Origin of the sequence: Pseudoalteromonas sp. c7(2019), assembly GCF_011378625.1 — a bacterium.
GTDB classification, from domain to species: Bacteria; Pseudomonadota; Gammaproteobacteria; order Enterobacterales; family Alteromonadaceae; genus Pseudoalteromonas; species Pseudoalteromonas arctica.
The window spans coordinates 1-54,363 of record NZ_WTKS01000022.1; the positions used below are offsets into that span (position 1 = coordinate 1).

Here is a 54,363-nt window from a genome sequence, read left to right on the forward strand (position 1 = left end):
GAATAATACACCCTTTATTTTTCGAGTCAACACTTTGTTTTAAATTTTCTTTTTAGAATATTTAAAACCGAAGTTTTATTTAACTCTCTGAGGTAGTTAGTGCCTCGCTATGCGTTGGCGTTTCCCGTTTCAGTGGGGTCGCATTATAGGGAGATTCGAGCGGGGGTCAATGTTTTATTTCAGCTTTTCGACAATTAAATGAATTTAGTATGAAAGCTATACAAATAAAGGGCTGCGACGCTTTTTCTGCCTATTAAATAATCTATGTATGAGCGGCAAAACTATATGCATACATAAAATTATACTATTTAGCTCTGTTAGGTTAAGCCAACTAAAGTTAGTCAGTTGGCTTTCGATAAAATATTGCGTATGTCATTAATTAAAAGCTGTAATTAAAGCCTGCGTAATAGCGCCTACCCGAATAGCTCGAGTTAAGTAATCGTGCATCTGTATCATCACCTAAACGCGTTACCGATTCCGACTTAGTTAAATTAATAACAGCAGCTGTTAAGCTTAGCCCTTCATACAAATTAACCGATGCATTAACGTCAACTTGCTCGTACGGATCTTGATATACATTTAACCCACTATTAAGGCCTAATACTGTCTCCCCTCGTTTGTTATATGAAGCGCGTATATTAAAAGCGTCACCTTCATAATAAACAGAGGTATTGTACTGATACTTTGCACTACCTATTAATGCCGACTGACCAAACTCTTCACCATTTACTGTTACATCTGCTTTGTTGGTTTTGTTATAGGTGTAGTTTGCAAAAAAACCAAAACCATTATCAAACGCATGCTGAATAAATATCTCCGCGCCTTTAGATACTGCATCGGTACCATTTCCCACAGTACTATACGGAGCTATATTAATGGTTCCTGCATCTACTATATTATTTTTACCGGCAAAGCTTTGCTCTGCATCTATTACCAGTGGCACAACAAAATTGTCTACTTTTTTATGGAAAAGCGCCAATCCAACCGCAGAACCCTCGCTGTAATAATACTCAATAGATAAATCAGCTTGTACTGATTCAAATGGTTTCAAATTTTTATTACCGCCACTGCCGCTAAAGCCTGGCTGTTCATTAAATGCAGCTCTATCATCTGACCATTCGTCCGATACAAATGTAATACGCTGCTGCGCACCTAAATCGCTGTAATCAGGACGAGACATTACTTTTGCGATTGCCCCACGAATAACTAAATTATCAGTTGCATCCCACGCTATATTAAAGCTTGGTAATATTTGAGTATCTTTGTTTTGCTGAGTGACTAACTGATAGTCTTCTACAAAGCGTGCGTCACCCGTTACTGGCTCGCCTGTTTCGTCATTTGTGTGATCTAATTGGTAGGTATATAAGTCAGTAGATGAAGTAAGTGTTTTTGTTTGCACAACACGCACGCCCAAATTACCTCTTACTTCACTAAACTCAAAATCGCCTTGAATATAAAAAGCAGATATTTTTTCTTCTATATCGTAAACAAAGTTATCTTCAATACGTGTATAAGGTACATAATTAGCAGTGACCATATCGCGATACTTGTTCCAATCGATACTTGGCATTTGGTTTATATCAAACCCGCCTACTATATTGCTCTCACTTGTAAATACATTTTGAGCTAACGGCATACCGCCATTCCACTGGTAACTATCAAAACGCGTAATACCTTGCTCGCTTGCTTCGCCTGCAGCTATGTTGAAATTGGGATCTAAAAAGAAAGTATTACCAGTTTCACGATGAAGACTTGAGTTACGGTATTTAACACCGGTTCTAATTGTTTTTAAAAAGCCCCAATCAACATAAAAATCCACATCAGCTTGGTAATAATCTTCCTCAAGCTCACTGCGTACAAAACTTGAGTTTGAAGAGCCCGCATCACGACCGCCTCCAATTCCATTTTGTAAGTTAGTTAATGTATTAGGGTCAATATTAAGTGACACATTGTTTTGGTTGAGTGACCAGCCTGCCGTTTGAGCTGCATTTTGAATAGTAGTGGCGTTTTCGCCCGCGTTTGAACTTTTATATGCGGCTTCCCAGCTTTCTTCCGGCCCCCCTTCTGATTTTGTATTACCCACAACAAAACGCGCTTTAAAATTATCGCCTTCATAGGTTAAATTAAAATCAAAAGTATCTGAGGTAGATTCTTCACGTACATAACTGCCGCGCATCCACGGAAACTGCATATCACTTTCAGTTCCGCTTACCATCGCATCGTATTGCATACCAGTAACAATAGTTCCCGATTCATCAAGATTTACATCAGTTAAAAAATCAGAATTTAAAGACCACTCAGGTATATCAATCACAGATTCTGTTCTGTCTTGACCGAGTGTAAAGCCAAAGTAATTAAATCCAAGCTCTAAACGATTTGTTGGTCGCCATTGCGTACTAAATTGAATTCCTTCGCGCTCACGTTTTTCGTTAAGAACTGAACCTCGCACAACTTGCGGAAACCAAACACCATCGTAACTATTACCGCCTGCATCATTAATAACATCCCAACCATTATTGTTATCAACTGCGTTACCGTTTATATCTGTAGGTTGCCCAGTGCCACTATAGCGCCACACATTGGCATCAGTACCGCCCGAAAGCGTTCTGTTTGTTCGCTCCTGATATGTATAGCCAACTAATATACCAAAATTTTCGTCGTCATTTTTCCATGAATATAAACCCGTAAACTGCGGTTCGTACTCTTTTGTAACATCAGCGTAAGTACTCTCTACATTAAATACACCTGAGTTTGCATCCATACTCAGAGGTTTTCGGCTATGCATTAATACAGTACCACCAACCCCACCTTCATCTAAGCGTGCTTCTGGCGATTTATAAACCTCTAAGCTTTCAATCATTGAAGACGGTAACAAAGCATAATCAAACGAACGCGAAGGCTCCCCCGGGGAAGACGCAATAAAATTACCATTAAGCTGTGTAAAGGTAAGTTCTGACGATAAACCACGAATACTAACTGATGAACCTTCTCCGCCGTCACGCTCAATTACCACACCGGGTACACGCTGAAGAGAGTCTGCAACGTTTTTATCAGGGAATTTTCCAATATCTTCAGCGGTAATTGCATCAACCACAGAGCCAGACATACGTTTTACATCTAAGTTTTCGGCCATACTTGAACGGATACCACGTACTTCTATTACTTCCATATCTTTTTTATTTTTGCTTCATCGGTTATTTCTACACCGAATGCATTGGCGCAACCTATCGCCGATAAAATAGAAAGACACAATGTTGATTTTGAAAGTTTAGACAAAGCGTGTACTGAGTTATTATTATAGTTAAGTGCTGTCATAGGAAGTGCTATTCCGTTTAAAGCTGCTTATGTTGATTCAAGCAAGTTAGTTAATCATTCTGCAGCAATCAAATTGACGCAAAGAAAAAAATTTTGCTAATTTTATACAACCAAACTTAATCTTTTATTAACGGGGGCTTAAAATTAGAGGAATCGCTTTGATAAAAATCAACTTAATGTAACTACTTTTAAACTAAACATCTCAGATCAATCTTAAATAGCGGTGTGTATAACAATACGCCTAAGTTTAAGCAAAACTAGATATACCTTATTGCGAACGACTGATAGGTATAGGATATTAATTTTACGACTTTTAGATGACCTTAAATAAAGGTTTTCATGTAAAAGCACACCTTTATATCTAAGCTGCTCCTTATTTTAAAGGATGCTAAGTAGATCTTCTAAGAGATATAGACTAAGGTTAATTAAAGAACTTTATGACTGATAAAAATCATTGGTGCAATACTAAAGAACCACTTTTAAAAGTGGGAGAAAAGGAGTTTTTACTTTTAATAATCGTCTTAATTAAGTCACACGCTAAACCACTACTAAATATAACTAGTTATATATCGTTGTTTATTCAATGTTTTGTATTTTAATACTCGCTTGGATGAATATTCCTAATAAATTAACTTTGAATAGGAGCTTATTTATGAAAAGTAATATTAAATTAATCATTACTGTATTTTTTATTATTTGGTTTATTAATGACAGTAATGCCCATAGTGCAAAATCTAACTTTGATCTAGATGATAATGGTTTATATGATGACTACGAACGTAAATTGTTACTTGATTTTCTTGGGAATAAATATCCAGAACTAAATGCTAATTATGACACCAATAATGACGGTAAAGTAACAGTACTAGAGCAAACTACTGGTCGACTCCCATTATCGCTGCGTATTCCCAAACGGGCAATTGATAGCACAACTAAAGTTCCTTGGGCTTTAAACCTTTTTCCTGAGTGGCTTATGTCTGCTTATTTTCAAGAAGACACTGAAATAGGTAATGTGATAAATCACCCTTCACGCGGGACTATTGTAGCTAATGCAACGCAAACAAATTCTTCTCTTCAGCCTTTAAAAACGACAAAGAAAAACGGTATTGAATTTACGGAGAATTCTGGGCAATATTTAATAATGCCAGGTCAGCGCGATGCTAGATGGAATTACAGATGGATGCTTTTTACATTTAGGATCGATGCTAATACAGGTAATAATGCCGAAACTATTTTATTAGATATTAATCATGGTGAAGGTTCAAATAAATCATCTCCTAAAGTCTGGTATAACAAAACAAACGGTCTAAGTATTCAGTATGTCGGTCTAAATAAGAATGGTCTTGATAAACGAATTATGACCACTAAAAATGGCGTGGTCGCAGATGGTAAAACATGGAATGTTATTGTTGCCGGGATCCGCTATGGTCAAATGTTCGCCTCCGTAAATGGTACATTAATATCTAGTGAAGCAGTCCAACCAGATCGCTTTTCAGGCGAGTGGATTAGTAATACTTCCTCATACATTGGCGATAAAGATATTGGTAATATGGCTTGGGCATATGATTCATTAGTATTTGGTTTAACTGAACCATCAGAAGCTATGGTTCAAAAAATGACTGGCTGGGCTGCTTATCGTCTTAGTACTAATAAAGCGTTATTTAGTAATGGAATATCTTCAATTGATCTCCCAAACAAGCATCCATATAAAAATATTAGACCTGTAATGGATGCTGAAGACTTCCCTTATCGTTATATTCATAATGAAAAAGAATGGACGGCTTGGGGAAGCTCTATTGATACCTCTGAAGTACGCATTAATGGTGGTGGGGAACGTGTAGCTACAGACGACTTTGAAAGGGTATTTTATGATGACTTTCGTAATAACCGAGTAAAAGCGAGTTTTAGTGGTGAATCTGACCTTTGGTCTGCCCCTGGGTTTAATCCGGCAGTTGGCGCGAGTGCTCAGCTGATGCCTCCTAGTGAAACATTTAATGTTTATCCCCATGAAGAAGATGAAAAAAAACAATCTCTTTTGCTACGAAAACAAAACGAAAGATGGAAAGCAAGTGCTTTTTATAGCGTGAATGATCTTGGCCATGGCTATACTTGGACTGGCCCAAAAATTTTTCGCATTCGTAGTATGCTTCCTAAAATAGACAAAAATGATTTGCCTGGGGGGTTATTTCCAGCATTTTGGTCTTATAATCCTGATTTTTTGTTTTGGCGAACAGCAAACCGCATCGAAGTAGATTGGTTTGAATTCGATGGAAAAAATGGAGCTTGGTTAAACGGGCTTTCTTCTCATTACCACTATGCTCACGTACCAAACATATTTGCAAAAGATGACTCTAGTTATAAAAGTTACAAAGCATATTGGGGGGAGCTGACGGAGCAAAAAAGCAAAATTGAAGGTGGTCTTGAATTTTGGGATGGCCAATATCACACCTGGGAATTTGTTATTGATAATGACATGACTTATATAAATGTGACTATTACAGATGAAGCTGGGAATGATAAGTGGGTTGAAATTGGTCGTGTACCAACCGCACCAACCTATCTTGAAAGGCTTGATTTGCAACTTGACTATGCGCTCAGATCTTACGATGGCAATCCGACGAGCGATCAAGAAAACTTCACCATAGACTCTATTGAAGTACTACAAAAAACATCAAACATAATAAAAATCCCAGAATCCTTTATCAGTAAACCAATTATTACAGGAGAAAAAGTAGTTGGTGGCACCATAATCTGCCAAGCTAATTTACAAGATATTACAGATATTCGTTATTATTGGTTTGCTGATGGTTATCCGTTAACATACACCGCAACTAATACCTACGATATTACGAGTGAAGAATCTGGGAAAGAAATTCGCTGTATGGTAAAAGCGGTTGGCGCACTTAACATGCCAGAAGCTTGGACTGAGAAAGTAGCTATAGCAGAATAATATAGATGATCTATGGGTTATAACGGAGCTTGTATATTTACTTACACAAAATAAACAGCTATTTACTCCGTAATTTAAAATCTACATAGCTCCTTCAGTAAAATTTAACCATTAAAGAACTGCTATTCTTTAATGGTTAAATTTTTCAAACTGGGGATAATTTAATCTCTGTAAAAAGTAGAAATCGCCCCAAAAAAGTTTATACCGCAGCTATTCAGTATTTATATAGTTATAATTTTCTGATCATTTGTTTAAAGCACATATCCACGCTTAGCATCCTTAGTATTGTGCAAAAAAAGTACTTTACTGAAAATTAACTTATATGAGGTCAACAACCAACGAACTTTATACTACTTCTCTAATTTATTAATAACATCAGAGAGTTCTAAGAGTGTAGGCTTTCCACCATAATAATTGGTATCTATATGATAGCTATTACCCACCCAGAAAGGTGCTTTAGTTGAGTTATGTCCATGTATTGAAAAGTCGACTCCATGACTTTTAACTACCTTATTTTGTTTAACTACTTCGCGATCCCACAATAGAGATTGCACAATCACCGATTTATCATCAGGGTAATTTTCCCAATCCCACGATTGGGCAAATGTATGAGACAACCCAATTTTATAACCGCGATATTCAAGTACTATTGAAAGAGGTTTAGTTAGTAACTCATCGCACATAACATTGAGCTTTTCACTCGATACCGACTTGTGCCAATTGCCACCATTGTCAGTCCATAATTTAAAAGCCGCTTTATCATTACTTAATAATGATTCCAACATTAAATGCTCATGATTACCTAATATCATACATGCCCTAATGGCTTGTAAGTATGTAAATAAGTCATATGTTTTATCCCCGCGATCAACAAAATCGCCTAGGCAAAACAAAGTATCTCTTTCAGGGTTAAAATTTACGTTATTAAGTGCGTTTTTTAAGGCAGGTAAATCACCATCAAGATCGCCAATTACAAATACTCGGCACTCATCATTAATAAATATTGCTTGTTTTGAAGATACAGCCTGAATAGCGTTAATACCTATATGCAAAATAGACTCCTATAGAATGCAATCTAAAACTTAGATTAATACTTGAGTTTATAAAGCCTTAAGGTAACACAATATAATTGATAATTAATGAAGGTAATAAGATTTGATTGAAACTAAAAATGTATGACAGCGGACTTTAACTACAAGCTAAATAAGTAATGTAGATAGTTTTTAGCCAATAGTAAAAAGCGGCTTAGCAAAATACCTGAACAAGTTATAAGTTCGTTAGCAGCACAAACTTATCAGCCAGCTCATCTAAACTTTCACGCTTATTAGGATCGGGCTTTATACAGTCAATAGGGCATACACTTACACAAGTAGGTTTATCATAATGCCCTACACACTCAGTACATTTATTCGCATCTATTTGGTATATCTTCGCGCCCATATAAATAGCCTCATTAGGGCACTCTGGGTCACACATATCGCAGTTAATGCATTTACTATTTATGAGTAGAGCCACTTTTTAGCCTTTCCAATTAAAGTTCATATAAAACAAAAAATGAAAAAATAGAACATTTACTGCTTTATTTTAAATTATATGATTAACAGCGTTAAATTATGCATTTTATTGACTTTTTCTTTGTTGATCTTTATCAATAAAAACTTCTGGCTTCTCTAATGAAATTTTAAAGCGTCGCTGTTAATATTGCCTACATCCTAAACAATAAAGTAGTTCTGATGGCAGCTAGTTATTCTCTCGATGATTTACGTTACTTTTGCACCATAGTAAAATTAGGTAGCTTTAAAAAAGCATCAATAAGCCTTGATATGTCACTATCAACTTTGAGCCGTAGAATACGTTTATTAGAGCAAGCACTTCAATTAACGTTACTAAATCGAGATGCCCATCGAGTTACACTTACGCATACTGGCGAGTTATATTACGATCGCTATCGTAAACTGTTCGATGAAGTAGAGTGTATAGAGCAAGCACTTTGTGATGAGAAAGACCAACCTAAAGGGAAAATTAGGATCTGCGCACCCATTTACATAGGTAAACATTTTTTAAGTGCTATTTTTTGTAATTTTTTACTGCAGTATCCCGATATTCAACTAGATTTACGCTTTTCAAATAACCTTATTGATATTGAAAAAGAAGGGATTGATATAGCGTTTAGAGTAAGAAACCCTGCTATTGATAATTGGGTTATTAGAGAACTAAAGCTTACTCATAATGTATTGTGTGCTCACTTAAATCATGATTATCAATCCATCACTCATCCTAAGCAATTAGAAGAGCAACCAAAAGTTACGTGCGTTGGGTTGGTACCGTGGCAATTAAAAAATCAGCAAACGAGTGAAGAGTACAGTTTTAATCCAAACACACATGTTCGATTGGAAGTTGATGAAATTCAAATGATGAAACAAGCAGTTGAGTCTGGTGTGGGTATTAGCTACATCCCTGATTATATAGCATTACCACTTATTAAAGCCGGAGAGCTTAAACACATTCTTCCTGATTGGCAAAGCAAAGGGCAGCCATTTTCTATGCTTTATCGCGACAGAAAACAAATCCCTTATCGAGTGCGATTACTTATAGAGCATACACTGCAACACTTCACTAAAATGTAGCAGTGTAGGCTTTTCACAGCAAAGTAATTAAGCTAATTCATCTTTTAAAAACTAAGCCTTAGTACAATTACACCTAAAAATGCCGTTGTTAATCCTATAACTTCTTGGCGTGTAAAAGACTCTTTTAGAACGATGCGTGAATACAACAAAATAATTAAAATATTCATACCTGAAATCGCTGAAACTAGCCCTGTATTACCAATAGCAAAAGCCGATATTATTGCAACCATGCCAGCTACATTTGTTAAACCAATAAGTAACCCGCACGAAAATGTTTTACCGGCAGACCAATACGCTTGAGAAGAGCCTTGCTCTGCTAGCATTTTTTTACGCTTTACTAACCAACTAACGGCAAAAAGAAAGCTACCAAAACCAAACATAGACGTTAAAGTTGCAAACGTATCCGCCTCAAGAAGTGTAGATTGCTTACCCATTAAATCATTAAATGCAAAAGACAGTGCCGCGAGTAATCCCCATTGCGCGCCTTGTAAATTACTTAATGAGATATCGCTGGAGTAGCGAATAATATAAAGGCCGCCAAAAATAATAAAAAAGCCGATTAATTGAATAACAGTTAAGGTTTCTTTCCATAATAAAAAGGCAAATAAAAGTACAAATAAAGGCGTTAACCCCGACAGGATGCTAATTAAAGACGCTTTCCCAACCGAAAACCCTTTGTGCAAAAACCCATTAGCCGCAAAAGATCCAAAACCTAAAGCGAGCCCAACCGTAATATCAGCCCAGCCGTACCATGTGTGCTCAAACACCACAGTACCTAGCGCACTAATTATAAATCCCACAAAAAAAACACCGAATAATAATAGATTACGATTAATCTTTTTTTGTGACGTCCATTGGTACATTATTCCTCGCGCACCAAAAAAAACAGTGGCGAGTAATGCAAAAATTATCCACATATAAATGAGACCCTTTATAATTTACTTCGATAAACCTGAATAAAAAGTGGTTATTTAACATTGTTGAATGCATGACTATTACATAAAGGTTCAGCTGTAAAACACGTAGCCACTACAAAAGCGTTACCCGATACCTAGCTTCTACTCTATAAAATAAGCAGCTTAGACTTCACATAATAAAATACTAGCCACACAATTACACTTTAATAAACAACAACACCAGTATATTTAATCTATAAATATTATAAATAGCCATAAGTGGCACTATAGATCCCATAAATAGCACTTAACTATTTAGTCGCTTAGCTTCAATCACATAGTGAGCAACTAACACACAGAAATAACAACAATTTAGTGAAAAAAAACGAATTTATAAAAACATAAAAAAACAGTTTTAAACTGTCATTTTATCGCCAATATATTTTTAACCTAAAACTCAATTGACTTTATTTTTAAACTCAATATGATTGATTTAAACAAAGAGGATAATATGTTTACTTTAATCACATACCTGCTAAAAACAAATACCACCTTCGGAATTTAAGCCGAGTGTAACCCTTACACTCGGCAGTTACACTGTACCTTTATATATTTAAATTCGATTTAGTTTTTGTAGGGATTAGTCCGTGCTTTCTTTTCTGTTCGAGCGTAAAAAACCTTTCCTGTCTAAAAATGACTTCACAGACGCAGCTGTACTATTACAACCGCTGAAGCTTGCGTATTTACTACAAGAAGTCGAGTATTCACAGCGGCCTTGGTCAAAATTCAATCCGCATGTACAAATTAATAGCACGGTGGTTATTAAAAATATAACCACCGGTTTTAAGCGCCGTATAACTTTAGTGCCTCCAAGCCAACGAAAGCACTTTATTAGTGACGTATCATTTCACTCTTCTCTTGGGGTCGCTCTTTTAGGGCATAAAATAAATCATATTATTGAATATAAAGAAGCTGGGGAATCCCACCTTTGGGAAATAATAGCCATTAATATTAAGGAGGAAATATAGAGTAAATTATTTCAATTTTTATTTATTAATTTTATATATTTAATTGGAGTTATTTGTAATGAGTAAAGAAAAACCTAAAAAACATGCAAGCAAAACATTAAAACAAAAACGTAAAGAGCGAAGAGATAAGCTAAAGCAACTTGAAAAATAATTAATATTATTTTAAATAAAGTCGCAAACTCGGGGTTTTTATAACCCCGAGTTTTTTGAAAAAACTATATTCAGCTGTAGCTAAACAGCTTGTTTAAATGGATTACGAGTATCTTGGTGTTCCTCAAGATTACGCATTAAAATAGCGTGCGCTAAGTTGATGCCTTCATCTAGCGGTATTTTTACAATGTGACCAGAGCCTTTAGCATCGCTAATACTTTCCCCCTTTTTGTTTTCCATATATGCAAGCTTAAAAGTAATGTTACCTTGTGGTGTCATGAGTTCGAGTGAATGCCCTGTACAAAATTTATTTTTAACGTCTATTTCAACTAATCCATTTTCGCAGCGCTCAAGTACTTCTCCCACAAATTGCTGCTTAGTTGATACCGAATGACCGTATTCATAATTTTGATAATCTTGATGGGCATGGCGTTTTAAAAAGCCTTCGGTATAACCACGATGTGCTAGATTTTCGAGTGTTTTAAATAAGTTAGTATCAAATGGTTTACCCGAAGCTGCGTCGTCTATTGCTTTGCGATAAACTTGTGCTGTGCGCGCTACATAATAAAATGACTTAGTACGCCCTTCTATTTTTAAACTATGTACACCCATTTTTGTTAACTGCTCTACGTATTGCACAGCGCGTAAATCTTTTGAGTTCATAATATAGGTGCCGTGCTCATCCTCGAATGCAGGCATGTACTCACCAGGGCGGCCTTGTTCCTCTAGCATAAATACATCGTTACTTGGCGCGCCTTCACCCAGTGTAGGAATAACCTGTTTTGGGTCAATTTTATGCACCATTTCGCCGGTTTCGTTTTCAACCCCAGGTTTTACATCATAATCCCATCTACATGCATTAGTACACGTGCCTTGATTTGGGTCGCGCTTATTTATATAACCAGAGAGTAAACAACGTCCTGAATACGCCATACATAGTGCACCATGTACAAATACCTCAAGTTCGGTGTCTGGGCAGAATGTGCGTATTTCGGTTATTTCTTCGAGCGACAGCTCCCGCGATAAAATAACGCGTTCAATTCCCTGCTTTGCCCAAAATTGTACACTCGCGTAATTTACCGCATTTGCTTGTACCGATAAGTGAATTGGCATGGCTGGCCATTTTTCACGAACAAGCATAATCAAACCAGGGTCTGACATAATCAGCGCATCGGGCTGCATCGCAATAACAGGTTCTATATCACGTAAATACGATTTAACTTTGGCATTATGCGGCGCAATATTAGACACCACATAAAACTTTTTATTTTGCGCATGCGCTTCACTAATTCCTACTTGCAGAGTATCAAGGTCAAACTCATTATTGCGCACACGCAAACTATAGCGAGGCTGCCCTGCATAAACCGCATCTGCGCCATAAGCAAAAGCGTAGCGCATGTTTTTTAAACTGCCTGCGGGGCATAGTAATTCAGGAATAAAAGGCATTGAAGAAATAACGGGTGACATGTGCGCTCCATACATCAAACTGGGTTTAAGCCAGTTGCATAAGTAGTTAACCTGAACTCTGAAAAATAAATCTATCCCAAGCAGAATTCAGATTAGTCATTAACAAATAAGTAAACAGAAGCGCGGCAGTATAAATGCGGTCAATAATTTGTATTTGATCGAGATCACAAAACGGCAACCAAACTGGTTTTTAATAAAATTAGGATTTTTCACTTAAAACGCGTATAATTCGCGCCCGTTAATATTCACACTTTTACTTAAAATTATTGGAGCATAAAGATGGCTTTAGAACGTACTTTTTCAATCGTAAAACCTGATGCAGTTGCTAAAAACCACATTGGCGCTATCTACAACCGTTTCGAATCTGCTGGCCTTAAAATCGTTGCAGCTAAAATGGTTCACCTTTCACAAGAGAAAGCTGAAGGTTTCTACGCTGAACATAGCGAACGTCCTTTCTTCGGTGCTTTAGTATCTTTCATGACATCTGGTCCAGTAATGGTTACAGTTCTTGAAGGCGAAAACGCTGTTCTTAAAAACCGTGAAATCATGGGTGCTACTAACCCTGCTGAAGCACTAGCTGGTACTTTACGTGCAGACTACGCTGATAGCATCGACGAAAATGCTGTTCACGGTTCTGACGCTGTTGAATCTGCTGCTCGCGAAATCGCGTACTTCTTCGCTGACGAAGAGCTTTGTTCACGTACTCGTTAATTCGAATTCGTTAACATATTGAAAAGGGCTTTCGGGCCCTTTTTTAGTCATTACGTAAAGTATTAATCAGAAACTCATGATGTTTTACTTAATGATTAAAGTGAGTGAATTGTGTACAATTCGTCCTCGTAAATTTTATCTCCACCGTCACCGATTGAGGTTGTTTCATGACCGAGCAAAAAAAGATTAACTTATTAGATTTAAACCGAGAAGCAATGCGCGAGCTATTTGCATCGTTCGGTGAAAAGCCGTTTCGTAGTGACCAGGTGATGAAATGGATTTATCATTTTGGCGTAGATAACTTCGACGATATGAGCAACGTAAATAAAAAGCTTAAAGAAAAACTTAAAGCTGAGTGCGAAATTGTAGCGCCAGAAATCACTGTGCGCCAACAAGCAAGCGACGGTACTATTAAGTACGCACTTATTCTGGAAGGCGGCCAAGAAGTAGAAGCCGTTTGGATCCCTGAAAAAGAGCGCGCTACGTTATGTGTATCATCACAAGTGGGTTGTGCTCTTGAATGTACTTTTTGTTCTACTGCTCAACAAGGCTTTAACCGTAACTTAAAAGTATCTGAAATTATTGGTCAAGTTTGGCGTGTAGCTAAAGATATAGGCCTTGATGGTCATAGCGAAAAGCGCCCAGTAACTAACGTTGTAATGATGGGTATGGGCGAGCCTTTACTTAATCTTAAAAACGTAGTGCCAGCAATGGAACTAATGATGGACGATTGGGGCTTTGGTTTATCTAAGCGCCGCGTAACATTAAGTACTTCAGGCGTTGTACCTGCACTTGATTTACTAAAAGAGAAAATTGACGTAGCACTGGCTATTTCACTTCACGCACCCGATAACGCGCTGCGTGACATTTTAGTGCCAGTTAATAAAAAGTACCCTATTGAAGAGTTTTTAGCCTCATGTCGTCGTTATATCGATGGCTCAAAAGCAAATAAAGATGTAACGGTTGAATACGTTATGCTTAACGGTATTAACGACAGCACCGATCAGGCGCATGCATTAGTGCAAACGTTAAAAGGCACACCTTGTAAGGTAAACCTTATTCCGTTTAACCCATTCCCGGGTAATGAATACACGCGCTCAAGCAATAGCCGTATTGACCGTTTTTCAAAAGTATTACAAGCAGCAGGCGTTACCTGTATTGTTCGTCGTACTCGCGGTGACGATATTGACGCTGCTTGCGGACAGTTAGTAGGTGACGTAGTTGACCGTACTAAACGTTTAGCTAAAAAGAAAATGCGTGACGATAACGCAATTAGCGTTAATATCCACCAAGCATAATCTGTAGCCACCCTATGTGAATTAGTCATGTAGGGTGGTTAAGTTGTTTATTTTTAAATAAATGATGCAAGACTAAAGGTTTTAGGTAAGATAGGCGCCATGGACTAAAAATAAAGAGATAAGGTAATGCGATCTATACTTGCTATAACACTATCAACACTTGCCTTAAGTGGCTGTGTTAGCGAAAGTAGTTATAACGGCAGTAATAAGCCCGTCGTCGAAAATAAAATTAATAATACTGGCGCAGCACGAACACGAATTGCTTTAGCCTTACAGTATTTAAAAACGGGTAATAACTCTCAAGCCAAATACAATTTAGAACGTGCAGCTGCATTCGCTCCTGACCTACCTGAAGTACATTACTCTCTTGCTTATTACTATCAACAAGTAGGCGAAAACCCGCTAGCTGATAAAGCCTACCAAAAAGCACTCGAAATAAAGCCTGACGACCCTAATACCCTTAATAACTACGGTGTGTTTTTATGTGGCATTGATGAATACGATCGTGCTACGGATCAATTTTTAAAAGCCATTGAAGTACCAAGCTATATTCGCGTTGCCGAAAGTTACGAAAATTTAGCCTTGTGTGCTATTGAATTTGATGATTTCGAAAATGCAGAAAGTTACTTTCAACAGGCACTTAATCACAGCTCTCAGCGTACATCTACGTTAATTAGTTTAGCAGCGCTGTATTACGCAAAAAGTGACTTATACAAAGCCAGTGAACTTTTAAAACGCTACGAAAGCACAGGTCGAGTATCTTCTCGCGCATTAATGCTTAGCTACCTTGTAAAAAACAGAATGGGCAGAATAGAAGAGGCTGAAAAAATTTCCAGCACTATTTTACAAACTTACTCTAGCAGTAACGAAGCCTATGCATTAAAAGAGAAAAGAACACGTTTTAATGAGTTTGAAATACTGCGAGAAAAATACCGTAAAGCGCAGTTAAAAGAACTAAAAAATGACGAAAGCGGCGCGCACGTTAGTTCAAAACCAAAAATAAAAGTAATCAGAAAGAAACGTTCACCACAAGACGGTTCAACAAGCTTGGTAACAAACGACGAGCAAAAAACAGATAAAAAGATCGCAATAGCAAATAACCAAGATGTAAATCCAGTTATAGTAAGAGAAAAGCAAGCTAAGGCGGTACAAAACACGGTCAGTAAGGAAGCCGATGAAACAGCCGTAATAGCAAAACAAATAACAACTCAAAAAGAAGAAGTTCCTAAAGTCGTAGCGCCAAGCAAACCTACCGATACATCGGCTGTTATGCTTGCACTTACTACTGAGCACGACTCTGCAGATTCCGTAGTAGCTGCACCTAAAAAAGCTAAGCCCGTTTACGAACCTCAAAAAGAAGCTATAGCAGCAAAGCAACCAACTAAAGCTAATGGCGAAGTTACAATAATTTCGTTTGGCGCACCTAAAACAGGCCAGTTTAATTCGCAGCAAACTAGTAACTATAGTAATTCAGTTCCTGCAGTTACCGCTCAAAAAAATAGTAGTGACGTGGTATTCTACGAAGCGACTAAAAATACAACTGTATTTGAAAATAGCAGCTATCAAAATGATGCAGATATTGAATTTAAAAGTTACGAAGCAGTACAAAAAACAGAGCTCCCAATGCTTAACCCTAAAGTATCGCCTTTACGCGTGCCATTTCACGTAATTGCTGTTGGCGAAAACCTATTTAGCATTTCGGTGCGATACAATGTTAAACTACAAAAGCTCCTGCAATGGAATGGTCTAAAAGAGTCGGATCGGGTAATGAATGGAAGTAAAATATACCTAAACGATCCAAATATTTATTACGAAATTAAAGCTGGTGATTCCCTTTACGATATAGCTACCCAGCGGCATGTATTAATTGATGAATTAATGCGATGGAATAAATTAAGTCCTGATATAGCACTAAAACCAGGGCACAAACTTTTACTAGTGGATCCAGACTCATACACATTATGAATGAAGAAAATACGCAAACACAGAGCGAACAGCCAACTGTAGGCCAGATATTAAAAAATCACAGAGAACAAGCGAACGTTAGCATAGCGACTATTGCTGCACCGTTAAAGCTGTCTGAACTTCAAATTAAACGCCTTGAAAATGATGAATTTACATTACTCGGCCCTATTACTTTTGTTAAAGGCTATATAAAAAACTATTGCCGTGAATTAAAAGTAGATAGCGCACCTATATTAGCAATGATGCCAGCCCCACCAGAGCCGGCTAAACCCGCTAATATGCAGAGTTTTTCACGCCGTACAGAAAAAGAAGCAAACGACAGTCGTTTAATGTTTTTTAGCTATTTAATTTTAGCGATTGTTATTGGCTCATCTGCTTTATGGTTTTGGCAAAACGCGACACCTATTGAAGAGCAAACGAGTAACATAAACGTTGCCAACTCAAAAATGAGCGAGCGCCAAGCCGCTCAACCCAGTATTTCAGAGCAACAGCAACAAGCCGAAATTGACGATGAATCATTATTAGAATCACAAAGCACGTCTAGTGAAACATCAACAAGCCCAGAAATAGTTAAAGAAACGGCTCCTATTGCTTCTAACAGCGCAAGTCAAGAAGATGCTAGCAGTACAATTGTCATGAACTTTAATGGCGAAAGTTGGGTTGAAATTTACGACGGCGAAGGCGAAAAAATAGCATTCGGTGTTAAAAAAGCAGGCTACATTATGACCGTAAGCGGTACGCCTCCTTTTTCAGTTGTGCTTGGTAAGCATGACGCTGTAGACATTACTTTAAACGGTGAACCTGTAGATGTTTCTGCATTTCCTCAAAACCGTTTAGCCAAATTTACATTACCACTAGCAGAGTAGTCGCTATGTTTTCAGAATCTCCAATTAAACGCAGAAAATCCACCCGAATCAATGTAGGTAACGTCCCTATTGGTGATGGCGCCCCTATTGCAGTGCAATCAATGACCAACACCGACACCATGGATGTTGATGCAACTGTTGCACAAATACAGGCAATACAAGATGCAGGTGCCGACATAGTCCGTGTATCCGTACCGACTATGGACGCTGCGCAAGCGTTTAAAAGTATTAAAGAACAAGTGACTATTCCGCTAGTAGCCGATATTCACTTTGATTACCGTATAGCATTAAAAGTGGCAAAATACGGCGTTGATTGCCTGCGTATAAACCCGGGTAATATAGGTAGCGAAGAGCGTATTAGAGCTGTGGTCGATTCTGCACGCGAGCATAACATTCCTATTCGTATTGGTGTAAATGGCGGTTCACTAGAGCGCGACTTACAAGAAAAATACGGCGAACCAACACCAGAAGCCTTATTAGAATCAGCAATGCGCCATGTAGATATATTGCGCCGCCTTGATTTTGACCAATTTAAAATATCAGTAAAAGCGTCTGACGTATTTTTAGCGGTAGGTGCATATCGCTTACTCGCTAAAGAAATAGACCAACCACTGCATTTAGGTATTACCGAAGCGGGCGGCATGCGCTCAGGCTCTGTTAAATCTGCAGTAGGTTTAGGTATGTTATTAGCCGAAGGTATTGGCGATACCCTGCGTGTATCACTTGCTGCCGACCCTGTTCAAGAAATTAAAGTAGGCTTTGACATTTTAAATTCATTGCGCATTCGTTCGCGTGGAATTAACTTTATTGCCTGCCCTAGCTGCTCACGCCAAGAGTTTGATGTAGTAAGCACCATGAACCAACTTGAAGAGCGCTTAGAGGATATTATCGAACCTATGTCAGTTTCGGTAATTGGTTGCGTTGTAAATGGACCAGGTGAAGCGCTTGTGAGTGATATAGGGCTTGCCGGTGCAAATCGTCGTTCTGGTTTGTATATAAATGGCGAACGCCAAAAAGCGCGCATTGATAACAACAACATTGTTGACCAGCTTGAAGGTTATGTACGCGACTTTATAGAGAAAAAGCAGAACCAAACACCGATTGACATAAAAATAGTCGAATAAATACCGTTTAAGGTGGCAAACCCCGTGGTTTGCCGTTTACCTTTATAGCTAGTGGATACCCAAACGACCCCAAGATACAGAATTCAGCGTTTCACAGGCTCTTAATATCAAGGCGTTACTTTGCAAGAATGGCAATCCCTTTTAAAAAGTAACAACGATGAGAGTAAGTGTCTGTGAACCGCCCAACGGGTTGGTTTAAAAGCGATTTATACTGCGTTATTGATTTTAACAATAGAACCACTATTACTTTCAATCAATGCCTTGCCTAAATCGCTTTTAATTCCAACTGAAACTCGCATCTTGGGGTGGTTTGGGTATATAATGGCGGGTCAATTTTTAGCATTCTTGTTGTGTAAGCATTTTTCATTACACAAAAAAACAGCATTTAGGATTTATCAGTGGCAAAACAAATTCAGGCAGTTCGCGGTATGAACGATTGTCTGCCGGGCGATACACAAGTTTGGCAGAAAGTAGAAAACATTTTACGCGAGACAGTAGCATCGTTCGGTTATCAAGAAATTCGTTTTCCTATTGTAGAATCAACCGACTTATTTAAACGCTCTATTGGTGAAGTTACCGATATAGTAGAAAAAGAAATGTACACCTTTGCCGATCGCAATGGCGACTTATTAACACTTCGCCCAGAAGGCACCGCAGTATGCGTACGTGCTGGCAACCAAAATGGCTTACTATATAATCAAGAACAACGCCTTTGGTATATGGGTCCAATGTTTCGTCACGAGCGTCCGCAAAAAGGTCGTTACCGTCAGTTTCACCAATTTGGTTTAGAAACATTTGGTATTGCTACAGCAGATATAGACGCAGAAGTTATTTTATTAACAGCGCAACTATGGGAAGCTTTTGGTATTACTGAGCACGTTCGTTTGGAGCTAAATTCTTTAGGGTCTAACGAAGCGCGTGCAGATTACCGTGATGCGTTAGTAGCCTACCTTGAGCAACACATTGATGTGCTTGATGAAGACTCAAAACGTCGTATGTATTCAAACCCATTACGCGTACTTGATAGCAAAAACCCAGACGTACAAGCAATTTTAACTGATGCGCCTAAATTGTCTGAAAATTTAGATGCTGAATCAAAAGAACATTTTGCAAATTTATGTGAACGTTTAGACGCTGCTGGCGTCTCATATACGGTTAATGAAAAGTTAGTACGTGGTTTAGACTACTACAACCGCACTGTATTTGAATGGGTAACCGACAGTTTAGGTGCACAAGGCACTGTATGTGCTGGCGGACGTTACGATGGCTTAGTTGAACAACTTGGCGGCAAAGCAACGCCAGCAGTTGGTTTTGCAATGGGTCTAGAGCGCTTAGTATTATTACTACAAGCACTTGAGTGTGTAGGTGACATTCGTCGTAATGCTGATGTATATTTAGCAGCAATGGGCGACAAAGCAAGCATTCAAGCTCCTGCAATTGCAGCGCAACTACGTAAAGACGTACCGGGTTTACGCGTTATGGTACATGCGGGCGGCGGCAACTTTAAAAAACAATTAAAACGTGCTGATAAAAGCGATGCACTTGTTGCAGTGATTATTGGTGAAGATGAATTAGAAAAAGGCGTTGTGACTATCAAGTATTTACGCGAGCGTAAAGAACAAGTCACATTAGAATTAGAACAAGCTAAAGCGCTATTAGCTGAGCTTATTAACGGCTAAGCGAACATTAGAGGTAAGAATGGATATTTATTCAACAGAAGAACAACAAGCAGAAGCCATTAAACGCTTTTTCCGTGAAAACGGCATTTCACTTGCGCTAGGTATACTTGTTGGCCTAGGTGGCTTATATGGCTGGAAAGCATATAACCAAAACCAAATTACTACCGCTGAAAAAGCATCAGATTCATATACAGCGCTTGTTGAAAGCGACGATGTATTATCTTCAGCTGATGCGTTTATTAGCGAAAATAAAGACACAAACTACGCAACACTTGCTGCATTCGTTGCTGCAAAAGACGCAGTAGAAGCGAAAAAACTAGACGTAGCAAGCGAAAAGCTAAGCTGGGTTGTGTCTAATACGCCAAATACAGAATTAAAAGCAATTGCGATTACACGTTTAGCACGTGTTCAAATTGCGCAAACTAAATATGACGATGCATTAACAACATTAAATGCACCATTACCTGAAGCGTTCAATGCAAACGTGGCCGAGCTTAAAGGCGATATTTACACTGAGCAAGGTAATAAAGATCAAGCACGTACTGCATACCAAGCAGCAATAGATGCGGGTGGATTAACAAGTAACCCACTATTACAAATTAAGTTAGATGACCTAGCAGTAACTAGCCCAGCGGCATAAGGTTTTAGGCATGAAAAAATTTACAACAGCAGCCCTTGCCCTATGTATGGCAACATTGATGGGTTGTTCATCAAGTGATGATGAAGATGAACTAGTACTTCCTGAAATTGTAAACCAATTTGAAACTGACGTTGTTTGGCAAGAATCTGTAGGTGATGGCGTAGAGCATTATTTTTCTCGTTTAACACCCGCAGTTTACAAAGATACTGTGTATGTTGCTAGCCGCGAAGGCCAAGTAGAAGCGCTTTCGCTTGATAATGGCGATACAAAATGGGAAACCGATGTACGCCAAGATTTATCGTTTTGGCCTTGGGCTGACAACGGCAATGCAAAATTATCAGGTGGTATTTTGCAAGCCTATGGTAAAATTTATATTGGTTCTGAACACGGCTTTATTATTGCTCTTGATCGCGAAACTGGTGAAGAAGTTTGGCGTAAAAACGTACCAGGCGAATCTCTGTCTAAACCAACAGCAGGCGATGGCTTAATATTTGTAAATTTAGGCTCTGGTAAATTGTTAGCCCTTCACCCAGATACAGGCGAAGAGCGTTGGAGCTTTGAACAAGAAGTTCCACCACTAACATTACGCGGACAAAGCTCGCCAACCGTTGCTAACGGTGGTGTATTAGTAGGCCTTGAAACAGGCAAGCTAAGCGTATTAATTTCAGACAGTGGTTACTCAGCATGGAGCGCAGAAATTGCGGTTGCTAAAGGCGCATCAGAATTTGAACGCCTAGTTGACGTAGACACTCAACCACTTATTAGCGGTCCATACGCTTACGCTATAGCTTACAACGGCAACTTAGCCGCTGTAGATATTCGCTCTGGCAATGTTGTATGGAAACGCGAGTACAGCAGCTACCGCGAAATTGCGATGGATGCACAAACAATTTATTTAGTAGATAGCGATGGTGTTATTTACGCATTAGATAAAAATTCAGGTATTGAACGTTGGAGCCAACCCGCTCTACGCGGTTGGTACCTAACAGGCCCTGCAGTTGCAGGTAGCCACTTAGCTTTAGGCGACCAAGAAGGTAACCTACATTGGCTAAATAAAGAAACTGGCGAGCTAGTATCTCGTGAAGACTTTGACAGCTCGGGCTTTTTTGTTGAGCCAGTTGTTGCCGACGATAAGCTAATTTTATACACCCGTGATGGTGAAGTTAGTATGGTAAAAATACCAAACTAAGTTACTAATAGTCATATGGTTTTCATACCCAAACCACTTGAGGATACGCGATTTCAGCAAGAGATAAAAAGCATTTAGGCAAGACATTGATTACAGTGAATGGTGTTCCCCTTTACAAAATCAATAACGCAGTATAAATGCTTTTTAATCTTGCCCTAGGGAGCTTCACAGAGTTTTCACTACTGTGTTGTGACAATTCAAAAGGTAACTACATTCCTTCATTGTCACGCCTTGTATTGAAAAATCTGTGATAGCTCTGAAACATGTATCATCACGTTGTTTGGGTATTATGGCTTCGCACTGCGAAGCCTTTTGTTGTTTTTTAAAGAGGTAGTTTATGCTTCCCGTGATCGCTCTAGTTGGGCGACCCAATGTGGGCAAATCCACATTATTTAACCGTTTAACACGTACTCGTGATGCACTCGTAGCCGATTTTCCAGGTTTAACACGAGATAGAAAATATGGCCAAGCTAGTTACGATGGCTATGAATTTATCGTGGTAGACACGGGCGGTATTGATGGCTCAGAAGAAGGCATCGAAATCGAAATGGCAGATCAATCTCTGCTAGCTATTGAAGAAGCTGACATTGTTCTGTTTTTAGTAGATGCTCGTGTAGGTATGACCGTAGCTGACCAAGCAATTGCTAATCACTTGCGTAAACAAGATAAAAAGTGTTTTGTTGTTGCCAATAAAACCGATGGTATTGATGCAGATTCAAACTGTGCTGAATTTTACCAATTATCATTAGGTGAAATTCATCACATTGCTGCATCGCATGGCCGTGGTATTACGTTATTACTTGAGCAAACACTTCAGCCGCTTATTGCTGAATTAGCTGCACAAGACGAAGACGTAACAGGCGATGACGAAGAGCTTATTAATCTTTACGAAGAAGATGAAGACAGCGATACCGATCACCAGGCATTTGCAGACAAACCTGTAAAGCTTGCGATTATTGGTCGTCCTAACGTTGGTAAGTCAACGCTTACAAACCGTATACTGGGTGAAGATCGCGTAATTGTATACGACATGCCAGGTACAACACGTGACTCTATCTACATTCCGATGACTCGAAATGAAAAAGAGTATGTGTTAATTGACACCGCAGGTGTTCGTAAGCGTAAAAAAGTAAGCGACGTAGTTGAAAAGTTCTCTGTCATTAAAACGCTTCAAGCAATCGAAGATTGTAACGTTGTGTTATTGATTGTTGATGCTCGCGATGGTATTTCAGATCAAGATTTAAGCTTATTAGGCTTTGCTCTTAACTCAGGTCGTTCATTGGTAATTGCAGTGAACAAATGGGATGGCTTAGACGATTACGTTAAAGATCGTATTAAATCAGAGCTCGATCGCCGTTTAGGCTTTATTGACTTTGCACGCCTACACTTTATATCTGCACTACACGGTACAGGTGTTGGTCATTTATTCGAGTCTGTTGACGAAGCGTATGAATCAGCTACTAAACGTATAAGTACTGCAATGCTGCGTCGAATTATGGACATGGCTCAAGCCGATCACCAGCCGCCACTTGTTCGTGGTCGTCGTGTTAAGCTGAAATATGCGCATGCCGGTGGTTATAACCCACCACGTATTGTTATTCACGGTAACCAAGTTAAAGATTTACCAGATAGTTATAAACGCTACCTGATGAACTATTACCGTAAAGCGCTTAAAATTATGGGCACACCTATCAAAATCGAATTTAGAGAAGGTGAAAACCCATTTGCTGGTCGTGTTAATAAAGTAACACTGTCGCAAAAGCGTAAAATACGTGCATTTGCTAAAGAAAACCGTAATAAATAAACTTTTCAAGAGTTAGTTTATTACAATAAAAACGGCGTACTTTTTAGTACGCCGTTTTTGTTTTAATATGTTATTAAGAGTTACAAACCAAGTAAAGCTAAGCGCACTAAGTTCTCCACCGTGGCTTCATGCGCACTTTTATTTTTATTAGTTGGCGTAAACCTAGAAGTAGGTGATTTAATAGTTATAAACCCATGATTGGTGGCCATTTCGTGGGCTAATAGCTTTCGCTCTTTAGGTGTTAAATGGTTTTCGTGTATTTTTGCCAGCTCGCCGCTATCAAGCCATATGCCTGCACAGCCTGGGCATTCGTCTATTTCGACAGCCTTTACTGGCGAAAAATACCTGCGCATCATCACAATGCTTATGCACTTTGGACAATTAATTCGTAGCGATACATCGTATTCACTCTCGATATGATCACTTAAATTTTTAAGTAATACCTGACCATGTTTTAACGCTGGCGAGCTAAACTTAAAAATTTGGCTGTTATCAAAAAATACGCCACCTTGCACTGAAGTGTAAACAGTAATACCGCCAATTAATAACGGCTCAAGAGAGGCATTTGTACGTGGGCATAACATTCTAAAAATCCTTTTTATTTTAATACCTAGCTTACACTACTTTACTCAAGCGCTTTATGAATAAGCCCAACAAGTGGATCTGGTAATGTAATATTACCTGTAAGTACAAACTCATGCGCTTCATCTGACATTTTTTGCCATGTGCGGCGAATAATACCAATCCATTTTTCTTCATTGTAATCTGGTTTTGCATTGGCAAACCCAAGCATGTAGTGTTCAATAAACACCAAACTCGCTACATCTTCTACTAATTGGCTATCTGGATTGCGCTTAATATCTTTTTTAGCAACCGCGTTATAAACACGGTTTTGGTCCGTATCGTTAAACCCAGCTTGTTTCATTAATTCAACGGCTAGTGACGCATGAAAAATATAAAGTGCGCTACGCCATTGATGATAACCCTGCTTGTTCATTTCAAAGTCGCTACGTGGCGATTTCCAACGCTGAATATGCTGTGCACGCACTGCAATTTGCATGAGTGCATCGGCATCAGGTTTAAAGCGAGTTAGCATTTCGCTCATACGCTGTGAGTATAAATACTCTTTTGGAAAACGTTCTCCATTGTGCTGCTCAGTATTAGGGTCTTGGTTATTAGCTTCATCAATCAGCGTTATTACTTTATTAAACATGACGGTCTTTTATTGTAATTAGTTTTAATCATTCTAAACGCTGATAAAACAATAAACTAGTGGCCCACTCACTTCAGCGGTGAAATTTGTTCAATCAAAAAGTAAAACCAATTGATACTGGTTATAAAAGTAAGCGCATTGATAAGGTTAACTTGGTACTATATTAAAAACAAAAATGATAAATGTGCGTACACTAATAAAAATTAACGCGCTAAAAATGAGAATAATATGTTTAAAAAAACAATTTTAGCTATTTGCTTAGCTGTAGCATCACTGCCGAGCGCAGCCGATAGCAATGCAGATTTAAAAACCATTATTGATAACCATTGGCAAAATGCAAAAGCCGAAAAAATATTCTTTCGTACCGACCCAGACGGCTGGAAACCCAGTGGTACATTACCAAATTGGACCGAACAAGCCGTTGCAAAGCGCCAAGCTTATAATAACAATGTATTAAAAAGCTTAAGTAAAATAGATCCTAAAACGCTGAGCAGCTCGCAACTAATGAACTACCGTTTATTTAAATACGAGCGAGAAACAGAGCAGCAAAGCTACCTTTTTCAAGATAAGTATTTTCAGGTTAACTTTTTAAGTGGCTGGCATACCTACTTTGCCGAAGCACCAGCTAATATGGCATTTTTAACAACCGATGATTACAACGCATTTTTAGTAAGCCTTGCCGACTACCCTCGCTTTAATCAAGAAAACATTAACTTGATGAAAGAAGGTATTGAAAAGGGTTACACGCACTACTGCAAAACATTTGAAAATTACAGCCAGAGTATTAACGCTCATATTGTTAAGCGACCTGAAAACAGCGCCTTATACGAGCCCTTTACACGTATACCAAATACGTTTACAGCAGAGCAAAAGGCCACATACCAAAACAAAGCAAAAGCCTTAATTAGCTCAAAAGTAGTCCCGGCTTATCAGCACTTTTACGACTTTTTTGAAAACGATTACATGCCTAACTGTAGAACAGAGCCGGGTATTTCAAGCGTTAAAGGCGGGCTTGAGTATTACAAATATGCAGTTAATTACTACACCACAACCAATGCCACACCAAAGCAAATACACGAACTTGGCTTAAAAGAAGTGGCACGTATAAAAACACAAATGCAAAACATCATTGATAAAGTAGGCTTTGATGGCACGTATGCTGATTTTTTAGAATTTTTAGCAACCGACGAGCAATTTTACGCAACAGATGCGCAAGACTTGCTTGAAAAAACAGCCTTTATTACGCAAAAAATGTATGGCAAGTTACCAACCTATTTTAATCATTTACCACGTAATACCTTTACTATAAAAGGCTCAGCGAGTCGCGGCGCGTTTTATATGCCACCTGCTGATAACCGCTCCCCTGGCACTTACTTTTTAGCCTCAACACCTAAATTGCAACCTTTGTATAATTTAGAAGCGCTAAGCCTGCACGAGGCAATACCAGGGCACCATTTACAAAACGCGATTGCAATGGAGTTAGATGTACCCGAATTTAGACGCACACTTAGCCATTCAGCATTTGGCGAAGGCTGGGCACTTTACACCGAACGTTTAGGTAAAGAAGCCGGCTTTTATCAAAACCCATACAGCGACTTTGGTCGTTTAGGTTATGAAATGTGGCGAGCAGTGAGGCTTGTTGTTGATACTGGTATTCATGCCTTTGGCTGGAGCCGCCAAAAGGCAATAGACTACTTGGCAGATCACACTGCTTTGCCACAAAGCGCGGTAGAGGATCAAATAGATCGTTATATTTCATGGCCAGGCCAAGCGCTCTCTTACAAAATGGGCGAAATAAAAATACGCGAACTGCGTGCAAAAGCCGAAAAAGAACTCGGGGCTAAGTTTGATATTCGCAGCTTTCACGATACAGTTATTGGACAAGGCTCGCTCCCTATGGCTGTACTTGAAGACGTTATAAACGATTGGATAGCAAAACAAAAATCGGCTATTTAACATTCAAGGAGGCGGTATTATTTGCCGCCTCTTTTTAAAACCCTCTTAAACACCTCAAAACTAATCCCTACCCGCTTTTGCTTCGTAAAGTTAATGATTACAAAAACCTGAGTAAACCTATGAGCAAACGCATTTTATATTGGCTACAAAACGATTTACGAATAGACGACAACCCTATTTTAAGCGAACTTGCTACTGAGCAATGCGCGCTCGATATTGTATTTGTTATAAACCCGCACTGGTTTAAAAATAATAACTATCAACAAAAGCCGTATGGCGTGCATAAACAGCAGTTTTTAATGCAAAGCTTGTATGAACTCCAACAAGCACTTATTGAGCGCGGGCAAACCCTGCATGTCCTTGAAGGCGAACCTGTATCGCTTTTGAAGGCGCGTATTAATGAGCAAAATATAGATGAAGTTGTATACAGCGAGCAATTTGGCCTGTACGAGCAACGCCAAATAAACTTACTCAAAGCACATTGCCCCAATGTACAGTTTACAGGGGCGCAGCAAGACACGCTCTTTAAGCAAAGTAACCTCCCTTTTGATTTAAGCGAATTACCTAAACACTTTACCCCGTTCCGTAAAAAGGTAGAGGCCGCCACTAGCCCCATTTCACTTTCAACATTACCAAACGGTTTGCTCCCTCAGCCAATAACCTTGTGCGCTAAAAAACCTTTAGAGCGTATAGCAAATAATGGCGTAATGCATGGCGGGTTTAAAAGTGCGCAAACACACTTAGAGCAATACTTTTCATGCTTGCTGCCAAGTACTTATAAAATAACTCGAAACGAGCTTGATGGCTTTAATAACACCACAAAATTTAGTACCTGGCTTGCTTTTGGGTGTGTAAGTGCGCGGCAAGTTTATAATGCAGTTGAGGCGTACGAACATAACCAAATAACAAACGAGTCTACCTACTGGATTAAATTTGAATTGCTATGGCGAGAATATTTTAAATGGCATGCACTTAAGGCAGGTAAAAGCCTGTTTAGCTTTAAAGGCCAAAGGCAAACAAAACCCCTTACTACATTTATGCCAAACCGCTTTGCTGCATGGTGTAATGGCTCAACAGCCTACCCATTAGTCAATGCCATTATGAACGAGCTTAATGCGACCGGTTATATATCAAATAGATCAAGGCAAATTGCCGCAAGCTGCTTAGTTAACGAACTTGGTCTTGATTGGCGCTATGGCGCAGCTTATTTTGAACAACAATTGATTGATTACGATGTAGCCGCTAACTGGGGTAATTGGCAATATATAGCAGGTGTAGGCGTAGATCCGCGTGGTGGTAGGCACTTTAATATTGAAAAACAAACGTTACAATTTGACCCGCACGCTTTTTACACTAATAAATGGCAAGGCAATGAAAATACCAGCAAACAGCTGGATACTTTAAACGAAGTTGATTGGCCGATTTAAGCCGCCAATCAACTTTTACCAAGTAACGTTTAAAACAGCTCAGCAATGCCTATATTAATTACGTAACCGCCTAACGTTAAAAACAAAAACAAGCACAGCGCCAGTAACAGTGGCTTAATACCCGCTTGGCGAATTGCCCCAACATGTGTGCGTAAACCTAAAGCCACCATCGCAATGGTGAGTAATATATTATCAAACCAAACAACTGCGCTTATAGCCACTTGAGGAATAATAGAGAGTGAATGTACACCACTTGCCACAATAAATAACACTGCAAACCAAGGGATGCTAATACCTGATTTATTATCCTCATTACTTATAGTATTACCTGCCTTTGCTCTTTTTTTACTTTGCCAAAACGACAAAGCGACTAAAAATGGCGCAAGCATCATCACGCGTAGCATTTTTTCTATAACGGCGGTATCAGCAGCATTGGCGCTTACAGCTGTACCCGCTGCTACCACTTGCGCTACTTCATGAATGGTTGAACCTACAAAAATACCGTACGCGTGCTCACTCAGCCCCATATACTCAAACATGATTGGGTAGGCAAACATACTCAACGTACCAAATACCACCACCGTTGCTACAGCTACCGATATTTTATGCGCCTGCGCTTTTATTACAGGCTCAGTCGCCATTACCGCTGCGGCGCCACAAATAGAGCTACCTGCACCAATTAATATTACTGTTTGCTCATCAAGTTTAAATACACGTTTACCAAGCTGCATTGCTAATATAAACGTACCGCTGAGCATAACAATGTCGGTTAGCAATCCACTCCAACCAACGCCTGCTACCTGTGCAAAGGTAATTCTAAAACCAAATAAAATAATACCCGCTTTGAGTAAAATACCTTTAGCATAATCAACACCTACATCGGTATGAGTCGCTATCCGCGAAAACACACTGTTACCCACAATAATACCAACCACAATACCAATAGTGAGTGAGCTAAATTGCGCAGTTTGCATTATTGGTAATTTACTCAGCGCAATAGCAACACCCGCAAGTACAATAACCAGTAACATGCCAATCCACCAGCGCGTATCGCCGTATTGCTTAGTATTAATACCCAAAGGCTGAAACCCATTTTTAATAGCGCTAAGCATAATATTCCCTCAATTGAACAACGTTAAACTGTTGACTTCATTTTAAGAAAGCGCAAAATATAACTCCAATACATTAAAATCATAATTCGATAACTTAAGGTTATGTGATTTGAGAGGCACAATGAACTTGCATGCACTTCGGGTGTTTTATACGGTTGCTAAATTAGGCAGTTTTTCAGCTGCAGCTGAGGCGCTTTTTATAAGCCAACCAGCTGTGTCTAAAGCTTTAAAAGAGCTTGAGTATCAGCTAAATATACAACTTATAGAGCGTGCATCTAAAGGCAAAAAACTTACCTTAAGCGAGGGCGGCCAAGCCTTGTATGATCATGCACGTAGTATTTTTGCTATTGAAAAGGCAGCCATTGAAGATATTAAATCACGCACAGGGCTTAAGCGCGGCACACTCGTTATAGGCACCAGTACAACCATTGCCAGCTATTGGCTACCGCCCTATTTAGCCAATTTTTGCGCGCAGTACCCCCATATAAAAGTAGAAGTACAAGTTGCCAATACCGCGCAAATTGAGCACGCCCTACTAGAATGCACTATCGATTTAGCACTGGTTGAAGGCACACCAACCGAGCCACATATTATAAGTAAGCACTGGCAAAACGATTTAATGAGTGTAGTTATACCCAGTAACTTTAAGCCCACGAAAGACTTAAAAGCATGGTTAAACAAACAGTTTTGGCTACTGCGCGAACCAGGCTCGGGCACTTTAGAGGTCTCGGTTAAATTACTACAGCAACATGGCATTACAGCAAAAAATAGTATGCAGCTCGGAAGTAATGAAGCAATAGCAAGGGCGGTAGCACAAGGAATGGGCGTTGCTTTATTGCCTAATGTAGTCACTGAGGATTTAGTACAGTTAGGTAAATTAACACGGCTAAAACAGCCAAATAACGTCGAGTTATCAAGACCATTATACCAATTACACTATAAAGACAGACCCTCTTCACATGCCGCACAAGCATTCGAAAAAAGCCTATTTAGTGAATAATGTTTGATCTGAGCTATAAGCCGAGTAAGAAAACGGTTGTGTAACATTAATCGCTTGTTGTGGTGTTACTTTAATTTATTATATATAAGCCAACTAGTTAAACCCATTGAAAGTACTAATAAATGAAGAACCAATGTTGCACGATCAAATTCACTAAAAAGACTAAGTAAAAAAACTGGAAGTATACTTAAGATTAAAACTACAGGTAATTTAAATAAATTTAACTTTTGGAGTAATAAGCTAATAGGTAATCCGTAAATGAACATTAAAGGATAGAAATAAAATAAACTTCCCATCCCTATTGATACACCAAAACCAACATCTGAAATTAATGAACTAAGAGAAGTATAGTTTTCGATACCCGCATAAAAATAACAAAAACCAAGGACTGGTAATACAATTAAAGGACTAAAAATCGCAGCAATCAAATTTTTACGTAGATCCTTAGACATATTAAGAAACACCATAACGAGCTTGTAGATTAATTAGTTTGTTATTTGTTTTAATTGATATGCAAACCATAGCTGAATTCCTATTCTGGCTCAGCCAAAGGGGGAAATTTTTGGCTTCACACATTAAAGTATCAGGAGACTACTCATAGCAGCCCAACAGCTAACTTATAAACCTATTTGCTAAATCGTTAACCCCAAATACGAACAAGCTCTATTTACAAACCCTGAGTTAAATCTTGCGCTAACGTACCCGTTGGCTTTTCAATTACGCGAACTAACTCTTTGCCATTTTGTTTAACAATAAACGTAGGTGTGTATTGTAAGTCGTGAGCCTGTGCAATGCCTGCATCGTCTTGCTTGTTGTAACCTACGGCCACATATTCAATGCTTGCAAGTTGTACTTTCGATGCATCAAGTAACTTAATGAGCTTTGGCACTTCGCGCTCACTGTCGTGGCACCACGTTCCAAATAATACAATTAGCTCTTTGCCTTCTAGCTTTTGCATTAGGGCAATGTCTTGTGCTGTTGGCGTAAACGCTTTGTATTGTTCGTTAAACTTGTCGTAGTCGCTTAGCAGTACATCAGTGGAAATTCCGCCCGAAAACGGTGCATCGGCAGCGCAGCTTACAAGCGGCATGCTTAAAGCGCAGAGTAAAATTAATTGTTTAAACATAAGGTTGCTCTTAATTCAGGTATTAATTTAGGTATTAAACGACTATACCCAATATTGAGTGTGGAGTGAACAACTCAAGACCCTTACTTTTTATCCATAAAAAAGTTAACTTGCGATAAGTTAGTTAAATATTCTCGCCTTACGTCTTTATTCTCAGCTAGCTTATCTAAGTCACCAATTAAGGTAACTAACTTATTATGAGAATGGCTGCTTGTTTTTTTAAACTCGTCTTGTTTTTCGTCGCTCTCAACACGCTCTTTTTTGTTCATGTTGTAGCTGTTTTCGTTTTCTTCAAGCCAAATATCGTCAATTAAGCGAATGTCGCTTTTACTAACTGTTTGCTCTTGCATCGCCATTTGCAGCTCGTATTGATTAGTTTGCGGATTAAACTCAAACATTTTTGTATCAACATCAACCTCGTGAGACTGATCAAGCCCCACAAGCTCTTTATTTTTAACGGCGGTGTTTACGTTATAACTCTCTTCTTTGTTGTAATAATCAGGGCGACTGTATTGATAATCAAAGTGGCTGCTTACATTTTTACTTTGCGTTACACCGCTAAGCTCCCCTAATTGGGCTTGTTCAGTCGCTTGGCTTAGCTCAATTGTACTTTTAGGCTGATAATCGCCGTTATCCAGCGCATAAGAAAATGTAGCATCAAAATCAGCGAGCTTAGAAATACCCACTCCTAATGTATTTGGCGCTTTATTACCAAGCCCTTGGTAACGGGCATCGTTTGTGATCATGTTATCAACCAAATCGGCAACCATAGCGCGCCCGTCATTAAAGTGCTGATCTGCAAGTGACTCCAAATTGCTATAACGCTCAGCAGCCAACGACATACTCGCAAAAGCGCCTTTAAACAATGCAAAACCTTGCTGCATTGCCTCATCGCCACTTTTACCAAATGCCGATGTTTTATCATCTTCAGTACTGTTTACTCGACTATCTTCTAGGCTTTGATCGAGCGACGCTAAATACTGCTGCATTTGCTGCGTGTCTTTAGCACCAATGGTTGACATATCGAGTGCAAAATCAATGTCGTTTTGCCCACCTGCGGCTTTAAACACAAGTGCTTGCTGGTTTGATGCTTCATCAATGGAGTAGCTTAAATCAAGCGTATTCTCTGCAGTATCAAGCGCATCATTTTGCGTTGTTGAAAACGACACATTAAAACCGGCTAACTGTTCACTATTAAAGCCCGCTAAAAAATCTAAGCTCATGTCTGTTTGATTTGGGACTATAAGAGGATTGAATGAATTTTCACTCACTTTAAAAAACTCATCGGCCATTTCACCAACACCCGCCATAACCTGCGTTAAAGCCGTATGTTCAGCCTCAGATAAATTGCCATTAACTTCGTAACTTATGCCAAAGCCATCTATCGCTTCACCTGTTTTTTCATCGTACCCTTGCGATGAGTTAAAGGTAATGTTTATAACATCGCCTTCTTTAGTTTTTACCGAGAGCTCAAACAGGTAGTTATCGTCATCCTCGTATTTTGCGCGATTAAGGCTTTCCATATATGGATTAAGTGAGCGCTCTACACGTTGCTGACTTGAGGCTAAAAACGTTTTTTGCTCATGCCCAAGCTGACCTAAACTCGATAAAATATCGCTGGTATTAGCATAAGCACCCTGAATATTTTTAACCGACGTATTTAATCGCTCAATTAATTGGGTACTGTTTTCGTTTTTTAATAACCCCTCATGCTGAGAGCTTATTACGGTGCGCAGGGCGAGTTCTTCATCGGAGAGTTTATAGTTAAGCGTGCTAGGCGTACTTGAAATAGTAAATAGCGAGGTAAGTTGCTGTTGTAAAATATCCCCTACTTTTTGATTGCTAGCTAGTGCTTCGTCAATAGTTTCGTTATTTAGCTGGCTTAATAATTCATCGGATATTTTGGGGGCGTTAGTTTGTAAATCATTAATAGCTTGAAGGTCGCTACCGGTTAGTAGTGAAGGACTCACAGAGGTTTGGTTAGCGTTATTAACTGATTGAGCAAGTAAAGTGCTTAAATTAGACTGGCTGCCAAGTGCATTATTAACCATGATTATCCTTAATCGCTAAACCCTATTAAGTAATGTATCGGGCGCTTAGTTAAAAGCTTTAGTTTAAGGAGACGTTTTTTATCTATTATTTATACAAACAACCCATTAATAAATTAAATAAGCATAAATGACGTAAATCTAAATTGGATAAGCGTAGGTCGGATAAGCACAGCGCCATCCGACAATTCACTATTCTGTTCGCTTAACACTTTCATCTGTTTCTTTTATTCTTTGTACTAAAAAGTCGACCGCCGCTTTTACCTTTGGTACTAAATAGCGCTGCTTTTGATACAACAAATAAACCGCCATAGTCGCATTTTGGCTTATCGCTAATTCATGCTCAAACTTAAGCTCTTGCAACTGGCCAGACTCAAGGTATGAGTCGAGCGCCCACCGAGTTGACATTAAAATGCCCTCACCATTACATGCTTTTTTAGCTAGCCACGATCCGTTATTTGAAATAGCGACCGCAGGCCCAGAAACGTCGTGCCATTGCTCATCCACTTTACATAACCAAGGCGTTGGTCCCGCTGGCGTTTTAAAATAAAGGCCACTGTGGCCCATTAATTCCATAACATTAGTGGGCACACCGTATTTTTGTAAATAGCAGGGTGACGCAACAGGAATAAAGCCGTTATCCATCAGTTTTATTGCCAACACGCGCTCATTTGGCGCATAGCCACCGCGAATAGCAATATCAACATCGTCACGCCCGAGTGTCGACAGCTCATCACTTAAGCTAACATCTAATATAATTTCGGGGTATAGCGCGCTAAATTCATCAAGCAGAGGCAGTAATATTTTGTCACCAAAACTCACCATTGAACTTATACATAATCGCCCCATTGGTGTTGTTTGATAACTGCGCACAGCTTCGTGGCTTTGCTCTAGCTGATTTAATATCTGCTGAACATCGTTATAGTAAATTTGCCCAACTTCGGTCAATTTAACTATGCGGGTCGAACGCTTTAAAAGCGTCGCCCCTAGGCTTTTTTCTAAATCAGCAACCCGCCGTGACAACGACGAGGGCGGCACATCAAATGCTTTTGCGGCTTTGGTAAAACTGCCCGTTTCAACCACTTTAATAAAATACCGTATGGCTTTTAGTTGATCCAAGTCGCCTCTCCATTAAATAAAATGCTTTATTGTCTTAAAGACAAAAGTGATTCGCATTTTCCCCTATATATAAGCAAATTAAAACAAGTAATAATGTACTCAACCTAAAGACAGGGACTTAAATTGCATTTTTGGCAATGAGTATCTTCACTTAATGATGGAAAGCTGACTTATGATTACTTTGCACGGTTTTGCTGCTAGCAACTATTACAACCTAGTTAAACATGTACTTTTACACAAACAATTGCCATTTACAGAACACCTTGTTTACGGCGGTAGTGAAGAGTTACTAGCAATCAGCCCTGCAGGCAAAGTGCCTGCAATCACAACAGCTAATGGCCTTAATATTTCTGAGTCGAGTGTTATTTGCGACTTTATAGAGGAGTCGTACCCACAAACCCCGCTATACCCTGAAGATGCAGGTGAGCGCGCAGTTGTACGTCAAATTATGAAAATGGCAGAGCTTTATTTTGAACTGCCAAGCAGACGGTTCATCCCTTATGTATTTTCAGGCGCTGAAGTACCTGAAACAACTAAAGCCGAAGTACGCCAAGTATTAACGCGTGGCGTAACCGCTTTGAGTAGCGTGTGTAAGTTTTCACCTTGGATTGCAGGCGAGCAATTTACAATGGCAGACATTTACGTTTATTACGTAAACACCATTGTTAGCGCCTTTGGCTCAAGCCAGCTTGATTGGGATGTACTTGCACAAGTACCCGGCATGAAAGAGTGGAACGAATCAATGAGCCAATTAGCCATTACCCAAAGCATAGAGGCCGATCGCCAAGCGAATATGGCTGAATTTATGCAAAAAGTGAAAGCGCAAATACAGGCAGCAAACTCTAAATAAAGCGTAGCTATAAAAGTATCTATTCTAAATTTTAATTACTAACACTGTATCGCCAATACAATAACGTAATTGGCTTAACAAATTTAATTCTTTGCAGGAGACACCTATGACAGATAAAAATATCCAACTTACTTCAACTATCAGCGAAGACAATAAACTAACACTTGCCTTAAAAAACATCGAGATGCCAAAGCCAAATGCCGATGAAGTAGTTATTCGCATTGAAGCTGCACCATTAAACCCATCAGACTTAGGCGTTTTATTCAGCGCAGCTGATATGTCTACTGCAAAGCAATCGGGTACTGATGAAGACCCGGTAATTACTGCAGATGTTCCAGCTCAATTTATGCCATCACTTAAAACCCGTGTTGGAAAAGCAACCCCTGTAGGTAATGAAGGCGCAGGCACCGTAGTGGCAGCAGGCTCATCACCAGCCGCACAAGCATTAATGGGTAAAACCGTTGCAGTAATTGGCGGCGGTACGTATCGTCAATTTATATGTGCCAATGTACAAAGTTGCCTAGCGCTAAAAGAAGGAACTACGGCTAAAGAAGGTGCATCATCTTTTGTTAACCCACTTACCGCACTTGCAATGGTAGAAACCATGCGCGCTGAAGGCCATAAAGCCATTATTCATGCTGCTGCAGCTTCTAACCTTGGCCAAATGCTAAACCGTATTTGTATTGCCGATGGCGTTGATTTAATTAATATTGTTCGCAAACCAGAACAAGAAAAATTACTGCGCGATATGGGGGCAAAATATATTGTTAACTCAAGCAGCGACACTTTTCTTGCTGACCTAACAGCTGCAATAATCGAGACAGGTGCAACTATAGCGTTTGATCCTATTGGTGGCGGCCAACTAACAAGTGACATTCTTAACTGTATGGAAGTTGCAGCTTCGCGCGATATGAAAGAGCACACAATTTACGGCTCTGATACATTTAAACAAGTGTACATTTATGGCGCACTAGACCGCGGCCCTATTACATTAAACCGTAACTTTGGCTTTGCTTGGGCTGTAAACGGGTTCTTGTTATTTAATGCTTTAGGTAAATTAGGCACAGATACAGTAATGAAAATGCGCAAACGCGTTGCTGATGAAATCACCACTACATTTGCGAGCAACTACACGCACGAAGTGTCATTAGCTGAGGTATTACATTTACAGTCAATCGCGGCTTATTCTAAACAAGCTACCGGGGAGAAGTACTTAATTAAACCTCAAGCTTAATTAAATATTCTTCGTTAAAAATTAAAAAGCAGATGCTAATTAGGTATCTGCTTTTTATTTGATCGTTGTAAAAGCTAGCTCGGAGTATTCACTTTAGCGAATCAATTACATTCGTGGATTTCTATGACTTTTTAGTAAATAGCACTTATTAAATTGGCTAATCGCTAATGTTCATTCTTATTCTCTGTTTTGTAGACATCCCTAATAAATTAAAGACTTCTGCTGTTAATAATCAGTAGGTTTTCATTTATCGGTGTTGCTATTTTTTTTGGTGATGACTTTAATCCAAACGTTAAACTACATTCAAATTTGAGTTCTATCTCTTGTTCTAGAGCTGACCAGGTAATAAGTAATACCGAAGTATCATCAACTAAGTCTCTATCAGCCAAACATACATCAGGTTCATTGATGAAGCTTTGCTGCTGCGCCTCATCTAACTCCATCCAAAAGCCATCTGTTGCTAAAGCAAAAATATTATCAATTGAAAAGTCTAATTCAAACGTTTCAGGTTCAAACTTACGCCTTAAGTTTAAACTCTTAGTTAATATATGGCGTTCAGGAACTGAGCTTATCGAACTTTCAAAATCGTTACCCAATGGGTTCGCCCCAGTATGAACAGGTGATAACCATTGAATACTTTTATTGTTGAATAAACCTAAGCGACAATCACCTGCACAGAAGCCATAAATTTTATTGGAGCTATCATTACGGTATAGTGATAAAAAGCTGGCAATACCTATTTTCAATTCTTTTTTAGTTGCGCTGAAAGCCTGTTGGATAATTTGATTACGCTTCTCTGCGTCTTCAAAATAATCCTCTAATTGAGGTTTATCTTGTGTTATTTTTTCTGAAAAAAACTTAACACTGTTTATAAGTAAACCTTGGAGGCAAGCATAGAAATGTTCGCTAAACCTTTTAGCTAGGTTTGTTGTAGCGATTGATGAGGTAGATATATCAATTACGAATACCCAAGTACCGAAGTCAGTATTTATTATCGAAAAATAATCTTTGTTTTCTGCTCGTTCGGATCCTTGTTGAGTCCGGTGTATCAGTTTTAGTGAAGAAGGGTCAGCCATACACAATACAGCCTTCGATACGCTCAAAGATCAACTGCTCTCTGTCTAAACTATTCCTGGCAGTTCCCTGAACTGCATACTCAAAATTACCATCTTCCATTAAACTATTAAGCTGTTCGCTAATATAATTTTTCAAGTCTTCTGAGGCTGATAAAATATCATTAACTATTGATGCTCTACCATCGAAAATATTAAGTAAATCTTCAATATCATGACTTGAAAGAGCATCACCCTTCCCTCTTCCTAAATAGGCTTCGAGCTTTGTGGCTACAAAATATTCTGGCGTTATTAATTTAATGGTTAATGCATCATTCAGCACGTAGTCTTCGGCGGTTGCTACTGCGTCTTTATACCATATGTTAGTAAAACCAAGCGCTTTCTCATCAACTGGCATAAAATCAACTTTAAGGTTATCAAGTATCATGCGGCACATAACATCCTCGCCCATGTCAATAGAAAACCCTTTCACTTTAAGTTGTTCCTGCAAATCAGTCCAAGCTGCATACCCCATGATATCAACAATCAAATCAACATCGTCGGTATACCTTATTTGCTCTTTAGTAAACTCATCCGTGACCAATAGCCCTGTGGTGCAACCCCCAACAAATACCATTGATCTTATTAAGTCATCTCCAAGTGCAGTAGCAACTTTTATTAACATCTCTTTTTGAAGGTTGATTGTATTCATTTGGCTACCTTAAATATGCTATTGAGCATTTCTAGTGCTAAATTTCGTTCTCGTGGATGACCTATTCTTATCGCATCAACTAACGCTAGCATCGCGTACAACTGGGCATCTTGCTGTACTGCTAAAAATACTTTAGGGTGTAATGGCTCAATTAACATGCCTTTAGTATTACCCCTTGGATTCGACCATACAGGCTGAAGCTCTCCAGACGTCATTAACTTACCTCTGAGAACAGGGGCAGCTATCGACGTAGCGATCCCTCTGCCAATCACTCCCTCTTTTGCAGGAAAAACGTATCGAATACCATAAGCAATAAACTCCAACAAAGCCTTAGTATTTGTTTTAGGTACTTGAAGTTTGCGGTCTACTTTTGCAAGCCCTACGGAATACATCCGATTAAGGCTAAGACTAATCTGAGATTTACTTATCCCAGTTAAACCTTCTAAGTTTCTTAAGGAAAATCGGCTTTCGATTTGATCCATTTCGGTAAAAGTAGGCTTTAACCCCTTTTCATCCCAATCCTCCCAAGTACCATCCACTTGAATAATATCCGAATCACCATCTTTCCCATCTAGCCCCACATGCAGCGAAATCAATTTTAGTAATAATAAAACATCTTGACTTTTCATCTACCCTCCAAGTGACTTGTCCCGAGTCCTAGGACTCGGGACAAGTATCTCTTTGGGTATTTAAATAGTCAACAGTAAAAATTGAATAAGTGTATATTTGCTAATTAAAATTTTCGTGATCAATTCACTTATCTAATCTACCGCTATCGCCTCATTTTATATAAAGGTCTTTCTGAAGAAGAATAAGGCAACAAAGAGGTAAACTTTAACTGGTATAATAATCATTGATCGTTGGGTTATCGCTCATAGCTGCCATACATTAACTTGCGGGCTCAACTAAAGCTCTTTGTACTTTTAAAAATAAATCATAAAGCATTTATATTATTTCTGTACGTGTGAGATTATCTTACAGAGGTTTAAACACGTAATTCCAGTCCTAGAACAAAAAGATCCTCTTTGATCAAACCACTCAATAATTGTACTAATTAATGCAATTAGTCATAAATCTGTAACTTTGATCCGCGATAATCTCTATCCGATAAATGAATAAACTCAAGAAGACTAAGTAAGATGAGTACACCCTTAGTGCAACTAACATTTGCACAGCAATCATTTGATGATTCTATGTCTGCGGCGATGAGCCACGCTATGGAATATGAAAAGCTATCGCTAAAAGCCAATGCTGCGCATAACATTACGCTGCAGTGTGTGTTGCCTGATGGCGCAAATGAGAGCGATGTTATTTCACTAAGTGCAACGCAGCCCAGTGCGCGTGGGGCGCAGTATTTTACTGAAAAAACGCTGAGCAATGCAGATCTTGAATCTGGTACTGTAAATCTAACTTTAAGTAACATTACACAAAGCCAGTGTTTTGTAGTGCAAATGATGCTGCACGGAAAAAACACGACCTTAAAAGAAAGCCAGCAACTCGATGTGTACATTAAAGCATTTGAGCAAGGCTATATTCCTGAGCAAATAAAAACTGAACATACCAAGTCACAGGGCGTTCGTAGCTACTTTGCGAGTATGGGGTCTACGTTTTTATCGCTGTTTTAGTGCTAACTGCACCTAAATTACGCAATGCGACAAGTTATTAATCTGCAAAACTCACTTTACCCATAGTGACTCCAGCAATACCCTGTGCGGTATTACTTAGGTGTTGCTGCTCTCCGGCTAGGCATTCGTTGGCTAAAATGGCAAATAGTACGGCCTCTTTGGCATCGGGATTTATACCTAAATCGTCGGTATTTTTAAAAGCCTTAATACGTGGGCAAAGCACTGTAAGTTGCGCCATTAGTAACGGGTTATGAATACCGCCACCACTTGCATACACCACACAATTTTGTTCGCGCTCTGCACACTCGTTTAATGCATTTGCTATAACAGTAGCAGTAAAGGTATTTAAGGTGGCCATTACATCTTTATGGCTTAAGTACTGTGTATTTGTAAGCTGCTGTGCGGCGTTTAAATACGCTAAGTTAAATACCTCTGGCCCTGTAGTTTTAGGCATTGGGAGTTTAAAAAATGCGTTATTACATAATGCATTTAATAATGGTGTATTTACCTTGCCTGCTTTTGCTATTTTTGCGCCATCGTCATAATGCATATCTTTAAAATGTTGCTGTACGTAGGCATCCATAATGGTATTACCGGGGCCAATGTCTGAGCTAAACACACCGTTTGCATCGCCATTTTTGGGTAAAAACGTTAAGTTAGCTATGCCGCCCATATTTAGCAAAATCCGACTCTCAGCAGCGCTCGAAAAATACAAATAATCGCCATACACAGCAAGTGGTGCACCCTCGCCTCCTGCGGCTATGTGTTTTTGCCTAAAGTCACCAATGGTAGTAATACCCGTAGTAACGGCTATTTGGTCGCTATCGCCAATTTGTAAGGTGCCATTAGTAAAGCTTTTGTGATTATGCTGCGACTGCGGGCAGTGGTAAATGGTTTGCCCGTGGCTTGCTATTACATCAATACTTGCTGGGTTTATATTCCACTTAGCTAAGCACTGATTAACCATATTGCCATGGAGTTTACCTACCCACGGGTGCAGTAAAGTAACAAGCTCTAAATCGCATTCTCGCTTAGCAAATACCTGCTTTATTTTAGTTTTATAATCGTCGTTGTAGTCAACGGTGGTAAAATTTAAAACCTCAATGTGTGTATTTAAGCCCGCGCCCGTTACTTTACACAGTGCAACATCAAGCCCGTCCAACGAAGTACCGCTCATTAAACCAATAATTAAACGGCTTGGTTTTTGGGCGCTGTTATAAAGAGCTTTAATGTGAGGGTGCATAATGGCATCTAAAATAGGTGTAATATTTTGCTTATATTAGAGGACTTTAAAACAAAGTAATAGCCGTAAACCGTTTAATTTAGGTTCTGATTGTTTAACGTTAAAATGATTGTTAAGTTAGTGTGCATACTAAAAATTTATGAAAAAATATGATCACCCTCAGAGAGTTTAAAGCCCAAGACGCGCCTTTTATTATTAGCACCTTAAATGATGAACAGGTGACGCGTTTTCTATCGTCAAAAATTCCGTTTCCGTATACGCAAGCCAATGCTGATTGGTGGATAAACCAAGGCTCAAAAAACGGCGTAATTGATGCAACGGTTAAAGCCATTGAGGTAAATGGGCAATTTGCGGGCTGTATTGGTGTAACTCCCGGCGAATTTGAATACAGCCACAGTGGCGAAATTGGTTATTGGCTAAATAAAGCCTATTGGGGGCAAGGCATTATTACTCGCGCTATTGAACTTATATGCAATGAAGCGCTTGCAAGCTCACACATAAACAGAATTTTTGGCGCTGTGTTTGCTGGTAATACCGGCTCTATGAAAGCACTTATTAAAAGTGGCTTTGAGCAAGAGGCTGTGCTTAAACAGGCCATTTATAAAAACGGGGTGTTTTACAATAGCCATATTTTTAGCAAGCTAAAATAAACCATTTAGAATAAATACTCTGCAAAGCTTGAATTATCAACCACCCGCCCAAAACTCCTTTAATTAAGGTACGCATTGTACATATTCATACTGCTTAGCCGCGCATTATTGTTTAGCTGATCACGATTTTTAAAGCGTAAACATTCGGTAAGTAGTTTATTTATATTAATAGGAGATCTTTTATGTCTACGACTAGTCGCCAACTTACTCTTGAATCACGCCCTAATGGCGCTCCAACAGATGAAAACTTTAAATTAAAAACGGTAGAGCTTCCTGCTTTAAAAGACGGTGAAGTTTTACTACGTACTATTTACCTATCGCTAGACCCGTACATGCGTGGTCGTATGAGCGATGCTAAGTCGTACGCTGACCCTGTTAATATTGGCGATGTAATGGTTGGCGCAACAGTGTGCCAAGTAGAAGAGTCTAAAAACGATAAGTTTAGCGAAGGCGAGTGGGTACTTGCCTACACAGGTTGGCAAGACTACGCCATTACCGATGGTGAAGGCTTAATGCAATTAGGTAAAGAGCCTGCAAACCCTTCATACGCATTAGGTATTATGGGTATGCCTGGCTTTACAGCGTATATGGGTTTACTTGATATTGGCCAGCCTAAAGAAGGCGAAACCGTAGTTGTTGCAGCAGCAACAGGCCCAGTAGGTGCAACGGTTGGTCAAATAGCTAAAATTAAAGGCTGTAAAGTAGTCGGTGTTGCTGGTGGTAGCGAAAAATGTGCACACGCCGTTGAAAAACTAGGGTTTGATGCCTGTATTGATCACAAAGCTGATGACTTTGCAGAGCAGTTAGAAAAAGCCTGTGATAAAGGCATTGATGTTTACTACGAAAATGTGGGCGGTAAAGTATTCGACGCCGTACTACCATTACTAAATACCGCAGCGCGCGTACCATTGTGTGGTTTAGTATCGCAATATAACGCTACTAGCTTGCCAGAAGGCCCAGACCGTTTAGGTATGCTAATGGGTCAATTGCTTACTAAGCGTATTAAAATGCAAGGCTTTATCATTTTTGATGATTACGGCGACCGTTACGACGAGTTTGCACAAGACATGCAAAAATGGCTACAAGACGGAAAAATTCAATACCGTGAGCACATGGTAGAAGGCATCGAAAATACAGTAGACGCGTTCAACGATATGATATGCGGTAAAAACTTTGGTAAAACTGTGGTTAAAATTAATAAGCCACTTTAATTTTATACGGCTTGTAAGGCAAAGCCCTTACAAGCCACAAAAGGACTGACATGATCAAACTACACCATTTAAATAAATCACGTTCTAAACGCGTAATTTGGCTTTTAGAAGAGCTAAATGTTGACTACGAAATTGTGGCTTATCAGCGTAATAAAGACACCTTCCTAGCTCCTGACGAACTAAAGCATATTCATCAACTTGGTAAGTCACCGGTAATTGAAGACGGCGGTTTAATTATTGCTGAATCAGGCGCTATTACAGACTACCTTATTACCAAATACGGTAACGGTAAATTTGCTCCAAAAGTAGATACCGCTGAATATGTTGACTACCAGCAATGGCTGCACTTTGCAGAAAGCTCAGCAATTTTACCGCTTTTACTTAAAATGTTTGTACTAAAAGACGGCGCTAAAACGCAGTTTTTAGAAGGCTATGCTGACGCTGAAACAGCTAAAGTAATTAGCTACTTTAACGACCGCCTTGAAGGTAAACGTTATTTAGTGGGCGATACCCTAACGGGCGCTGACTTTATGATGTCGTTTATTGTTGAAATAGTTAAAAACTCAGGTCAATTAGCGCACTTTAAAAACCTCGTTAAATACGACGAGCAATTACAAAGTCATGAGAAGTTTCATACAGCTAATGAGCTAGAAGCAAAGTACGACTAACTACTTTTATATAATATATATGACACTAAGGGGCATTTAGCCCCTTTTTTAATGCCTGAAAAACACTCCTCATTAAAGTTACGCTTGTAAACTAAATTAACAAACAATCCCTTATTGCTAATAAAACTTTAATTAATAAGGCATAATGCTGCTATTGTTTTAGAATAATCACTAATAATACAAGCTGCTCTTGCGCGTATTGACTCACACTTGGGATCAACCATGACCATAAACATGCGTTTAACGACCGGCTTTGGCGTAATTTTATCAATGATGCTTATTTTAACCATTATTGGCATTTCGCGCGTTAGCCTCATTAATAATAACATTACCCACATGACCGACGTAAATTCGGTAAAGCAACGTTACGCAATTAACTTTAGAGGCAGCGTACACGACAGAGCAATAGCCGTGCGCGATGTAGTGCTAATTACCGATCAAAGCAGTTTAAGCTCCGTGTTAAAGAGCATAAAAGAGCTAAACGCATTTTACCAAACGTCAAGCAGGTCTATGGCCGAGCTAATGGGTAATATGAATAATGAAGAGCGCGCTTTAATTAATAAAATAAATCAAATAGAGCAGCGCACTCAGCCTTTCATTCAAGGTGTAATAAACGCTAAAAATGCAGGAAACCTAAGCGAAGCTGAGCGCATTTTATTAACCGATGCGCGCCCTGCGTTTACCCAGTGGCTAAATGTTATAAACCAATTTATAAACCTACAAGAACAAGCAAATCAAACCACCACTATCGATACTCTCGATATTGCCAGCTCGTTTAAAATTTGGATGATTTCGCTCACCGCACTTGCCTTTTTAATAGGCATAAGCGTTGCGTATGTTATTAGCCAACTGATCAGAAATTCAGTAGGTGGCGAACCACAAGAAGCCGCTGAAGTAATTGCCCTTATTGCACAAGGCGACTTAAGAGGCGATGTACAGTCGTGTTGCCCAAATAGCATGATGGCTTCTGTAGGGGTTATGCAATCTAAATTAAAAACCATTGTAGATAGCATTATTAACTCATCTGAAGAGCTTTCTACGCACTCTGCAAGCGTAGCGTCTGGCTCGCAGCAAGCACTTAGTGCCGCTGACGCACAAGTAACTTATACAAACTCGGCAGTAAGCAGCCTAGAAGAAATGAGCCGCAGTATTCATGCCGTAGCCGACTCAGTTAGGCAAACAGAAGATAACTCAAAAATAACCGCGCAATTATCGCAGCAAGGTAGTATTGCAGTGCAAAAAGTTGCCGCCGAAATTGAACAAATTTCAGTGACCGTAAAAGCCACAGTTACCCAAGTAAACGTGTTGCAAGAACATGTAAAACACATTGGCGATATTTTAAGTGTGATCCGCAGTATTTCCGATCAAACAAACTTGCTTGCACTAAATGCAGCAATAGAAGCTGCAAGAGCAGGCGAAACAGGCCGAGGGTTTGCTGTTGTTGCTGACGAAGTAAGGCAACTTGCCCAGCGCACTGGCGACGCAACAGGCGATATCGAAAAGATGATTTTGCAAGTACAAGAAAACACGCAAGCGTCGGTAACAGCTATGGAAACCACAGTACCACAAGTAGAAAATGGCCTAACACTTACTCACGAAGCAAACGAGTTACTGCATCAAATACAGCAACAAGCTAACGATTCATTAAGTAACGTGCTTGAAATTGTTGAATCAACATCAAACCAAGTAGCCACTGTGGCGAAAATTAGTACCGGCGTAGAAGAAATTGCCAGTATGTCCAAAGAAACCAGCATGTCGCTTAACAGTAACGCACAAGAAGCTGTTGCATTAGCTGACCTTTCAAACACACTTAAAAAGTATATTAGCTACTTTAAAGTTTAATTTTTATAGTAAGCAATAAACAAAGGGGCTTTTAAGCCCCTTTGTTGTTTATGTACTTTAATAATAGCGGACTATATACCTGCTAAATCGCGCTCGGTAATACACTCACCCGACGCCATTTCAAACTCGCGACATACTAATGGGCGGTTTTCGTAAATAGAGCACATAAGCGTATTACGGTCGAGTGCTTGGCACCAACCGTCGTCAGCGCGTTTCATTACTTCGCTGCCCCATTTATCGTATTCAATGTAGTTAAAAGGCACGCCGGTGTCGGTTACTATGCGCACTTCTAATTGGCAACAACAGGCTTGGCAGTTAGCACACGTAACGGGCTCTGGGGTAGTAGAAATATTTTCAACGGGAATAACAATATGAGGCATAGTGGCTTACTTTTTTGAATAAGCCACTAGGATACAGTAACTAATTTAACGCGCTAGTAGTTTTGCTTTAATATCGCTGTAACGCATTTGCTCACACAGTGCAAAACCACTCAGCTGGCGTACTTTATTACGCGCAAATAACGGCACACTCATCCCCGCTAAAAAGCGGCATTGGGTTTCAATACCCACATTATGATTACCTTTGCCTGCCATATGCGCTAAAAATTCATCTACCTTTTGATAAATAAGTTGCTCGTCAATATATGCAGGCTCTATAGAGTATTCAAGCTTAACCGCATGACCTCTACACACACTACAATGCCCACATTGCTCAGGTGCATTTTGATCGTCAAAATAGCGCGCTAAGTTATAGCTTAAGCAACTTTGTAGCTCAAAAAAGCGTACCAGTGCAGCAATACGTTTAATTTCGGCCTGTTCTTTGTCGGTAAAGTAGTCGTGAAGTTGCTGGGCAAGTTCTGGGTTATTTATAACCTCTTCATGCACTTTGTATACTTGGGTAATACGTTTGGTTTCGAGCGTTATTAGGTTTTTTTCAGCTAGGTAGTCAAGAGCAGCCACTACGCGTTTTCGATCAACCTGCGCAGCTTGTGTAAGGGAGTCAAAATTTAGCGTGCCCCATATTTTTTTAAAATCGGTATGGCTAAATATTTGTGTTAAAAATGCTTGGCGTTGCTCATCAAAATGACCAAGTAGCTCGTTTTTATCAACCAAAAATTTATATTTAAAATCGGCGTAGTAAGCATATTGCGGCGTTATAGCGCCTTGCATTTCAAGCTGTACAAGTAAGGTTTTAAGTGCCAGTTGCCTAATATTACTCTCGCTCGATAAGCTGTATTCTTGCATTTCCCATTGCTGGTGGCTTTGGCGAATATCGTTAATTACGTATTCAATACCGCTAAGCTCAGGGGTGTCGCCATATACAAAGTTTTCTACCGTATTTAGGCCGTCTAGGTTAGCAAGCGTGTAACAATTTGATGGATCGCCATCGCGTCCTGCTCGGCCAATTTCTTGGCTGTAGTTTTCTATCGATTTTGGTAAATCGTAATGTATAACAAAGCGAATATCCGATTTATCAACGCCCATACCAAAGGCTATGGTTGCCACTACGACGTTAATTTTACCGCCCATAAAGTCATCTTGAATTTGCCAGCGTAGCGTATCTTCAAGCCCCGCATGATACGCCACCGCGTGCACACCTTGAGCACTTAGCACATTAGCAACTTGCTCAGCGCTTTGCTGTAGCGTTACATACACAATACCTGGGCCACTTTGCGCACGCACTATGTTGGTAAGCTCGGTGTTTTTATCGGCGGTTTTAACGCTCAACACACTTAAATCTAAATTAGCGCGGTAAAAGCCCGTTTGCACAATGCACTCAGGCGCAATAGCAAAGCGCTCTGCCATATCGCGTTTTACTTTTTTAGTGGCCGTTGCTGTAAGTAACAACACTAAAGGAATATTAAGCTCTTCGCGGTAACGCGGTAGTTTAAGGTAGTCGGGTCTAAAGTTATGGCCCCATTCTGATATACAGTGCGCTTCGTCTACCACTAACATCGAAAGCGCCACTTGGCTTATAAACTCTCTAAAACGCTCGTTTTTAAAGCGCTCAACCGACACCATTAATACTTTAATTTTACCATTTCGCACATCATTCATTACGGTGCTGCTTTGCATTTGATCTTGGCTCGAATCAAGGCTGGCAGCATAAATACCTTTGCTATTTAAAAAGCTAATTTGATCTTTCATCAACGCAAGTAAAGGCGAAACCACTAAGGTTAAATTTGGTAAATGCAACGCAGTTAATTGATAGCACAACGATTTACCCGAGCCGGTCGGAAATATAGCCAACGACGATTGACCATTTAAAAGCTGATCTATAGTTTGTTGTTGCCCTGTTCTAAATTGGCTAAAACCAAAGTGCTGCTCAAGTGATTGAATTAGTGGCGTGGTCATAAATGTCCTTTTGATGGCTAAACAATAGTCATGCTTATAAAAATGCGGTGTAGATAAAATATTTGCAACTCGGTGTGTATGAAATATTTGCATGTATACCCAAACCATCTCAAGATGAGAGTTTCAGTTGGAGTTAAAAGCAATTTAAGCAAGGCATTGATTGCAAGTAATAGTGGTTCTATTGTTAAAATCAATAACGCAGTATAAATCGCTTTTAAACCAACCCATTGGGCGTTTCACAGGCACTTACTCTCATCGTTGTTACTTCTTAAAAGGGGGCTGCCATTCTTGCAAAGTAACGCCTTGATATTAAGCCCCTGTGAAACGCTGAATTCTGCATATTGAGACGGTTTGGGTATAAGTATACAACAAATAACATTATTTATTGCTGACATCGGTTTTATTTAGGCGCAAACTAGGCACCCATAAAATGAGTAGTAACTACTTGTTGCCAAAATAATTTATTGATACCCAAGTCACCTTAAAAAACTAATAAAAAATACAGATCACTTGGGTATATTATTTTTAAGGGCAACGTTATGAGTATTACAATACCTAAAATCGTCGTTATTGGCGGTGGTGCTGGCGGATTAGAACTTGCAACCCAACTGGGGCATAAGCTAGGGAAAAAAAAACAAGCAGATATACTGTTAATAGACAAAAACCGTACCCACATATGGAAGCCGTTACTACACGAAGTAGCGACAGGCTCTATTGACCCTGATTTAGATGGCGTTGTGTATTCAGCCCATGCCGCAAAACATCATTATCGTTTTCAACTTGGTACTTTTTGCAATATAGACCAAAGCAATAAAACAATTACCCTCTCCCCATTAAACGACGAGTTAGGCCACACTATTTTACCTGGTCGTACAGTTCGTTACGATCACCTTGTTATTGCCATTGGCAGCGTAAGTAACGACTTTAATACCCCAGGTATAAAAGAGCATTGCTACTTTTTAGATTCAAGCCAACAAGCAGAGCGCTTTCAGCACTCATTACTAGATAGCTTTACGCGCCTTCACCAAGACGACAACCAACAACAATCACTTAATATTGCCATTGTTGGCGGCGGTGCTACCGGTGTTGAGCTCTCAGCTGAGCTTTACCATGTGTCTGAGCTATTAAAGCTTTATGGTTTAACAAATATGTCGTCTAAGCGTTTGCATATTCATTTAATAGAAGCCGGCCCGCGTATTTTACCTGCATTACCAGAGCGTATTGCCGTAAGTGCCAAACGCGAGCTATTAAAGCTTGGCGTAAACGTGCGCGAACAAACGCAAGTAAAAGAAGGCACCGCACAAGGCTTTATCACCAAAGATGAAGAACACATTGATGCCGATATAATGGTGTGGGCGGCAGGCGTAAAAGCACCTGATTTTATTAAAGACTTAGGTGTTTTTGAGCTTACTCGTAGCAATCAAATTCAAGTAAATGAGTTTTTACAAAGCACCGTAGACGAAAGCATTTTTGTATTAGGCGATTGCTGCGCATTTACCCAAGCCGACGGCAAGCAAGTACCACCACGCGCACAATCGGCGCATCAAATGGCGTTGTGCGTTGAAAAAAATCTCATCGCAACATTAAAGCAGCAACCACTACGCGGCTTTAAATACAGCGACCATGGCTCGTTGGTTAACTTATCGAGCTACAGCACCGTGGGTAACTTAATGGGTAACCTCACCAGCAATACCTTTTTTATTGAAGGTAAAATTGCCCGCTTTATGTATATATCTTTATACCGTATGCACCAACGCGCCATACATGGCAGCGCAAAAACCTTTGCATTATGGATAAGCGAAAAAGTGTTGCGTGTAGTGCGTCCAAAAATGAAATTGCATTAAAAGCAAACTGAATCAGCAGCCTATAAAATGGCTTTAATAAATTAATACTTTATTAAAGCCTCTTACACTATTAGTATCTAAAATAGTACCATGTGGATAATTGAAATAGTGAACCTAAAGGATTAACGTTTATGAAAAAAGGACCCCTGGCGCTTATTGCCATTGCTACGGTTGTATTGGCAACTTATATATTTATAGCTCAATCCAGCTCATCAGTAGTAAAGCAAAATTTAAAACCTGCCTCAAATATAGTTCAGCCCAAAATAAAACAACAAAAGCAGATCGTTCAAGCATCCCCACAACAGAAAGTAGTAAAACTAAAACACGAGATTAGCCTTTGTAAAAATAAATCGGCTGATAAAGCCCAAAAAATAAATGAAATAAATCAATCGCTTACTTCATCTTTTAAAAATGAGCTCAACAAAGGTACTTCTGTCGCCGACCTATTAATGTATTCAGGTTTGTATGAGGCATCTTATCAGTCATATACAACGCTACTTAAAGAAGCGATTAAAGATAAACAAAAAAAAGACTATAAAATAATTGAAAGCATAGCTATTTTAGCTGACTGGCAAGGCATTGAAGCTATTCAAAATTTCACCAGTGATAAAGTAAAAGAGATAGTGCAGCAGTTAGGTTCGGCTACCCAAAGCCCTGCTGGTTTAACATTTAACGTTCCACTTGATGAAAATGTAAAAAAAGAAACCCTCTATGCGCTATTAAACAATTCCGACACGTTTACCACTTATTTGCAGTCGTTTATTCGTATTGAAGGTAGTAATGTTATCTCTCCCGCCACGCTACTTATGCTCAATGCAAATAAACTTTCAATTGACGAATTTGAGCATGTAATTGCAGTAAATCAATTTACGGTAAATGAACTCGCAGTAGCTATAAATAACGGTCTACCTAATGAGTATATTTTTGCGCTAATGGAGCAAGTACCTTCACTTAATGATATGCCTATTTATGACAATTTTACCGTTTTATATAACTTAGCCGATTTAGCTATTAGCCAATTTAATTTACCCTTAGTAAAAGCATTAAAACAAGCAGGAGTCTCACCAACCAATAAGGTAGGCCTATTTACAGCGTTAGATATTGCCATAATTAATTTACCTAAAAACGGAAACTTAACTTTAAAGGATTTAGATAAAAGTAAGACTGATATGCTGGATTACTTAATCGCCGAAGGATATAAAGCCCATGGTGAGTTTAATTATAAAAATTCATCAGATAAGACTCTACTTTTTGAAAACAAATTTAAATATCAACAAGGTACCTTTATTAGTGAGCAAACAAACCCTTTAAGTTACCTCTACTTTAGCCAAATCTCTATAATTGAAAACTCTATGCTGCCTAGAGTAACTGAGCCAGATAACTCTGAAATATCTCAATTTTTACTAGAACTACAACATAAAAAAGAAGACCTAGATTCAGCCTCAAGCAATTGTAATCAATTAACAGAAAAGCTGTTTGCAACCCAAAAGCTCACACAAGATAGAGACGCTTACGCAAAAGTTCGCGAAATTGAAAAAGAATATGGCAGTAACTTTGAAGACGTATTACAAAATATAGACCCTGTTTTAGTTAATTATTGGTGGAACACTCTTGCCCGCCGTACCTCTTCAGATAGAAGCGATAGTGTATTTCGTGAATATTTAGCTAAAAAAGAATTTCAAAAAGCACATGAATACAGCCAGACAACTCCACTAAATCAAACAGAGACAAACGTGCTATTTATTAGGTTACTTAAGAATCCATATGACTTAGTGCCTATTTGGAATAGTCGAACGCTACCTATCCCTCCAACAGAGTTGGTTAGACTAAGCTGGATTCCGCTTAGTCAATGGCAAGAACTTGCACAACTTGGTTTTGATTTTTCGATTACCGATATACATGGACGCGACGTTTATACACAAGCTGCGTCGTCTTCTGTCGAAGCAGTCCAATTTCTAATTGATAACAAAATACCGACTGTTCCCAGTAAACTTGGCGTAGATATACTAGACTTAGCGCTAGAACAAAGCTACACCCAAGGTGAGTTAAGCCCAATGGTTCCTTTAGCTTTGCAGCTTGTTGAAAAATTTGAACCAAACCACTTTTCTCGCGTTGCCCGATTAAAAACATTTTATCCTGAAGTTTATCAGCAGTTAGTACAACTTAACTCTGCGCTTAAACCATTAGAGGAAACAACGTTAAATAGCTATACTTTTTATAATCACTGATCTTCATAGCAGGCGAGCCATAAATTAGCTCGTCATTACCTGATGAATATTGTCTTTAATATTTAACATTGTCTGTGTAGAGTATTTAAAACAACTAAGGGAATTGGGTTATGACAGGTAAAACGCTAATTTTTAACTTTGACGGCACAGGAAACGAGCCCCGTGACGCAGAACAATTTAGCTCAGATCATTTTAAAGAAGACTCTAATATTACCAACATTCTAAAACTGCATTTACTGCTTGGCGGTAAATTAGAAGACTCCCCTATTACTCCTTTTGCTAACCAACTCAGTTTTTATTATCAAGGTATTGGTACTAAAGGCAGCCGCCTTAAACGTATTTTAAACCAAACTCTTGCACCTCGTGGTGACGACGTAGCCAGTATTTTAAATCAAGCATTAAGCGACTTTAAAGCTCACTATCAACTAGGCGATACCATACTGCTAACGGGTTTTAGCCGAGGCGCTGCACTTGCAAGGCGTTTTGCCAAAATCCTAGAACCTTTAGTTGCTGATAATGTTTACATATGTGTGTTTGATACCGTTGCCTCTATTGGCTTATCAAAAGTAAGTAAAGCCACACGTGGCGCAGAGCACGTTATTTTTGAAAACCACACTATTGCCAACAACATTACTCACGCGCTGCACTGCGTAGCCCTTGACGAAAAACGCCGCGCGTTTGAACCCACACTCATGAACCATCAAAGCAACATTACCGAGCTATGGTTTGCAGGTGCGCATTCAGACATTGGCGGCGGTTACTACCGCGATGGCCTAGCCGATATTAGCTTGCGCTATGCACTTGAGTGGTTAATAGAACAACCGCTTAATATATCGTTACTCACTAGTCACGACATAGATTACGAAACCCTACTCCCCGATAGCAACTTAGTAGCACAAGATGACGTAACAGTAACGCCCGATCCGCTCGCATTAAGTCATCAACAAAATTACTTTTGGTTTAACCCATTTTTTAAATTAGTAGATAGGCAGTGCTATATATTAATTGATGACGAAGCTAGCAACCTTGAGCCCTTAGTACACTACAGCGTAGCCGAACGTATTAATAAGCTAACCAGTTACCGCCCAGAATCGCTTAAAAAACTGCATTACAAAATTAGCTATAACGACAACACCACACTTAGCTTTATTGGTTTAAGCCAACATATAGAACTAGCTAATCAAAACATGAGTGTGCTGAGCATTAACCAAAGCCAAGATGTAATGGTATTTGCCTCTGAGCAATACAACGCAACCGGCCTCATGCTAGAGCAAGGCGCTACGTACCGCTTTACCCCATACCCAAATCAATACTGGTTTGACGATGGCATAAAGTGCACACCATTAGGCTGGAACCGCGACAACGTACAACTTGGCGTAAAAGAAATCCCAATGGCCGTGCTTGAACCATTTAGACGATTCCCTCGCGCACAATGGTTTTCACTCATTGGTGCTATTAATAAAAACGACGACCACCTTTTTGAAATAGCCAACGGCGCCGACATTAAAATAGATAAATCAGGCGAGTTTTGCCCATTCGCAAACGACCTAAGCCGCTTTTATGGCGCTAATGCAGGTAAAATACAATTAAAAGTAACGCGGTTGGGATAGTTTAAATTGTAGGCGGGAGTTTACCTCGCGCAAAAAGCGAAGCGTTTAAATTGTAGGCGGGAGTTTACCTCGCTCAAAAAGCGAAGCGTTTAAATTGTAGGCGGGAGTTTACCTCGCTCAAAAGCGAAAAATTTAAATTGTAGGCGGGAGTTTACCTCGCGCAAAAGCGAAGCTTTTAAATTGTAGGCGTGAGTTTACCTCGCGCAAAAGCGAAGCATTTAAATTGTAGGCGTGAGTTTATCTCGCGCAAAAGCGAAGCATTTAAATTGTAGGCGGGAATTTACATCGCGCTTTGGCATTATAAAAAACACCCGCGAGGTATAAAACCTCACCTACAACAACTCAAACACCACACTCAACAAACCCGTAGGTGCGATTTTACATCGCGCTTTGGCTTTATAAAAACACCCGCGAGGTATAAAACCTCCCTACAACAATTCAAACACCACAATCAACACTACAAAGCCCGCCTAAACTCCTGTAGATACCATCTCTCATTTTAAGCTTCAAGGTCGTATTTAACTTTCTTG

General features: G+C 39.3%; 42 protein-coding genes and 1 pseudogene. 25 read left to right on the forward strand and 18 right to left on the reverse strand.

What is annotated here, in order from left to right:
* Positions 1 to 379 precede the first annotated feature (379 nt).
* Positions 380 to 3,315 (reverse strand): annotated as a pseudogene (locus tag GQR38_RS18440) (TonB-dependent receptor).
* A gap of 652 nt (positions 3,316 to 3,967) precedes the next feature.
* On the opposite strand from GQR38_RS18440, the gene GQR38_RS18445 reads away from it, so the two are divergent.
* Positions 3,968 to 6,265 carry a hypothetical protein gene (locus GQR38_RS18445; protein ID WP_165722903.1) on the forward strand — a complete coding sequence of 766 codons (2,298 nt, stop codon included), beginning with the start codon at positions 3,968 to 3,970 and terminating at the stop codon, positions 6,263 to 6,265.
* A 350-nt stretch (positions 6,266 to 6,615) separates the two neighbouring features.
* On the opposite strand, the gene GQR38_RS18450 is transcribed toward GQR38_RS18445, so the two are convergent.
* Together GQR38_RS18450 and GQR38_RS18455 are read right to left on the reverse strand one after the other, a co-directional pair.
* Positions 6,616 to 7,317 carry a metallophosphoesterase gene (locus GQR38_RS18450; RefSeq protein WP_165722902.1) on the reverse strand — a complete coding sequence of 234 codons (702 nt, stop codon included), beginning with the start codon at positions 7,315 to 7,317 and terminating at the stop codon, positions 6,616 to 6,618.
* Positions 7,318 to 7,531: 214 nt separating this feature from the next.
* A complete protein-coding gene (locus tag GQR38_RS18455) occupies positions 7,532 to 7,780 on the reverse strand; it encodes a YfhL family 4Fe-4S dicluster ferredoxin (protein ID WP_010554958.1) in 249 nt (82 codons plus the stop codon).
* Positions 7,781 to 7,998: 218 nt separating this feature from the next.
* On the opposite strand from GQR38_RS18455, the gene GQR38_RS18460 reads away from it, so the two are divergent.
* Complete coding sequence (locus GQR38_RS18460; RefSeq protein WP_165722901.1) at positions 7,999 to 8,892, forward strand: LysR family transcriptional regulator; 894 nt, start codon at positions 7,999 to 8,001, stop codon at positions 8,890 to 8,892.
* 44 nt (positions 8,893 to 8,936) lie between these two features.
* Here GQR38_RS18460 and GQR38_RS18465 read toward each other — a convergent pair whose 3' ends face one another.
* Entirely contained in the window at positions 8,937 to 9,809 is an 873-nt protein-coding gene (locus tag GQR38_RS18465; RefSeq protein WP_165722900.1) for a DMT family transporter, read from the reverse strand.
* Positions 9,810 to 10,435: 626 nt separating this feature from the next.
* On the opposite strand from GQR38_RS18465, the gene GQR38_RS18470 reads away from it, so the two are divergent.
* Positions 10,436 to 10,816 carry a GreA/GreB family elongation factor gene (locus GQR38_RS18470; protein WP_165722899.1) on the forward strand — a complete coding sequence of 127 codons (381 nt, stop codon included), beginning with the start codon at positions 10,436 to 10,438 and terminating at the stop codon, positions 10,814 to 10,816.
* A 231-nt stretch (positions 10,817 to 11,047) separates the two neighbouring features.
* On the opposite strand, the gene yegQ is transcribed toward GQR38_RS18470, so the two are convergent.
* Positions 11,048 to 12,433, reverse strand: a complete 1,386-nt coding sequence (gene yegQ, locus GQR38_RS18475; RefSeq protein ID WP_165722898.1) for a tRNA 5-hydroxyuridine modification protein YegQ — start codon at positions 12,431 to 12,433, stop codon at positions 11,048 to 11,050.
* Between the two features lie 279 nt (positions 12,434 to 12,712).
* Here yegQ and ndk point away from each other — a divergent pair, with 279 nt between their 5' ends.
* The 9 genes from ndk (at position 12,713) to der (ending at position 23,709) form a co-directional block, all read left to right on the forward strand.
* A complete protein-coding gene (gene ndk, locus GQR38_RS18480) occupies positions 12,713 to 13,144 on the forward strand; it encodes a nucleoside-diphosphate kinase (protein ID WP_007377442.1) in 432 nt (143 codons plus the stop codon).
* A 167-nt stretch (positions 13,145 to 13,311) separates the two neighbouring features.
* Positions 13,312 to 14,442, forward strand: coding sequence for a bifunctional tRNA (adenosine(37)-C2)-methyltransferase TrmG/ribosomal RNA large subunit methyltransferase RlmN (locus GQR38_RS18485; RefSeq protein ID WP_007583420.1), 1,131 nt, complete (start codon positions 13,312 to 13,314; stop codon positions 14,440 to 14,442).
* Positions 14,443 to 14,568: 126 nt separating this feature from the next.
* Complete coding sequence (gene pilW, locus GQR38_RS18490) at positions 14,569 to 16,407, forward strand: type IV pilus biogenesis/stability protein PilW (protein ID WP_165722897.1); 1,839 nt, start codon at positions 14,569 to 14,571, stop codon at positions 16,405 to 16,407.
* Positions 16,404 to 17,273: a RodZ domain-containing protein gene (locus tag GQR38_RS18495; protein WP_101216262.1), complete on the forward strand. Its 870-nt coding sequence runs from the start codon at positions 16,404 to 16,406 to the stop codon at positions 17,271 to 17,273. Before pilW ends, GQR38_RS18495 begins: the two co-directional genes overlap by 4 nt.
* A gap of 5 nt (positions 17,274 to 17,278) precedes the next feature.
* On the forward strand, positions 17,279 to 18,397 hold the full coding sequence (gene ispG / locus GQR38_RS18500; protein ID WP_165722896.1) for a flavodoxin-dependent (E)-4-hydroxy-3-methylbut-2-enyl-diphosphate synthase: 1,119 nt from the start codon (positions 17,279 to 17,281) through the stop codon (positions 18,395 to 18,397).
* 398 nt (positions 18,398 to 18,795) lie between these two features.
* A complete protein-coding gene (gene hisS, locus GQR38_RS18505) occupies positions 18,796 to 20,076 on the forward strand; it encodes a histidine--tRNA ligase (RefSeq protein ID WP_024604284.1) in 1,281 nt (426 codons plus the stop codon).
* Positions 20,077 to 20,095: 19 nt separating this feature from the next.
* Positions 20,096 to 20,716, forward strand: coding sequence for a tetratricopeptide repeat protein (locus tag GQR38_RS18510; RefSeq protein ID WP_007583431.1), 621 nt, complete (start codon positions 20,096 to 20,098; stop codon positions 20,714 to 20,716).
* A 10-nt stretch (positions 20,717 to 20,726) separates the two neighbouring features.
* Positions 20,727 to 21,905, forward strand: coding sequence for an outer membrane protein assembly factor BamB (bamB, locus tag GQR38_RS18515; RefSeq protein WP_007583433.1), 1,179 nt, complete (start codon positions 20,727 to 20,729; stop codon positions 21,903 to 21,905).
* Positions 21,906 to 22,242: 337 nt separating this feature from the next.
* Positions 22,243 to 23,709: a ribosome biogenesis GTPase Der gene (der, locus tag GQR38_RS18520; protein ID WP_024592997.1), complete on the forward strand. Its 1,467-nt coding sequence runs from the start codon at positions 22,243 to 22,245 to the stop codon at positions 23,707 to 23,709.
* Between the two features lie 80 nt (positions 23,710 to 23,789).
* Here der and GQR38_RS18525 read toward each other — a convergent pair whose 3' ends face one another.
* Entirely contained in the window at positions 23,790 to 24,293 is a 504-nt protein-coding gene (locus GQR38_RS18525) for a zf-TFIIB domain-containing protein (RefSeq protein ID WP_165722895.1), read from the reverse strand.
* A 41-nt stretch (positions 24,294 to 24,334) separates the two neighbouring features.
* Complete coding sequence (locus GQR38_RS18530; RefSeq protein ID WP_165722894.1) at positions 24,335 to 24,922, reverse strand: DUF4202 domain-containing protein; 588 nt, start codon at positions 24,920 to 24,922, stop codon at positions 24,335 to 24,337.
* Between the two features lie 228 nt (positions 24,923 to 25,150).
* Here GQR38_RS18530 and GQR38_RS18535 point away from each other — a divergent pair, with 228 nt between their 5' ends.
* Both GQR38_RS18535 and GQR38_RS18540 read left to right on the forward strand, forming a co-directional pair.
* Positions 25,151 to 26,878, forward strand: coding sequence for a DUF885 domain-containing protein (locus GQR38_RS18535; RefSeq protein ID WP_165722893.1), 1,728 nt, complete (start codon positions 25,151 to 25,153; stop codon positions 26,876 to 26,878).
* Between the two features lie 119 nt (positions 26,879 to 26,997).
* Positions 26,998 to 28,305, forward strand: coding sequence for a DASH family cryptochrome (locus tag GQR38_RS18540; RefSeq protein ID WP_165722892.1), 1,308 nt, complete (start codon positions 26,998 to 27,000; stop codon positions 28,303 to 28,305).
* Positions 28,306 to 28,334: 29 nt separating this feature from the next.
* Here the strand turns inward: GQR38_RS18540 and GQR38_RS18545 are convergent, their stop codons facing one another.
* Positions 28,335 to 29,417, reverse strand: coding sequence for a YeiH family protein (locus GQR38_RS18545; RefSeq protein WP_165722891.1), 1,083 nt, complete (start codon positions 29,415 to 29,417; stop codon positions 28,335 to 28,337).
* Between the two features lie 121 nt (positions 29,418 to 29,538).
* On the opposite strand from GQR38_RS18545, the gene GQR38_RS18550 reads away from it, so the two are divergent.
* Positions 29,539 to 30,417 carry a LysR substrate-binding domain-containing protein gene (locus GQR38_RS18550; protein WP_165722890.1) on the forward strand — a complete coding sequence of 293 codons (879 nt, stop codon included), beginning with the start codon at positions 29,539 to 29,541 and terminating at the stop codon, positions 30,415 to 30,417.
* 65 nt (positions 30,418 to 30,482) lie between these two features.
* On the opposite strand, the gene GQR38_RS18555 is transcribed toward GQR38_RS18550, so the two are convergent.
* The 4 genes from GQR38_RS18555 to GQR38_RS18570 form a co-directional block, all read right to left on the reverse strand.
* The gene (locus GQR38_RS18555) at positions 30,483 to 30,869 is read right to left on the reverse strand and encodes a hypothetical protein (protein ID WP_165722889.1); all 387 of its coding nucleotides are present in this window, start codon (positions 30,867 to 30,869) and stop codon (positions 30,483 to 30,485) included.
* Between the two features lie 215 nt (positions 30,870 to 31,084).
* Positions 31,085 to 31,543, reverse strand: a complete 459-nt coding sequence (locus tag GQR38_RS18560) for a thioredoxin family protein (protein WP_101216270.1) — start codon at positions 31,541 to 31,543, stop codon at positions 31,085 to 31,087.
* 83 nt (positions 31,544 to 31,626) lie between these two features.
* The gene (locus GQR38_RS18565) at positions 31,627 to 33,594 is read right to left on the reverse strand and encodes a hypothetical protein (protein WP_165722888.1); all 1,968 of its coding nucleotides are present in this window, start codon (positions 33,592 to 33,594) and stop codon (positions 31,627 to 31,629) included.
* A 189-nt stretch (positions 33,595 to 33,783) separates the two neighbouring features.
* Positions 33,784 to 34,710 (reverse strand): LysR family transcriptional regulator, encoded by a 927-nt coding sequence (locus tag GQR38_RS18570; protein ID WP_165722887.1) that lies wholly within the window; start codon positions 34,708 to 34,710, stop codon positions 33,784 to 33,786.
* Positions 34,711 to 34,882: 172 nt separating this feature from the next.
* Here GQR38_RS18570 and GQR38_RS18575 point away from each other — a divergent pair, with 172 nt between their 5' ends.
* The gene (locus GQR38_RS18575; RefSeq protein WP_165722886.1) at positions 34,883 to 35,560 is read left to right on the forward strand and encodes a glutathione S-transferase family protein; all 678 of its coding nucleotides are present in this window, start codon (positions 34,883 to 34,885) and stop codon (positions 35,558 to 35,560) included.
* 106 nt (positions 35,561 to 35,666) lie between these two features.
* Entirely contained in the window at positions 35,667 to 36,794 is a 1,128-nt protein-coding gene (locus tag GQR38_RS18580) for a zinc-binding dehydrogenase (RefSeq protein WP_165722885.1), read from the forward strand.
* Between the two features lie 209 nt (positions 36,795 to 37,003).
* Here GQR38_RS18580 and GQR38_RS18585 read toward each other — a convergent pair whose 3' ends face one another.
* From GQR38_RS18585 to GQR38_RS18595, 3 genes are read right to left on the reverse strand one after another with little or no spacing between them, the layout of a single operon-like run.
* Positions 37,004 to 37,870 (reverse strand): hypothetical protein, encoded by an 867-nt coding sequence (locus GQR38_RS18585; protein WP_165722884.1) that lies wholly within the window; start codon positions 37,868 to 37,870, stop codon positions 37,004 to 37,006.
* On the reverse strand, positions 37,863 to 38,558 hold the full coding sequence (locus GQR38_RS18590; protein WP_024591165.1) for a hypothetical protein: 696 nt from the start codon (positions 38,556 to 38,558) through the stop codon (positions 37,863 to 37,865). Before GQR38_RS18590 ends, GQR38_RS18585 begins: the two co-directional genes overlap by 8 nt.
* The gene (locus tag GQR38_RS18595; RefSeq protein ID WP_024591164.1) at positions 38,555 to 39,187 is read right to left on the reverse strand and encodes a hypothetical protein; all 633 of its coding nucleotides are present in this window, start codon (positions 39,185 to 39,187) and stop codon (positions 38,555 to 38,557) included. The genes GQR38_RS18590 and GQR38_RS18595 overlap by 4 nt, the downstream gene beginning before the upstream one ends.
* 510 nt (positions 39,188 to 39,697) lie before the next feature.
* On the opposite strand from GQR38_RS18595, the gene GQR38_RS18600 reads away from it, so the two are divergent.
* A complete protein-coding gene (locus GQR38_RS18600; RefSeq protein ID WP_165722883.1) occupies positions 39,698 to 40,183 on the forward strand; it encodes a hypothetical protein in 486 nt (161 codons plus the stop codon).
* Positions 40,184 to 40,220: 37 nt separating this feature from the next.
* On the opposite strand, the gene GQR38_RS18605 is transcribed toward GQR38_RS18600, so the two are convergent.
* Entirely contained in the window at positions 40,221 to 41,426 is a 1,206-nt protein-coding gene (locus GQR38_RS18605; RefSeq protein WP_165722882.1) for an anhydro-N-acetylmuramic acid kinase, read from the reverse strand.
* A gap of 149 nt (positions 41,427 to 41,575) precedes the next feature.
* On the opposite strand from GQR38_RS18605, the gene GQR38_RS18610 reads away from it, so the two are divergent.
* The 4 genes from GQR38_RS18610 (at position 41,576) to GQR38_RS18625 (ending at position 45,797) form a co-directional block, all read left to right on the forward strand.
* Positions 41,576 to 42,076, forward strand: coding sequence for a GNAT family protein (locus tag GQR38_RS18610; RefSeq protein WP_165722881.1), 501 nt, complete (start codon positions 41,576 to 41,578; stop codon positions 42,074 to 42,076).
* A 182-nt stretch (positions 42,077 to 42,258) separates the two neighbouring features.
* Positions 42,259 to 43,287 (forward strand): NADP-dependent oxidoreductase, encoded by a 1,029-nt coding sequence (locus GQR38_RS18615; protein ID WP_165722880.1) that lies wholly within the window; start codon positions 42,259 to 42,261, stop codon positions 43,285 to 43,287.
* Between the two features lie 50 nt (positions 43,288 to 43,337).
* Positions 43,338 to 43,955, forward strand: a complete 618-nt coding sequence (locus GQR38_RS18620; protein WP_010554991.1) for a glutathione S-transferase — start codon at positions 43,338 to 43,340, stop codon at positions 43,953 to 43,955.
* A gap of 222 nt (positions 43,956 to 44,177) precedes the next feature.
* On the forward strand, positions 44,178 to 45,797 hold the full coding sequence (locus GQR38_RS18625; RefSeq protein ID WP_165722879.1) for a methyl-accepting chemotaxis protein: 1,620 nt from the start codon (positions 44,178 to 44,180) through the stop codon (positions 45,795 to 45,797).
* Between the two features lie 71 nt (positions 45,798 to 45,868).
* Here GQR38_RS18625 and GQR38_RS18630 read toward each other — a convergent pair whose 3' ends face one another.
* Entirely contained in the window at positions 45,869 to 46,177 is a 309-nt protein-coding gene (locus tag GQR38_RS18630) for a YkgJ family cysteine cluster protein (RefSeq protein ID WP_010554993.1), read from the reverse strand.
* A gap of 45 nt (positions 46,178 to 46,222) precedes the next feature.
* Positions 46,223 to 48,151, reverse strand: a complete 1,929-nt coding sequence (locus GQR38_RS18635) for a RecQ family ATP-dependent DNA helicase (RefSeq protein WP_165722878.1) — start codon at positions 48,149 to 48,151, stop codon at positions 46,223 to 46,225.
* A 539-nt stretch (positions 48,152 to 48,690) separates the two neighbouring features.
* Between GQR38_RS18635 and GQR38_RS18640 the strand changes: the two genes are divergently transcribed.
* The 3 genes from GQR38_RS18640 to GQR38_RS18650 all read left to right on the forward strand — a co-directional run bounded on the left by GQR38_RS18640 (position 48,691) and on the right by GQR38_RS18650 (position 53,833).
* Positions 48,691 to 49,995, forward strand: coding sequence for an NAD(P)/FAD-dependent oxidoreductase (locus GQR38_RS18640; protein WP_007583476.1), 1,305 nt, complete (start codon positions 48,691 to 48,693; stop codon positions 49,993 to 49,995).
* A 131-nt stretch (positions 49,996 to 50,126) separates the two neighbouring features.
* Positions 50,127 to 52,223 carry a cupric reductase gene (locus tag GQR38_RS18645; RefSeq protein WP_165722877.1) on the forward strand — a complete coding sequence of 699 codons (2,097 nt, stop codon included), beginning with the start codon at positions 50,127 to 50,129 and terminating at the stop codon, positions 52,221 to 52,223.
* Positions 52,224 to 52,333: 110 nt separating this feature from the next.
* Entirely contained in the window at positions 52,334 to 53,833 is a 1,500-nt protein-coding gene (locus GQR38_RS18650; protein WP_165722876.1) for a DUF2235 domain-containing protein, read from the forward strand.
* Positions 53,834 to 54,363 lie beyond the last annotated feature (530 nt).

Bases quoted from the DNA above. Each gene is read 5' to 3' on its own strand.
- GQR38_RS18445 (WP_165722903.1), top strand. From the start codon at position 3,968: ATGAAAAGTAATATTAAATTAATCATTACTGTATTTTTTATTATTTGG.
- GQR38_RS18460 (WP_165722901.1), top strand. From the start codon at position 7,999: ATGGCAGCTAGTTATTCTCTCGATGATTTACGTTACTTTTGCACCATA.
- GQR38_RS18465 (WP_165722900.1), bottom strand. From the start codon at position 9,809: ATGTGGATAATTTTTGCATTACTCGCCACTGTTTTTTTTGGTGCGCGA.
- yegQ (WP_165722898.1), bottom strand. From the start codon at position 12,433: ATGTCACCCGTTATTTCTTCAATGCCTTTTATTCCTGAATTACTATGC.
- ndk (WP_007377442.1), top strand. From the start codon at position 12,713: ATGGCTTTAGAACGTACTTTTTCAATCGTAAAACCTGATGCAGTTGCT.
- GQR38_RS18485 (WP_007583420.1), top strand. From the start codon at position 13,312: ATGACCGAGCAAAAAAAGATTAACTTATTAGATTTAAACCGAGAAGCA.
- pilW (WP_165722897.1), top strand. From the start codon at position 14,569: ATGCGATCTATACTTGCTATAACACTATCAACACTTGCCTTAAGTGGC.
- GQR38_RS18495 (WP_101216262.1), top strand. From the start codon at position 16,404: ATGAATGAAGAAAATACGCAAACACAGAGCGAACAGCCAACTGTAGGC.
- ispG (WP_165722896.1), top strand. From the start codon at position 17,279: ATGTTTTCAGAATCTCCAATTAAACGCAGAAAATCCACCCGAATCAAT.
- GQR38_RS18510 (WP_007583431.1), top strand. From the start codon at position 20,096: ATGGATATTTATTCAACAGAAGAACAACAAGCAGAAGCCATTAAACGC.
- bamB (WP_007583433.1), top strand. From the start codon at position 20,727: ATGAAAAAATTTACAACAGCAGCCCTTGCCCTATGTATGGCAACATTG.
- der (WP_024592997.1), top strand. From the start codon at position 22,243: ATGCTTCCCGTGATCGCTCTAGTTGGGCGACCCAATGTGGGCAAATCC.
- GQR38_RS18525 (WP_165722895.1), bottom strand. From the start codon at position 24,293: ATGTTATGCCCACGTACAAATGCCTCTCTTGAGCCGTTATTAATTGGC.
- GQR38_RS18530 (WP_165722894.1), bottom strand. From the start codon at position 24,922: ATGTTTAATAAAGTAATAACGCTGATTGATGAAGCTAATAACCAAGAC.
- GQR38_RS18535 (WP_165722893.1), top strand. From the start codon at position 25,151: ATGTTTAAAAAAACAATTTTAGCTATTTGCTTAGCTGTAGCATCACTG.
- GQR38_RS18540 (WP_165722892.1), top strand. From the start codon at position 26,998: ATGAGCAAACGCATTTTATATTGGCTACAAAACGATTTACGAATAGAC.
- GQR38_RS18545 (WP_165722891.1), bottom strand. From the start codon at position 29,417: ATGCTTAGCGCTATTAAAAATGGGTTTCAGCCTTTGGGTATTAATACT.
- GQR38_RS18550 (WP_165722890.1), top strand. From the start codon at position 29,539: ATGAACTTGCATGCACTTCGGGTGTTTTATACGGTTGCTAAATTAGGC.
- GQR38_RS18555 (WP_165722889.1), bottom strand. From the start codon at position 30,869: ATGTCTAAGGATCTACGTAAAAATTTGATTGCTGCGATTTTTAGTCCT.
- GQR38_RS18560 (WP_101216270.1), bottom strand. From the start codon at position 31,543: ATGTTTAAACAATTAATTTTACTCTGCGCTTTAAGCATGCCGCTTGTA.
- GQR38_RS18565 (WP_165722888.1), bottom strand. From the start codon at position 33,594: ATGGTTAATAATGCACTTGGCAGCCAGTCTAATTTAAGCACTTTACTT.
- GQR38_RS18575 (WP_165722886.1), top strand. From the start codon at position 34,883: ATGATTACTTTGCACGGTTTTGCTGCTAGCAACTATTACAACCTAGTT.
- GQR38_RS18580 (WP_165722885.1), top strand. From the start codon at position 35,667: ATGACAGATAAAAATATCCAACTTACTTCAACTATCAGCGAAGACAAT.
- GQR38_RS18585 (WP_165722884.1), bottom strand. From the start codon at position 37,870: ATGGCTGACCCTTCTTCACTAAAACTGATACACCGGACTCAACAAGGA.
- GQR38_RS18590 (WP_024591165.1), bottom strand. From the start codon at position 38,558: ATGAATACAATCAACCTTCAAAAAGAGATGTTAATAAAAGTTGCTACT.
- GQR38_RS18595 (WP_024591164.1), bottom strand. From the start codon at position 39,187: ATGAAAAGTCAAGATGTTTTATTATTACTAAAATTGATTTCGCTGCAT.
- GQR38_RS18600 (WP_165722883.1), top strand. From the start codon at position 39,698: ATGAGTACACCCTTAGTGCAACTAACATTTGCACAGCAATCATTTGAT.
- GQR38_RS18605 (WP_165722882.1), bottom strand. From the start codon at position 41,426: ATGCACCCTCACATTAAAGCTCTTTATAACAGCGCCCAAAAACCAAGC.
- GQR38_RS18610 (WP_165722881.1), top strand. From the start codon at position 41,576: ATGATCACCCTCAGAGAGTTTAAAGCCCAAGACGCGCCTTTTATTATT.
- GQR38_RS18615 (WP_165722880.1), top strand. From the start codon at position 42,259: ATGTCTACGACTAGTCGCCAACTTACTCTTGAATCACGCCCTAATGGC.
- GQR38_RS18620 (WP_010554991.1), top strand. From the start codon at position 43,338: ATGATCAAACTACACCATTTAAATAAATCACGTTCTAAACGCGTAATT.
- GQR38_RS18625 (WP_165722879.1), top strand. From the start codon at position 44,178: ATGACCATAAACATGCGTTTAACGACCGGCTTTGGCGTAATTTTATCA.
- GQR38_RS18630 (WP_010554993.1), bottom strand. From the start codon at position 46,177: ATGCCTCATATTGTTATTCCCGTTGAAAATATTTCTACTACCCCAGAG.
- GQR38_RS18635 (WP_165722878.1), bottom strand. From the start codon at position 48,151: ATGACCACGCCACTAATTCAATCACTTGAGCAGCACTTTGGTTTTAGC.
- GQR38_RS18640 (WP_007583476.1), top strand. From the start codon at position 48,691: ATGAGTATTACAATACCTAAAATCGTCGTTATTGGCGGTGGTGCTGGC.
- GQR38_RS18645 (WP_165722877.1), top strand. From the start codon at position 50,127: ATGAAAAAAGGACCCCTGGCGCTTATTGCCATTGCTACGGTTGTATTG.
- GQR38_RS18650 (WP_165722876.1), top strand. From the start codon at position 52,334: ATGACAGGTAAAACGCTAATTTTTAACTTTGACGGCACAGGAAACGAG.